Raw genomic sequence first — 43,942 nt, 5'->3', positions numbered from 1 at the left:
GTCCACTTTCCCGCATAACATTTGGCTTATCAGCAAAAGTAACCCGCTTAAATCCATGTTTGCGTGCATAAGAAAAAGCGTATTCAAATAACCGCTCTAAACCAAAGCGTGTTTGCAAACGGACCGTCCACGCAGCCTCCTCAAGACCATATTTTTCTAAATTGGGGTGTTTTAACCAGGCGGCTGTTTCAGGAGTTATACCACGAAAATCTAATCCCGCATAAAGGCCTTCACTATTTTCTCTGATAACACAAAACTGAAAAGGCTTTCTCGGACCGAAAATGTATCTGATAGGGCGTATATTCGCAAACAAACCTAACTTTTGGCGAAGCTGAATGACAGGAGAAACATAGGCAAGTTTTTTCTCTTTTAAATGCGGTGCAAGTTCTTTTAAAGCCGCTTCTTTTCCTTTACTGGTCACAGCTCCAAGTAAAACAGCGTCACTCTCAGTGATTTTTTGCCAAGTAGCTTGAGGAACAGGGTCTCCTTCCTGTTTCCAACATTCCCAACCAATATCGCCATAGGACAATTCGATCGGTAACTGAAACTGCTCTAAGACCATCAGCGCAGCATCACAGACCTCAAGCCCCACCCCATCACCAGGTAATACAAGAACTTTCTTTTTCATAATCTACCAATCCATTCATCAATGATTGCATCCGTCATAGTAGGATTATCCTCCCACAAACGCGTACCAGCACCAGTGATAATCTTATATTCATGATGCATACAATGACTTCTCGTTTGATTATCTACGGTTGCAAGTTGTGAGTTTTCACCTACCAAAGCTAAAAACCTTCCAGTGTATTTAATAATCTCATCCCTAGCATCCATTCCCAACAAGAATTTAAATCCTCTCGTCATACGTTCAATTGCCAAATTCTTTTGCTCATCAGGAATCTCTAATAAGACTCTTTTCTCAATTGTTCCTATTGGTTGCACGAAAGAGTCTAATGTTTCTAGAGCTGCCGACAGATCACCATTTTCCAATAAGGTAAGAACAGACCCAAGTCGTTGTTGCAAAGTCTTATCTGGATAGCCTGGAGCATTCACAGCAAGCACTGCTTGAACATTTGGAAGTTGTGCTGCCAACATTTGTACCAATGTCCCAGCCATAGAAAATCCAACAAGCACAAAAGGCTCTTGAAAGCGCTCTTTGAATTTTGCTATAAGCGAAGAGATAACTTCTATTGTAGAGTTGCTAGAAAAAAGAGATAACGTGTCTAATAGCGTAACCTTAAATCCTCTTTCTAAAAAGAGATTTTTAAGGGGAGAGCAAAAGTTTCCTTTGTCCCAGACTGGCATTACAGGCGCAAGAATAACACTATGTGAGCTCATATTGTTTAAACTCCCTGCGCTTTTTGTTTTAAGTTCTGGATAGTAATGAGTACCTCTTCTATACCTAAAGACATTTTAGTCTCTAGCAAAGCTTGATATTCAACACTCAAATTATTTAAGGCTAAAAGAAAATCGATAGAGTTTCGATGCACAGGTGAAAAAAAAGAATGGCTCTTTAGACTTTCCGTTTGTTGTAAGATTTTACTTACATTGTAATACGCTTCCTTTTTACGCAAATTTAAAAGTGCTAACTATGGCTCTAAAGTGAGATTTCCTGCTCCCTTTCTCATCCCCATTAATGAACTATCAATAAAGCTTGCGCCTGCTTCTACGGCAGTTATGCTATTGGCCATAGCCATATCTAAATTATCGTGTGCATGAAAACCAATCTCTAAAGGTGAAATATCTTTTATTTTTTGCACAAAGTACGTTACATTCTCAGGTAACAGGCTACCATTAGAATCGGCGAGATATAAGATGCTCGCTCCACAATGGCCCGCTTCTATTGCTATGCTCCGTAAATAATTTTCATCTATTTGGCTCACTCTTGTGATATTAATACTGGTCGATAACCCTAAAGAACGAGCATAGCTGCAAAGTGCAAATGTAGACTCGATATCATTTTTATTGAGACATAATCGTAAAAGTGTGACTCCAAAATCTTTTAGTTCCCGAATATCCGACTGGTTAATATTATGCGGATGTGCAATAATAACAAGCTTAGCGTCCGGAATAGCATTGTGTAATCGCTGAATATAATCATTAGAGCACAAAGCCGTTTGACCCACGTTGTTCATCGGCTTAAACGAACCCTTACGATAGCCGATTTCAATATATTCAACTTGAGCTGCTGTTAGATTTTTAATATGCTCAATGATGTAGTCTAGTGAAAAAGAAAATTGATTTCGATATCCTCCATCACGCAAAGTGACATCAAGATTTTTAAGCATATCCCCCCCCCAATCTGGTTATTTGACTTGATTTATTTCAAAGTTTATAAAGTAGTTTGCTTTTCGAATATAAATTATAAAACCCACTGCGCAACATGTAGCCAAAAAAATGGCAACACTCCATGGATTGTGTCCAGACACTTTTCCAATAATTGCTGCGCTTAATGCAGCACTCCCTAATTGCAAGGCTCCCATAACACCAGAAGCTGCTCCGGCAGCTTGTGGATGTGATGAGATAGCCAACGCTGTTCCTAATGGCAACAAAAAACCATTGCCAAAAGTAAGAATAGAAATGGTTATTAAACTTGTTACAAGTGGCCACGGACTCACATACATTTGGAGGCCAAACAATATACCTCCTGTGACAAAAATAATATATCCACGTCGGATAGTATGTTCCATAGATTCTTGCTTAAGAAATCTTCTTGCTACCAAGTTACCTAAGACATAAGTTAAAGAAACACCAATATAACTGTAACCAATATATAAAGTTGATAATCCCAAAGCTGTGAGGAAAAAAGGCGATTCTACAATATAAGCGAAATAGGTTGCATATGCAAAACACGGAATCAATGCGTAAAAAATAAATTGTTTATTTCTAAGGACTCCTAAACTGCCCTTAATAACTCCCACAGGAGTGAAAGATTGACGTTTTATAGGGGGGAGCGTTTCTGTTAGTACAAAATAACAGAGCAAAATGGTCGAAAGTATAAAAAAGCTTAAAAAGATAAAAGTGGCTTGCCAATTAAAGACTTGTAATAAGAGACCCCCAATTAATGGCGCAAGTGCTGGTGATGTTCCGACGAAAGGAAAAATGATTAAATACAGCTTTCCTGCGGCTTTTTTATCCATTAAATCGTTAATAATAGCGCGACTTAAAACGATACCTGAACAGGCTCCAAGACCTTGTAAAAAGCGTAGTGTGAAAAAAGCTTGTATATTCACGGTATAAATTATACTCAATGTGGTAAACAACCACAAAAACAAGCCAAACAGAAGCGTTTTTTTACGCCCAAAATTATCGCTGAGCGGTCCATAAATAAGTTGTCCAAGTGCTAATGCAAGTAAAAAAATGGCCACCGCACTCTGAATCTCAGACTCAGTAACCCGATAATATTGGCGCATATCTCCAAGAGCTGGTAAAAAAATATCCGTAGAAATTAAACCACCTACTGATAAACACACAATAGATATTATGAATAATAATGGAGGCTTATTGTACACAGACAAATACTTCCAACTTAAAAATACTAGGATAAACGTGATTCATACTTATAAGTGCAGTTACATTGTGTAATGCTTTATAGTTATCCACAGGAAAATATGTATGTTTTATAAGTATCTTCCTGTATCATAATTACTTTTTGCTCTATCTTTAAATGGATGTCCGTTCGTGAAAATGATTTGCAGGTCTATATTTATTTGCGGAGAGGCTTGAAGAATCGTATTGCTAAAAGGAGTTCCCAAAAAGGAATATTGGAGAGCGACCTTAAAGGGGTTGCTCGAGAAGAAGGCTACCAAAAATCTGGAATTTCAGGCTTTAAATGGGGTCCAATTCGTACTGCCGAGACCTTTTCTGCTAAACCCGTGCGGTTTGAAAGCTCTACTGCTAAACCACAAAGCGTTGCAGGACCACGCGCTGGTTCATAGCGATCCCGCTTCTTCTTATAAAGAAAACGGTATAAAGGCTCTTCCTTATCCATTCCAAGCGATGAGTTATAATCTCCACACATTCCCGCATCCGACAAATAAGCACTGCCATACTCTAATATTTGTGCGTCAGCTGTGGGAATGTGGGTATGTGTTCCTACAATCACACTCACACGACCATCAAGAAAATGTCCAAGACATTGCTTCTCGCTCGTCGTTTCTGCGTGAAAGTCAAAAATAATCGCATCTGCCTGTTCCATCAAAGAGCAAGCGCACAGAATCTTTTCAGCCGTTTCAAATGGATCATCTACCTTGCACGGCATAAAAGCACTTCCCAAGAGATTTGCAACAAGAACACGTGCTCCATTCTTTGCTGTAAAAATACCGGAGCCCTTGCCGGGAGTGTCTTTAGGAAAATTGGCTGGACGTAAAAAACGGTCGCTTTCATGAGCATAGCGCAATGTGTCTTGGCATGCAAAAGCATGGTTACCCGTTGTTACAACGTCAACACCTACCATGAGAAGATCTTGATAAGTTTCTTGCGTGATGCCAAAACCATTTGACGCATTTTCACCGTTCACCACAACAAAATCAAGCTGCCATTTTTTTATCAGTTGGGGAAGATGTTCAAAAACAGCCTCACAGCCCGCTGTTCCAACGATGTCACCTAAGAATAAAAAACGCATAGGCGTTTTAACCATACTTTAGCGTTTTAAGAAACCCTTTTCTGTAAAAATTCCCTGTACGATCAAATCATGTTCTGCATGGGGAATGAATTCAACTTCCTGACAAGAAAAGCCTAAGCCTAATAAGCTAATCTGGTGCCCTTGTTTTTCAAGAGTTTCAACAGCACGATCGTAATACCCGCCCCCATAACCAAGGCGGTGACAGTGGTTATCAAACGCGGAAAGGGGAACGATGATAAAGTTTGGTACAACAACGGCATTTTCTACACCAGGTCCCAATGTGCCAAAACGCATTGGCTCTAACACCGTGTTTTGTGAAAATGCACGAAAAACCATGGTTGTTGAATCAAGCACTGCTGGTAGTGCTAATCGTCCACCGCGTAACGCTATAGCATCAAATAGAGGACGGGGATCAATTTCCGATTTGATTGGCCAATAGCCCGCTAAAATCATGTGCGAAAAATCTTCTCTCTTTTCTTCAAGGGTTTTTATCAGGTGGGAACAGGCGCGCTGCGAAAAGGTAGCACGCTCTTGTGCTGAAAGGGCATCACGATGAGATAAGCCGATCTTGCGGAGTTGTGCGCGAAGCGATGAAATAGATTGTGGTGTTTTTGTACTTTGTGTCATTATTCTGTAGATTGCTGCCCTTCTACCAATGCTAAAAGTGCAATAAAATAAAGCCCATGATAAACAGGATTTGAAAGAATAGCACCATCAGCAGCTGCGTGTGTTTTGACAAACGCATGTACTTTGGCACAGCGATTGTAATGACTTATAAAAACAATAACTTTTTTAAATCATTTCCCACCGGACTATCAATATAGGCACGCTTTTTCTAGCCATTTTTTACGGTATTAAACTGTTCCAATTTACCGAACTTACTCCTCATTGAAGCCGAATGATTTTAATAAACCTATATTATTTTAAAACTCTATAGATAATATTAAAGTTACAAACAAAGGAACTTCTTTTTCATATTAAGCAAGTTTTATAACCTATATTGTTAATCTACATAGAAGTAAACAGCCTATATCGACATTGAGGAGATATGTCTTTATAGCTCGTGCCTACAGTGTTTTTATAACACTCACCTCGATCCAAACATAGGGTTGCGTTTTATTAAATAACCCTTTCCATATTGAAGGGTGTATTAAGCTCGGATCTTTTAAACAAAACTCATTGATTTTTTCCGTAAAATCTTTTCATCGCAAATCTTATGTAAAGGATGCATAATGAGAACTCATTAAGCTAAGAGGAGATGCCCAATTCTTAAAGAAAAAGCGCAATGCGCCTTTATTCGTTTTTTGGACTTCATGCCATGCATTTTTTGTACAACATTATGCCCAAAAGCAGCTATAGTCGTTGATACAATATCCTTAGCAGGCATTTGTTCGTCTTGCACATCCATTTGCAATATTTTCAATAAAATCTTTTGGAAAATTTCTTGGTACAAGACTTTACATGCTCCCTCTCAACTGTCAAAGGCGTGCACGAATTTCTTTAAAGAGCAGAGCAATTTACTTTAAGCAAAAAAGGACAATAATAATTTGTTTTATTCACGCAAAAAAGGTGATCCGCAACAGCCGATGGAAAAGTTGATCCCAAGAACCTACATAAATAGGTGGGCGCCATGTGAAAAAGCCCACGGGCTTCATCAGGGACAGCTCCCTTGGAGATCACTAAGGTCTCAGGAATGCATTATTTCCTGTCGGGAAGTGCAGAACACCTCTCTTACTATAAAACAGTTTTAGATCTTCTGCTAGATATAAAATGATTCTAGTACAATCTCTTTGGAGAGGTGGTTTTTGCTGCCGCTCTCTGGGTGGTGTCTGGGTAATTTTCTAGATGGTTTTTAGGGGGGATGATGTCTGGTGGCGGCGGCGTGGTCTTTCTCATTCAAATTTAAAGAGTTTGAGGTGTTCGTCTAAAAGCACTTCAATGCGTTTTTGGAGTTTTTGCATTTGGGGATAATATTCAAGTGCTTTCTCATAAGCTTTGAGGGCAAGCTTCGGACGCTCTGTTGCTTCTATGATTACTAGGTTCAAAAAATGCCATATAATTGCGCGGTTCAAGCTCGAGAGTATGGTAGTCGACCATGGTACGTTTAACCGCGAGTGAAATATGAAGGCACGTCCTACTTATGCTTGAGGCATAGGTGGGGTGGAATGTAAGGGTGTTATCAATGTCATTAAAGGTATGTTTAAAGGGGTAGGGGTGTCTGTTCGTCTAAAAGCACTTCAATGCGTTTTTGGAGTCTTTGCATTTGGGGATAATATTCAAGTGCTTTCTCATAGGCTTTGAGGGCAAGCTTCGGACGCTCTGTTTCTTCCATGGTCACTCCAAGTTCAAAAAATGCTATATAATTGCGCGGTTCAAGTTCGAGAGCATGGTTAAGGTCAAGCATGGCAAGTTTAAAATCACTCAGTTGAATATGAACCCAAGCACGTCTTATCCATGCTTCAGCATAAGTAGGGTAAAGAGCAAGGACATTATCAATGTAATCAAGAGCAGTCCCATAATTGTCAGTATTGATAGCATTTTCAGCCCATGACATCAAAAGATCAATCGTCTCACTGCCCGATTGTGACCATAAACGTTGAAGCTGTTGACTTATCTTTTTTGCTTCACCAGCATTCGCACAAAATTTTAATTCTTTGAGTAAACGTAAAACTTCTGCTTCTTTGTGCTGTTTAACTCTATCAGAATGGCTGGAGGCGTTTAATTCAAAATCTTCAAGAATGGTCGCCGACGAATCTGAATCAGATATTGCCGGTTCTGAAAGAGAAGGGCCGGGTAAGAGATCATCCAGCGGCATTAGCAATTGGGGAGAAAAAGTATCTTCAGGGAGCGAAGGGGGATTTTGCCCGTACCCAGCAGAAATTAAACAAAAACACTCCACAACAGCAAGTAAAAAAACTACAAAAGGACACAAAAAACTTTGTTGGAAAATAAGAAATTTCTGTAATCGCAAAGATTTTAGAAAGATAAAAAACCTCATCACAACAAGTCCTTATACCACAAACGATCAAACAATGGCAATCAAACAACAGTGATCAAGCAATGGACTTGGAACCAAAAAAAACTTTCAAGAGATAAAAGTTTTCATGACTACAAAAAGTAGGCATGAAAACCACCAGTCCTCATGCACCATCAACCTTGACGCGCTCTAAAACGTGGGTTCGTTTTATTAAGGATATAAACACGACCTTTACGGCGCACCAAACGATTGTTACGGTGGCGATCCCTTAGTGCTTTAAGCGAATTTTTAATTTTCATCATACTCACCGTTTATACAGACTTTATACAGACTTATTGTAATGCAATGTCACAACTTCAATTTTTTCAACATTATTACACACAACTACACACTATTACACACTATTACACACTGCCATACGCTCTAACACTGATATGACGCACAACATTCGTATGATGACATTGCACGTATTATCATATCGCATTGTGTCATAATCATATCGCATTGTGTCATAATATTGTGTTTGCTTCACGACATCATGCAATACACTTTTCCACTGTGATCACAAAAAGAGAAACGTACTTTTAAAATAGAAATACGCATCAATACATTTCATTAACACAACGAATAAGTAAAAATTGCAAAAAATTTAGAGGATTTTTAACAAGAAGTCTTCTTTTTGTCAAGTGCGTATCTTTTTAACACATTCCCTCTAGTAAACTCCCTTTGGTGCGTTAAATGAAAGGGGAGGAGCAGAGAATATGGGAAAATCTACAAAGTCTCTCATTTGTAAGAAGATGATGAGTGAACAAAATTGTAATCGAACGGTCGGTGGACAAAGTACGCTCTCATTGCTTGAAATGGGTTGAGTTTGTGAGAAGGTGGTATGGGATGCAATAAACATGCATCGTGAAATCGATAGACATAGACTGTTGCTATGAGCTGGGGTCATAATCTTAAGAGATGGGCAATAAGAGGTGACAGCTGCTGGGGGGTGTGCTTAGAGGGGCTTAAGAGAGGAGCCCTTCTTTTTTCGAGAGGGGGAAGGTGCGTGGGGAGAGTTGAAGGTGGTGTTGGATTCTTTTGAGGGAACAAGGGGCGTTGGGAGGAGGTCTCAAGGGAGGGGGAGTTTTGCAACCCCTCTCCCCCCCCTTTGGGGAGGGCATTGAGGATAAGAGGTGACAGCTGCTGGGGGGTGTGCTTAGAGGGGCTTAAGGGAGGAGCCCTTCTTTTATTTATGTGTCTGTGGGAATGAGTGTTTTGTTGAGAGAGGCATTCTTGTCAAAATTTTGTGGCTGGTCCTGTTAATTGGATGATATGCCCCATTTTGCGTAATGGTTGAACGGAGTTTTTGCCATATAAATGCACCGATGTGCGCTCTTGTGTGAGAAAATATTTGAAATCGCTAAGATTATTTCCAAGGAGATTAATCATTTGACAATTGCTATGACGGTATGTGCTGCCTAGGGGAAGTCCGCAAATCGCACGGATATGTTGTTCAAACTGTGAAGTTACGCACGCCTTTTGCGTCCAATGACCAGAGTTATGAACACGAGGCGCCAATTCATTCACTAAAAGATCTCCATCTATCAAGACAAAAAATTCAATGCAAAGAACACCAACATAATTGAGAGCATCCATCACTCTTACGCTTATTTCTTGTGCAAGCTTTTGCACCTTAAACGGAATACGTGATGGAACAAATGATTTGTGAAGAATGCCGTTTTTATGCTGGTTTTCAGGGCAATCATAAAAAATATGTTCTCCTTGCTTCGTGCGTGCCGAAAGAACCGAAATTTCCGATAAAAAAGGAACAATCCCTTCTAAAATCGAGGGCTGTTTCTGAAAATTCTTTAAAGCTTCGTCAAGCGTTTGCTCATCTGGGTGATCCAGCATGATCTGGTTTTTTCCATCATAGCCAAAACGGCGTGTCTTTAAAAGACCACGTTCGCCTAATGCTGAAAGGCCTGAAAGGAGAGAGGAAATATTGTCAACAGCATGCCATGATGCCGTGCGGATGCCTTGAGCCTGCAAAAATTGCTTCTCAAAAAGCCGATCTTGGGTAATTTCTAACGCTTTAGAAGAGGGATAAATATTTTTAGCTTTTTCTATATATTGAACCGTTTCAAGCGAAAGATTTTCAAATTCATAGGTTACAACATCACATAGAGAAATAAAATGATCTAATGCTGAAGTATCATCATAGGGTGAAACAATATGATCGTTTGCTGTTTGTGCCGCTGGGCAATCCGTTTCGGGGCAAAAAACAACAGTGCGAAACCCTAGTTCCGCTGCCGCTATGGCTAACATGCGTGCCAATTGTCCTCCGCCTATTAAACCAATTGTGCTGCCTGGAGGTAACATTGTGGATGTGGGAGAAATGCGGGACATGGTAGAAATGTTGGGAGTAGGGAAGTTGGATGTGTGGGAGGATTGTATCATTTTAAATCTCTGTTATAGGAGTTTGCGCGACACTGGCTGTTTGTTGCTGACGCCAATCTTGTAACCGCTGTGCTAGACTATCATCGTAAACCGCCATAACTGCTGCCGCTAAAAGTGCGGCATTAATAGCACCCGCCTTGCCAATTGCTAGGGTACCAACGGGTACTCCTGCTGGCATTTGCACAATTGAAAGCAAAGAATCTTGACCAGATAAAGATTGGGTATGCACTGGAACGCCAAAAACAGGAAGAGGAGTAAGTGCTGCTAACATCCCAGGAAGATGCGCTGCACCTCCCGCACCGGCAATTAAAATTTTAAAACCTGCCGCTTTTGCTCCTTTCGCAAATTGGTAAAGACGTTCAGGGGTTCTGTGTGCCGAGACAATATGTGAAATGTGAGAAATACCAAGACATTCCAAAGTATCTGCGCTATGGCGCATTGTTTGCCAATCTGATTGGCTGCCCATTAAAATCGCTACATCACATGAGTTTTTAGTCATTCCATATCCTTTTCAAGTGTTTAATGCGATTCTTTTGCCTTCTTTTTCTAAGAGTTTTGCATTTTTTTTGCAAAGCCAATGTTTGGGAAAGGGATGACAGGTAACAGTTTTTTTTAGGGCGCTTTATAGGAGGGAATATAGTTTTCACAAACAGAGTTTTTACAGATGCGTGAGGGAATGATGATGGTTTTTTCTTTTTAAGCGGGTTGCTTCTTGATTCATGATTGAAGCGTTTGAAAAAAATTGCACAATCTACACATTGAACAATCTACACATGGCAAAAAATAACCAATAAGAATCAGATGATGAAAAAAAGCTCTTATTTAAATCGGAATTAAATGAGATTTTTTAAGATTTTAAGATGTCAAAAATTTTCCCTAAATGTGCTTAGCACAAACAGATTATTCTTTGGCAAACAAAGGAAAGGGACGAAATTTTCTATGATTTTTAAAATAGGGAGAAGGAGGCTACATTGGGATATTTCTGCGGGGAAATCACCCCCTTCCCTAAAATGGAACCTATATAATATTTTATTATTTAGCAAGAGAATATTTAAAAAATTTTATGCTCATGAGAAATTAAGCACAAAATTGCCTTTTATTTTCTAGGTTTTAGTTCTCTAAAATTTTTCAAAAGCAAGTATTCCTCTTTGCTTGATACTCCCTCATCACAGTGATACGAGATATTTTCTTTTGTTGAAAGATCAGAGTAAAAAAAGTAAGTGGGACATCCAGTATATAGAGGCAATTTCTTCTAAGCGCCCTGCGTTTACACGATTTGTTCCTTTTTTATACTTTTGGATTTGTTGCAAGGTTACGCTTAAATGGTGACCTAATTGTTTTTGAGACATTTTCAACTCTTGCCTAAAATGAATTTTATCTCACAGAAATGTCATTAAAATGTGGATTTTTAGCTGGCACCTCACCCCCCGTGGGGTGCGAGCACCCGCGCATCAGTATTCCGAGAGTCTGAAAGTACTGAACTCAAATCAGCTTTTTGCTTTTAGTGCTTATCACGCCTGAATATAGCAAAGACTCTCGGAATTCGGAGATGCCTACAGAGTGGGCTCATTTTATGTTTAGGTTTCAGGCTTTCAGCCTTCTGTTAATCGTTGCGTATACGACTAGAACCACTTGCTTGCGAATAAGATAATTTCAGAAGGTTGGTAATAAGGATTCAAATAGCCTTTGTTTGTTTTTTTATGAGAGGCGGGATGTCTGTCAAATTTTTAATAATCGCTCTCCCAAATTATGACATCAGTCCCCGCGTTTATTGAGAGGACTAACAAGTCTTGGTTCTCAGAGTCAAAAAATCCTCTTGTGAGAAGTACAAAACAAGCCGTGATTGGTTAAGGGAGCCTATATGCAAGGGTTTCGCGTAAAACAATTTTAATGCTTTCAATTTGATGTTTGCGGGCTTTGGATATCATGGACGCTTTTCCTAGCCCAATCTGTCGGTAATTAGAATCAATTATTATATAGCAAGAGATCAAAGAAATGCTCTTCTTCAAATGCTATGACATAGATAATATGCTTCCTGTTGAGGGTTTTCATTCGCCAAGTAGACAGTGAAGATCAAATGCAACGAGGTGTTCGTTTGAGACTGGGAGAGAAAAGCTGTTTAAATGTTTTTCAAGTTCGCGTTTTGATAGCTTAATAATAGCGTGAATTTTCTGCACATCGCTTGTTTTTGTGCGCCGAAAGGTAGCAAAGGAAACCATATATGCAAGATTATTTTGTATATATGTAGAGTTCACTTCGATACAAAAGTTCTAAATTTCCTTGCACTTCGTATTGTTTTATCAATGTACTCAATTGTCGCAAATATTCCTCCCTGTGGCTCGCAATGGCGCGTTGCGCTTGGGTTGAGGAGCGACTCATCCCAATAAAGGCTTCGGAAGGGATTGTCATTGTCCAATTGTGCGTATGTAAAGCAATCTTTTCTGGTTTCACTCCAAAGCCATCGCTCATTTCCTGCACAAAATCAAAATTACGATAATAACGGGAATAGTGAGGAGACATCTCCTCTAGCAATGTTTCATAAGCGGCAAGAAATTTGCTATGCTTAAAATCGCGATTGTTTTGAATGACCGCCATTACACCGCAGGCTCGGAGTCGGTTTAAGACAGCGCAAAGCAATTTGGGACGGTCCATCCACTGAAATGCTTGCGCTGCAACGACAAGATCGACCTTATCGATTTGGTATAAGAGGCTTTCTGCTCGGCCTTGATGCCACTGTATAGTAGGAAACTTTCTTCGCCCCTGCTTTATCATGTCTGTCGATATATCGATAGCATGATATTGGTGTTCGTTGCCTAGAAGTTTGATAATCCCTTCTAATGCGATACCTGTCCCAGCCCCCACATCTACGATAGATAAATGCTTTTTGTCCTTAAAAGGAAGGAGCATGGTTTTAAATAAGGTCAGGGGATAGCGCGGACGATAGCGATCATAATCATCAGCCAAACCGTCAAATTTTTCACTTTGCGATTGAACGCTTTTTATCATAGGGTATGATTCTCTTTACAACAGCTGACATACATGATTAAGGAGCTCTTGGCTAGATTAAGGAGCTCTTGGCTAGTACGTTAAGCATAAATTCTGGAGGAGGGATGAATGAAACTGCCCTTTGATGCCTTCACTCTTTTCTTCTATAAAATGGATGCTTAGATGGTGAGCCGGCATCTCCCCCTTCTTCAAATGGTGCGTTTTACAGCGCAATCGCAGTTAAGCTAAGATTCCATGTTGCATGATTTTTGCTGAGAAGGTCTCTGGAGGTGAATTTTCTTGCGATGTCAAAAGGGGCTCTAGGGGCTCTATATGACGTAAAGCCGAAGTCAAAGAGTGATGGCAAAGATGGGCATTGGCTTTTGCCCATCAAACTTCATATTCTCCACAAATGAGGTTTTTTCCGTTTCAGAGAAGTCGCACAGATCGAAAGTCTATGGCAAAAGCCTTTAAAACGAAAAAGAAACCCTATTGGAGAACATCCCATATTTTATGGGATTGCCGGTGCACTGACTAGTTCCACATTCAAGTAGAGCAGTAAGCAAGTTTGCCGCAATTAAAAACACAAAGAGGAAACTTGTTATTTTGCTAAACAGCGGAAAAAGAGCAAACATTTTAAATTTTTGCGCCAATTCAGTTAAAATAATGATGAAGGAAACCATAACAATATAAAGAATTGCAATCATAAATGCCCAGATATAAAGACGCATTCCAAAGAGCGTTGGACCATCTCCAAGGTTACCGAGCGTGATCTGTAAAATGATCTGCTTGGCGGCAGAAAAACAAGTTACCGTGCAACCAAGAACAACCATGCCATAATGGATGTTTTTCACTTTATGGAAAATATTAAATAAAAAACCACAACCAGCAATTATAAAACCAAGGCGTTGAAGAAGGCAAAGAGGGCATGGTACCCCAGATGATACAGGTTTTGTCAGCTGATAATAGAAAGCCGACAACAAGACAACGCATAACCCAATAAGCCCTAATATATTCATAAATATGGCAAAACGATGCTTATTTTGTTCGACAAGATCCATGATTATTCCCTTTAAAAAGACATGTTTAAAGTAAAATTACATGATGATAAGAAATCAAAAGGGTGATAATGAACAGAATTGTCCAGCATAAATAACTTATGTTTTTTTTGCTGTACATAGTCATTATCGCTGTACCTAGAGCAGTTAAAAACGGAACAAACATTGCTAAAATCTCCTTTCTTACTGATACTCAAGGTATTTTGAAATATGTTTAAAAAAAAGCTATAGCTTAATTTATACACAATCATTATTTTTATGACTATAGAAAAACTGTGAAGTATAAAGCTCCCGAAAAGAGGATTTTAATAAAGGTATTTGACTGTTGTGTTTAGCTGTATGCTAGCTTTTTCATCAAGCAAAAGAGTGTATTTCTTTTGCTTATCATGAAAGAATGGCTTGAACGGTAAAGCAAGTATTATTGGTTTAATACTGAGATTTTATTTCTCTTATTCAGAATAAGGCGTTCTTATTTTTATCACTAAAATAACCTTTTTTTGCAAAAAGTTTGTTCAAATTGCAGCAATCGTGCAATATTATGGCTGTTCCCCTGCCTTTTTAGCCAAGCAAATTGTGCTCATTTTTTTCGAAATTATCTTTAAAGGAAATATTCAAGCCGTATTTAGCTGCAAAAGTTGTTGCTTTTTCCAATAACCCTTCTGAATGAATATTTGCTAACAATTCATTATAATTTGACTCTTCTAAATGTAAATAAAAAGCTATACGATAAGCTGATTCTGGCAAAAAATTAGCTTTAATTAAATCTTCTGGAGAAGATATCGCTGTGCCATTAAAACTTCCAGTAAAAATGAATATTAGATTATCTGTTTTCAAATTGACTGAAGTAACAGGACGTAATCTTGATATGTCTTGAACTGTAAAATTTAAAGTAAAACTATCTAAAGGCTTCAACAGCGATTGCTGTATTCCAATGCCATTAATGTTTTTTTCTCGATCTGTATGAGTAGCTAATTTATCGAATTCATCTAAATGGATAATACCCCCTTTCGGCCCCACTCAGATTACCTGATGTAGCGCGCAATATCCCTTCAAACATCGTTGAAGGATCTTTACCACTATAACCAACTTTTGATAGAGTTTTGGAATCAATGGTTACCATAGTTCTATTTGTGATTTCGTTGATTAAATGGGCTAAATGCGTTTTACCTATACCAGAGATACCTGATATTAACAGTCACCTCGGCTTTTCCCACGCAATGTGCTCATTCAAAATTAATGTTATTAGTATTTGTACAAACTTTTTATCTATACCATGATTAGAGAAAAACTGACGTAGTAATTTAATATCGTTTATGCAACGCTCTTTTTGGTTACTAAGCCTTTTAAGTAAATGGATAGCCCCTGTAAAATAAATAAAGGCGCGCAAAAACCTATGGATATACACAGGCCGTATAATACAGAAAATGAAAAAAAGTTTGCTGCATATAAAAGCACAATAGAAAATAAAGCTGTTATAATGCGCACGCTGGCATCGCCTACCAAAATTACCTCAGCCAAATTGTCACTAGGTGTGACAGCTTGACCAATTGTTATTCCCGACACCCTAAAATAAAATTGCCCAATTCCTAATAAAAAACCCATAATATAGAGAGAATATTGGGTAAAATCTAAATATAAAACAGCAAAGATTGCGCTTATTGCAAAAGCTGTTGCACCCCATACGAAAAAACGAATCAAAGACGGAAATTTCCGTAAATAATAGGATGAAACGAAGCCATTGATTACAAAACCCAGTGCTGACAAAGCAAAAACAGAATTTTGAATGGCTGTAAATTTTATATTATCTGATGTTATCGATGCAAGAACAAGTGGCAATAAAACGATAGCGCCTGTATAGAGAAAATTATTCAAGATACGATTAATCGTCAAAAACCGCAAAGCAGAAATTTGCCAAAGACATTTAAAACCAACACCATAAGATCTTTGAATTGGCTTTTTTGATGGTTCTTTTATCCTATTTATTTTTTGTATAGAATTTATATGAAACCATAAACCGGCGTTTAAAAGATAAATAAACACAATAAAGGCTATAGCTATTTTGTGCCCCAAATGCGCAATTATAAAATATATAAGCAATGGAGACACAATAATAAAAAACTGACAGCAACTCGTATAAAATGCAAAAATACTAGCTTTTTGCTTTTGGTCTGAAATTAATTGATTTAAAGCAGTGTTATTATTTGGGTTATCAGCTCCCATCAATAAAGCAAGTAAAAAAAACACAAATAAAATAAGTACTGAGTTGTTTATAAATAATAAGGAAGATAGCAAGGCAGCACAAATAATTTGACTATAAAATCCAATTATAAAGCCTTGGTAGCGCGACAACACGTTTCCCAAACATAAGCCTGCAATTCCAATTGCAATTAAATTAACAACATTTAGAGTAGCAGATGCTTCTCCTGTTGTATCTTGCAATTGTAATAAAGAAAGGCCAATAGATAATATACTACCAGCACAAAAACTTGTTAAACATCCAATCAAAATCATAAGAAAAACAGAATTACGCAACACTTTTCTTATTTCCAGATAAAGCGTTAAGCCATTTTGTAATTTCTTCTGTTGTTAAATGTGGTTCGGCACTAAATCCTAGTTTTTCATAAAATTTGCATTCAAATGCATTACGGGTACTCATTTTTTGCAAGCCATCTATTAGCATGAATTCTATACTAGGCAATATTGTGCTCATAGATTGAGACAAATAATAAGAAACTGCTCTCCAATACATATGGCTACGATCTCTTGCTAAATAATTTTCTAAAGCATATTTCGGGTAACAACCATCTAAAATACGTTTTGGACAACGATATAATGGATAACAAATACGAATAGCATCTACTTCACGCACAGGAAAGGGTAAAATATTTTTACCTCTCATGATATTATAAAAACTTTCGACAAGCAGATCTTCTAAATTAAGTCCAGTCACAACAAGATTGGTTTTAAATTTTCGAGCAACATGAGATAAAGCTAGCCGAACTGCTAAAGTTCCAATGACCTTTAAGTCAGATTCTGGATAAGCTTTTCTGAAATTTTCCACCCAATCTGTCTCTGCGGTACCTAATAATTGGCCAACTTCATTTGAATGAACAAGGTGCAATTCTAAACCAATATCAGTACAAAGTTTTTGAGCTCTTGAAACTCCTGTATCCCAATCTGGTATTCCTAACATCATTACAGGAACTAAAGAATCTTTAGGTATTCCAACTTCTATTAAACTTTGTAATAATGTATTAGAGTCTCCGCCCCCGCTGACTCCGACAATTACTTTCTCACCACTATAAAAACTAAAAAAGTTATCTCTGAATTTGCGAACTTCTAATGAGACAAAGGAACGACATTCTTCTTTACTAAAAAACATGTTCTTTGTTTTTTCCTTTATGATTATCAAAAATGTATTCTGCCACAATTTTATCATTGACTTTAGAATAAATATTCCTCTTTCTGTCTAATAAACTGTTATAATCAATATTTCTATCTGTTCTAAAAATAAGCTCTTCTTCTCCTAGATTTTCTAGTAACTGCTGTACAGTTTTTCCAAGAAAAGACACTACCTCAACACTGCTATCCTGAAAAATTTTATATACACACACTGCATTATACGGAATGTCATGTATTTTTAAAACTTATTCAACTAATAACTCTTCTGATGGGCAAAATAAATTACGAACCCCATGTGCTGTTACAACCCGAAAAACAATCATCTTTCTCCCCCAATGATATACGACCTCATTAGAGGCAACCCTAATGATGTCGGTAGAATAAATCAATTAACCAGAAAAAACTGAAGAGCTTATGACACAAATTTTATCTTCGCTTTCTAACCTCATCTGAGCTTCAGCCATTTTTATTAAAAATTCTAGTGCTACTTTTTCTACATTTAGTACACTTTCTTCATTTGCTTGTAATAATGGATTAATAGCTAAATTTGCCTGTGTTATAATAGTCCTCCTTTTGTAAAACAGAGCTTCAATCTCAACGTATAAACATTTTAATTCATCAATATGTCGATCTCGTATCTTTTGGAGAAGCCAAGAATAAGAGCTCTTATATATTTATTTTATGTATTGATAGACAGAAAATACTGGAATTACATGGGGAAAAATTGGGCAATTATTCTACACATACACCCAAAAGAAAATCTCGATTAATATTTGTCGATTTGTTGGTTTTTATCATGATTTGCTGTAAAACACTGTTGTTTAGGGCGGTGATATAAGGCATGTAAAACTTCACATACGCGTTTTAGAGTGTGTGGTAAGTATTTAGGGTAGGGTTTGCCTATAGAGCCTATGAAGTGAACCACATGCGTGGGTAGCAAGTGGAACTCGCCGAGAGAAGCTGGACTTTTTACAGACCCGCGTGCGTGGGAAGCTTCGTTCTTTAGGGTGGGGGAGGAAGTCAAAGAGGTTTGTCTTTCAGATGTGTCTATCGTTAAGGTGTTTGTTGAAAAAGGCTCTTCAATATAGAGCTTATTCTAGCGATTCTGTTCCTTTTTTGAAACCATGCATAGCTGTTGCTGAGATGTGGTTCACGTAACGCAAGAAGGTACCAGTGTTAATGGCCATTTGTTAAAAAATCGTCGTAGAAGAGGGGGAAGGTGGAGTTTTGGAGAGGATGGCTTGTTGTAAGATTTTTAGAAGTGCTTTTCATTTTTGTTGGCTAAAAGAGGAAATCCTCGTGACATACAAGGAATGTCGTCATTTGAAGCATTGTTGGTAATAAATAAGATATTTGGGCAGCAGAACTGAGATGAAAAATACAAAGTATTTTTTCGTAAAAAGAGAGAGGTAAAATCTCAATATTGAGCAAGTGATGCTTGCTTTTCCATCATGAGAGGACATTGGTAAGGGGAATATGCTTTCTTGTAGGGATAAGGGAAGTGCGCAGGTAAGTGCTTTATATTTATTTTTAGTGCTCTATGTTTCTTATTGTTTTCTCTATCGTTGTTTAAAGACAATAAATTTAAAGACAATAAAAGTGAAGGGGCAATTGTGAATAGGAAATCTATAGTCTCTTTTTTGCCCAATTTTGTAATATGTTACACATCATAATAAGAAAGGAGATTTTCAAGCTATGTTTTTTCCATTTTTAATCGCTTTAGGTACAGCAATAACAATTATGTATGGCAAAAAAAACGTAAGTTATATTCTATGGGCTGTTTTATTCGTTGTTATTCTACTTACTTTTAATCACCACGCAACTTCTACTTTAAACTTATCTTTTTGAGAGAATAGCCATGGAAAACGTTGAACAAAAAAACCTTCATTTTGTCATTTTTATGAATACGCTAGGACTTGTTGGATTATCCATTGTCTTGGTGGTGGCATTTTATTATCAATTGGTAAGGTTTGAGTTGCCTTGTCCCCTCTGTCTTCTGCAACGTGTTGGTTTGATACTTGCTGGTTGTGGATTTTTACTCAATATTCACCATAAGGTGAAATATACCCATTATGGTATGGTTATTCTTGGTTGCATGGTGACCAGTATCGTTGCTGCTCGGCAAGTGTTTTTGCATATCACACCAGATGATCTTGGATATGGCTCAACGTTCTTTGGATTGCATTTTTATACTTGGGCTTTCATTATTTCAGTTCTTTGTATTTTTGCTGTTTCTTTATTCATGATTTTAGGCGAATTGGCGCACAAATTTAAAACATTTTCTCCTTTTCCTATGTTAGGTAAAATGGCGAGTTTCTTATTCGTATTTTTGATTGCAGCAAACTTAATTTCTACTATCCTTGAATGTGGCGGTGGGCAGTGTGCTGATGATCCCGTGAGATATGAGTTGTTGGCAAATTGGTTTCCTTCCTTATCTTAAAGTTTTTTCATAAATTTCCACGTATGAAAATCTTAACGGTGAAAAAAAGAGAGGCAGCAATGTTATGAATGCTGCTTCTTTTTTGCAAAAGCTTTTGGAAATAATTTAAATGAGATTTTTGCCTTTTGTGTATGAGTGCGCTTTTAGCGGCAGGCTCGATTGATTCCTCCATATATTTTGCGAAGAGTATTCGCAGAGAGCTGAGAGCTTTTATATGCTAAAAATTAAATGACAATCTTATATGGAAAATTCTTTGATTTTAACGATTAAAATTTCTGATTTTGAGAGGAAAATTTTTTTGAGTTGTATATTTTTCTCTTGTTGCTTTTTTATTTTATGTTAGTCGAAGCTCTCGTTAATATTCATTTGGATACTTCTGAGGTTTATAATACTTCTGGAGTGGTGGGTTTTGAATTTAGAAAATTGTTATTGAGTAATTTTCGCAGAGGTTCATTTGTAATGAGTGGACCTCTTTTTTTGTTGTGTGTTGTTCTTTGTTTCTTTTATGTTTCATTTGCATAGGCTGGGCAAAATAGTTTTTAAAATTGGTAAGATTATGCGCTAACGTGTTCTTTCCCATTTTTGTATTTAATTTTTTTAGCCTTTGTTTTGTGAGAGTAACAAACATTTTTGCGGTGGTTCGTATCGCAGAAACGCGGTAGGTAAATGAGTAATCCCCATTGACTTGTGCGTTTTCCATATTGTCAAAAAACACCATATATGAGTCATTTTACCAAATACAGGTACCTTTTAAATATATAAAATACGGTGGCAATGATTATGTGGTAGTGGTGTATTTCATATTCTTGTATGACTGCTTTCTGCTTGCTCACAATGCCGTTTCGCTATGCTGGTGGAGGATGGTATGACGCAAAGTCGTGCAATACATTTTCATAGATTTACTATTTTCTTTAAATGCTTAAATCTGTAAAAGTATAAAAGCGTAAAAACTTAAATCTGTAAAATTAAAAAGCAAAGGGGAAGACATGATTTTGTAAATGCTAACACTCAAAGAGAAGGGGTTTTCAGGGGAGGTCGTGAAAGAAGTAATAATGATAGCAAAGAATGGGGTGAGGGAACGAAGAGCCAGATAATAAGTCGCTTGGGAGGGAGTTGAACGCATGGTTAAAAGATGAGCCGAGAAAGGGTGTCGAAAAATGGACAAGTAATCTCTTAATAAACCTGTTTAAAAGGCTATGTTAACAAATTGGCTAAAATTTCTGGAGATAAAACCTCTAAGGCTATAGCTTTTTGAGGGTGTCAGGAAACAGACGCAAGAAGAAAAACCTCCCCTTTTGTTGAATTTTGTTCACAAAACCAACAAAATGGGCTATGAACGCTGAAAATAACCCACAATTTACAAAAATTATGTGCACTGTAAAGGAAATTATTGTTTATGTCAAAAGAAGAAGTCTTGGAATTTTCTGGTATCGTAACTGAACTTCTCCCTAATGCGATGTTTCGCGTAAAATTAGAAAATGATCATGAGATTATTGCTCATACCGCTGGAAGAATGCGCAAAAACCGTATTCGTGTGTTAGCGGGTGATAAAATTATGGTTGAGATGACCCCTTATGATTTGACAAAAGGACGCATTACATACCGCTATAAATAGCTTATGGGTGATTTTTGTTTTCTGTGAAAATTCTTAGCGTTTTCTAAAATGTTTTTATGGCTTCCCAAGGAGTAAAACGATTTAATGAATTTGTGTGATCAGTGTATAAAAATTTTTGCAGCTTATGAAACAAAATTAATGATTCCAAAACCAAGTAGATGAGAGCCTACAATTACTCTGAGGGGAGAATAATGAAAGATATAGACAGGACCTACTTAAGGAAACCTCTTTCTGGAGAAATCCAATTGGTGCTTGCTTCTTCTTCACCACGTCGTTTGATGCTGTTGGGGCAAATGGGTGTTGTTCCACATAATCTTTGTGTAACCAATATTGATGAAACACCAAAATTAAGGGAACATCCTGCTTTTCTTGTAAAACGGTTGGCAAAAGAAAAAGCCCTTAAAGCACAAGAAACTCTCTTGGGGTATAACAAAAAGAGTGAAAAGGTGTCATTGGCTCAGAAAAATAAAAAGCATTCTTTAGAAAAGAGAAGCCAACAAGAAGCTTTGTTGACGCAAAAAATGATCATTTTAGCTGCTGATACTGTAGTTGGTGTTGGGCAGACTATTTTGCCTAAACCAGAGAGTGAAGACGAGGCATATGAATGTTTACGCTTTCTTTCTGGACGCTCTCACAACGTCTATGGTGCTGTTTGTGCGCTGAATGAACGTGGGAAAATAACCGTAAAATTGGTTGAAAGTCGCGTCCGGTTTAAACGGTTGGCTGCTCCTGTGATGAGGGCTTATCTTGCTTCTGGTGAATGGGAAGGAAAAGCCGGTGGCTATGCTATTCAAGGGAAAGCGGGTGCTTTTGTGGTTCATATCGCTGGCTCTTATTCCAATGTGGTTGGCTTGCCGTTGGCTGAAACAATGGATCTTCTGATAGCTTATCGCTATCCACTTCTTTCTACTTGGAATGGAAAAATGGACTAGAGAAACTTAAATTTAGGTACAACCAATGGAAAAGTATAAAAAGCCATAAAAAGCAGAAAGGTTAAATGAAAAAAGAAACAGCAAAGAAATTAAACAAGGTGCACAAATAAATAACAAAGGTGCAGCAAATGCCAAAAAAGCCTGATTTAACGCAAACGGAGACGTCCTCAAACCGTCCTCCATATCCTTGTCCAATTTGTGGTCAGATGGCACAACAAAATTCCTATCCTTTTTGTTCAACACGATGCCGAGCACTTGATCTGAATCGGTGGCTTTCGGGGGCTTATATCTTGCCGTCATCAATGCACAAAACAGATGAAGAAGAGTAAAATAAAACGCTAAAGCGTTTTAAAATGTTGAGAACCGAGTGTTTGAGATTAATAGGTAGAGTGGGGCGTTTGAGGTTGAGGGAAAATTGAGCACTGAAGTGGTCGGGAATGAGGCATTTGAGGTTTGCTTGGGGAATATTTGAGCATTGGGAGCGGTGATGAATGAGGCGTTTGGAGCCCAAGAAAAGGCTGATATTTGGTATTATAGAATTCAGCATTAAGAAGTAGAGAGTTTGAGCATTGAAAGACTCTGTGGTTTAGGAATGAAGGAAGAGTCTGAGTTATTGATGTTGAGGGATGGTGAGACAGTATGGGGCACTTGATTTAAATTGGGTGCTTATATCTTGCTATTGTCTATCTTGCTATTGTCGCCAAAAAACGGATGAAGAAGAATAGAAGATAGTAAGGCGCTTATAAGAACGTTGAGAATCAAACATTTTCCATGAGCAGACTCAAAGCGAATATTTGAAAGCGGAGACAAATTGTGTATGCGGTGCTGGGGGGAATTTAGAGTTTGAGACTAGAAGAAACCTCAATGTTTAGGTTTCAGAAGGACGGGGGATTGAGAAGCTAAGGGGAAAACCTGATGGTGAGGTTTGCGGGAAACAAAAGATGGGGGGATAGAAAGTCTAAGCTGTAAATTTAAGTGATGAAGAAGGGAAGATGGTGCTGTGTTTGAAACTTTAAAAATAGAGCTTTTGATGTGAAAGAGGGGGATGTTTGAAGCTGACGGGGAGCTCTAGGGTGGGCATTGCCAAAGAATTGTACGTTAGAGCTGAGAGTGAGATGGGTAAATGGACATGCGAAGATTTTTGGCTGAGACTTTTGGAGTTTAGGAGGATTAGCGTTTGAGACAAGGCGAAAAGTTGAGCATTTGAAGCCTAAGAAAATGAGGTGTTGGGGTTGAGGAGTGCCTAGATCTTTTAAGATAAGAAAGCATTGGCTGTTGGGGTTGTGGAGAAAAGCTAGAAGTTTTAAAAACAGAGGCTTTTTCAAAGTGAAAGCATCCTTTTATCCATAAAATAATCGAGGTGAAAAAAGCTATTAGGAAAGTGAGAAAACAATGGTTGGGAAACAAAATCCATCTCCCACTCCTGTTTGCTTGCAAAATCGGGGCGAGGGGTTTTGTATCCGTAAAGAAGAAGGTTAGTTTGTTTGCATTATTTTCTAGATTTTTCTATCAGACATATACATAATCTGCTGTCCTGTGGTTATTTTTCTTGTGCCGTGATTGTTGTGAAGTGCGGAATTCAAGGTTGCTTGATTGTCCACTAAGATGGAAAAAATATTGGGTGTTCAAGAACCATCTTGTAAATGGGTGTTGATAAGTTCCTCTTTTTTTCATTGTGAAATTGTTTTCTCCTGAAATAGATGGTGTGAGGTTCGCCATCATAAGTTATTTTTTGTCATTCAAATTCAGTTTATTAATTATGAGGCGTTGATGGTGTGGGATACTTGTGGGGCTCTTATAGTGAGGATTTGCTGGAGGGGTGGTGATGGTGGAGCTTGAGGGAATGGCTCTGCTGTTGGGGGGATGGGGGCGTTTATAACAAAGCTGTGGTTTTGTTGAAAAATGGCATTGTGTCTTTTTTTCTCTTGTTATGGGGCTTGTGAGGACCCATATTCATTTTAGCACTACGGTTACTCTTTATGCTACGTTGCTCGCGGTGTTTTGTGAGGAGCGGTTCCTTTTGGGTGTCTTGGAGAGTGAAAGTGCGGTGGCTGGTACAAGAAAGGGAAAAAAATGAACTTGGAAAAATATAGCGAACGGTTGCAAGGTTTTTTACAAACAGCACAAAATAATGCCCTTTCTTCTGATCATCAGCAGTTTATGCCGGAGCATTTTCTCAAAGTGTTGTTAGAGGATTCCCAAGGGTTAGCAGCGTCACTGATCCAAAAAGCTGGCGGTGATCTCTCTCTTATTCAAGAGACGCTCAAGCAAGCGCTCGATGCTTTGCCAAAAGTGCAAGGGGGAAATGGACAACTTTATTTGTCACAGCCGTTGGCTAAAGTCTTCGCATTGGCTGAAGATCTTGCAAAAAAAGCAGGTGATCAGTTTGTTACAGTGGAGCGTGTATTACAAGCGCTTATCATGGAAAAGTCCGCAAAAACAGCCGATATTTTAACAAAGGGAGGATTAACTCCACAAGCACTTAATCAAGCTATTGATGCTCTGCGTAAAGGAAAAACGGCGACAAGTCCCCATGCCGAGAGCCAATATGATGCCTTGCAAAAATATGCCCGTGATTTGACAAAAGATGCACGAGAAGGAAAACTTGATCCGGTTATTGGGCGTGAAGAGGAAATTCGCCGGACTATTCAGGTTCTTTCACGGCGCACCAAAAATAATCCTGTTCTGATCGGTGAACCTGGTGTGGGAAAAACTGCAATTGTTGAAGGATTGGCGCTGCGCATTGTTAATGGTGATGTACCCGAAACTTTACGTGATAAACAGCTCTATGCACTGGATATGGGAGCACTTATCGCTGGCGCAAAATATCGCGGGGAATTTGAAGAGCGTCTCAAAGCTGTACTGGCTGAGGTGCAAGCAGAAACCGGTCAGATCATTCTGTTTATTGATGAATTGCATAATCTCGTCGGGGCTGGAAAATCCGATGGTCCTATGGATGCTTCTAACCTCCTAAAACCTGCTCTTGCGCGCGGAGAGCTTCATTGTGTTGGGGCTACCACGCTTGATGAATATCGCAAATATGTCGAAAAAGATGCCGCTCTTGCGCGCCGCTTTCAACCCGTCTTTGTGCCTGAACCAACGCTCGATGATACAATCTCTATCTTGCGCGGCATTAAAGAAAAATACGAACAACATCACAAAGTACGTCTTGCTGATGGTGCTTTGATTGCGGCTGCGCGTTTATCTAACCGTTATATTACTGATCGTTTCTTGCCCGATAAAGCCATTGATCTTATCGATGAAGCTGCGGCGCGGTTGCGTATGCAAGTCGATTCAAAACCTGAAGAACTTGATGCACTTGATCGGCGAATCCTCCAGTTGAAAATCGAACGAGAAGCTTTGAAAACAGAAGTAGATCCAACAGCAAAAGAACGTTTACAAACCGTGCAGGATGAACTCAATACATTGGAACAACAGTCTGCTGAGATGACAACTGCTTGGCAGGCCGAAAAACAAAAGTTGGGGTATGCTGCCGATTTGAAAAAACAACTTGAAGAAGCACGCAATGCTTTGGCTATTGCACAACGTGATGGACAGTTTCAACGGGCTGGAGAATTGGCTTATAGTGTCATTCCTGATCTCGAAAAACAATTGAGCATGGCTGAAAATGATGACCAACAAAATCATCTCGTCGAAGAAATTGTCACTGCTGAACATGTCGCGCGCATCGTTTCACGCTGGACTGGTATTCCGGTTGATCGTATGCTCGAGGCAGAACGAGAATCACTGTTGCGTATGGAAGACGAAATTAGCACACGTGTGGTAGGACAAGGTGAAGCCGTTCAAGCTGTGGCACGTGCCGTGCGGCGTGCGCGTGCAGGGCTGCAAGATCCTAATCGCCCACTCGGCTCCTTCATGTTTCTCGGTCCTACTGGTGTGGGAAAAACCGAATTAACCAAAGCGCTTGCTGCTTTTCTTTTCCAAGATTCCAACGCAATGTTGCGCATTGATATGTCTGAATATATGGAAAAACATGCCGGTGCGCGCTTGATTGGAGCTCCGCCTGGATATGTCGGATATGAAGAAGGGGGCGTGCTTACCGAAGCCGTGCGTAGAAGACCTTATCAGGTCATTTTGTTTGACGAAATTGAAAAAGCCCATCCCGATATTTTTAATCTCTTGCTACAAGTGCTGGATGAGGGGCGCTTAACCGATAGTCAAGGACGAACCGTCGATTTTCGCAACACTTTGTTGATTATGACTTCAAATCTTGGCGCTGATTTTTTAACTGCGTTGCCTGAAGGGCAAACAACTGATCAAGCAAAAAATGATGTCATGAATGTCGTAAAAGCGGCTTTCCGTCCTGAATTTCTTAATCGTATTGATGAGATTATCCTCTTTCAAAGATTGCAACGCAAAGATATGGAAGCTATCGTTGATATTCAGATTCAACATTTGCAGAATTTACTCAATGAACGCAAAATAACCTTGCATATCAAACCAGAAGTTCGGCAATTTCTTGCCCATAAAGGCTATGATCCCCTCTATGGAGCGCGCCCTCTCAAACGCATTATCCAAAAGGAAATTCAAGACCCAATGGCAGAAAACATCTTGTTTGGAAAAATTCACGATGAATCAACCGTGACAATTGCAAAAGAAGGTGAGCATTTGACTTTTTTGTCTGATAATGAAGAGCATGCCCATGATGTTGATAAAAAGTAATAATGAGAACATAAAAAACTTGACAAGGTAAATCTGAATGGGTATCATTATGAAACAATCGGAATTGTGCGTTTTTGCCAAGTATGGCAAATCGTGGGGGTGTGGTATCCTTACTTAATGAGTTCTTTGTAGGCGCGGCTCTGTCTTTTGGTAAGTTTTTTAGAGTCTGCAATTCTTCGGATCGTAGTGGTTTTCAAAATGAGAGGCTTTGTGATTTCTTGTGAAAAGCTTGCGGTTATAAGCGGTTATTGATTTATGAGCCCTTGAATGTGATGGGGGCAGATTTTATAGAGTCAGTGCTGGGATTGTGTTATAATGTTTTCGTGTAGTCGATATGAGAGATTCTAGAGGGAATTTTCTTGTATAGATGGCCGAAATATCCAATGGGATGGTCTAAGTAATCTTTGTGTTGCGATGCATTGTAGAAAACTCTTTGCTGGGGGATTAAGCAGGGGGGCATGAGTGTAGGCTTTTTCTCGTTTTTTTATCAAAGGATGATACTGCTGTTTTGTATCAGATAGTTCATCCTAGAGTACTGTAATCCTTTTTATTTTTTATTGCTCTTTTATTTTATGCCTCCTTTATTGGAAGGCGTAAGGGAAGATTTGCATGTTTCTTTTTTCTTTAGAGGATAAAGAGAGTAATGGTTATGAGAGGGAGGAGCTTGTGATAAAAAGGCAAAAAGGCTTTTACTCAATTGTCTGGCAAAGGTTTATGCAAAATGTGTTGTTACGCAAAGATTACCTAAGTCATCCTATGAAACATTTTGGATTTTTTGTCAAAAAGTTGTTGGTTGTTCTTGAAATTTTGTTGCTGGTTGTCATGCTATTTTTATGGCGTGCTCTCAGCTCTTTTTTATTTGAAGGAACAGGATGATGGCAGGTGAAAGTTGCCTTCCTTTACGTCGAAGAGGGCGGACTAAGGGTGCGTTGAATAAAACAACAAGGCGGTTCAATGAGGCTCTTCTTACAGCTGCTGAACAAGCTGGGTATCATTATGGTGAGGATGGGCTGGTATCTTATCTTCAGTATCATGCACTCAATAATCCTGTACCTTTTTTTTCACTTCTTGCAAAAGTTTTACCTCTGCAGGTTACGGGAGAAGATGGGGGGAAGGTGAAAACAATCTCGCGTATTGAGATTGTGCCAGTGGATGCAAAGGGTGCGGAACCTGAGAAGCGTGACGCCTGAAGTGTATGATATAGAGGGGGTATGGTTTGTTGTGTAATGCTTGGGGGCATGGTGTTTGAGGAGCATATGCGTGATGAACCTTTGTAAGTGGGAATGGGGGGTGGTCATGCACAAAAAAACAAATTCAGGTCGAAGAGAGAACAAAGGTGTACTCTTGCGCAATTATCGAGGACGTTTTTTTATCTTTGAATGGAAACCAAAACTATGAGGTGAGAGGGAATTTTATTTCTCAATTACACAATTACAAAATCTTACAATGACAACTGTTCAGAAAACAGCGCAAATTGCTCTCATTCCGAAGCTTATTTCTGTTTTTACTGGAAAAGCTGATGTGCGTGCCGCTTGGGGAGGACGGGGTTCTGGAAAAACGCGTTCCTTTGCTTTGATGTCTGCTGTTATGGGATATCGGCATGGAAAGGCTGGGGAAAGGGGTATTATTCTCTGTGCACGACAATTTCAAAATTCACTCAATGAAAGTTCGTTGGAGGAAATTAAACGGGCGATTGAAACCTATCCTTTTCTCCAAGACTATTATGAAATTGGTGATAAATATATTAGGTCAAAAGATGGACGTATCATCTATGTCTTTGCGGGGCTTGATCGTAATATTGCAAGTATTAAGTCAATGGGTCGCGTTTTCCTCTGTTGGGTAGATGAGGCAGAGCCCGTGACGGAGACTGCTTGGCAAACGCTTATTCCAACTTTGCGCGAAGAAGGAAAAGATTGGAATGCCGAATTGTGGGTGACATGGAACCCTTGCCATGAAAATGCTCCCGTGGAAAAGCGTTTCCGCAATGTGAATAATCAAAATATTAAAGGTGTGGAAATTAATTGGCGTGATAACCCTCTCTTTCCAGAAAAACTGAACCGTGATCGGAAAGCGGATTTAGAACAAAGACCTGAGCAGTATAATCATATTTGGGAAGGGGAATATCTCCAATCTGTTCAAGGCGCTTATTACCAAAAGGCATTGCTTGAAGCTTCGCGGGAAGGGCGTATTACCACTGTTCCGCGTGACCCACTGATGCAGATCAAGATCTTTTGGGATATTGGAGGAACAGGGGCAAAGGCTGATGCCACCGCTTTGTGGGTGGCACAATTTGTTGGACGGGAAATACGTGTTCTTGATTACTATGAGGCGCAAGGGCAGCCTCTCTCAGAGCATGTTGGTTGGGTGTTCCAGAGGGGATATGATAAAGCATTGATGGTCTTGCCCCATGATGGCGCAACTAAAGATCGTGTCTATAATGTCAGTTTTGAAAGTGCTCTTCAACAAGCTGGTTTTCAGACTAAGGTGATTCCTAATCAAGGAGTGGGGGCTGTTAAAATGCGCATCGAAGCTGTTAGGCGATTGTTTCCTGCCATATGGTTTAATCGAGATACTACACATGCTGGTCGAAAAGCGCTCGCTTGGTATCACGAAAGGCGTGACGAACAGCGTAATATCGGATTAGGGGCTGAACACGATTGGGCAAGCCATGGCGCCGATAGTTTCGGGTTGATGTGTGTGGCTTATGAACAGCCTAATGTTCGTCCCCGTAAAGACGTTTATCGCTCGTTTCACCATTCTCAAACTTCATGGATGGCTTTTTAATGAATATTTCTACAAATTCTTTTGATCCTTTAGAGACGCTTGAACATCAGGCGCTCTTTAAAAAACTCGTTGATTGGTATCACGATGATATTGCTCATGTTGAACAGTGGCGAAAAAATGCTCAAGAAGACTACGATTTTTATAATGGTCGGCAATGGAATGCACAAGATCTTGCTGTGTTGCAAGAACAAAATAGGCCGGTTATGACCTTTAACCGCATTGCTCCTTTGATTAATGCGGTGATCGGTACAGAGCGCAATAATAAACGACAAGTGCAATTTATTCCACGCCAAGAAGGGGCAGCTTTTGCTAACCAAATCCTCACTGGAGCGGCCGAGTGGTTTCGTGACGAAGCCGATGGAGAGTATGAAGATTCTGATGCATTTCAAGATGCGATTATTTGCGGAATGGGCTGGACAGATACTCGCCTTGACTATGAAGAAGACCCGCAAGGAAAACCAGTGATTGCACGATTGGACCCGATGAAAATGGTCTGGGACGCAAGTGCTGTAAAACCAAATCTCATTGATGCACAGCGCGTATGGTATATTGATGAAAAACCGCTGGCAGTTGCTAGAGAAATGTTTCCTCATGTCCATTGGAGCGATCTTGATGCCGATTGGGTTAAGCAGCATATGTTTTTGCCTCAAATGGGCAGTGGTGATAGGCAAAGCTATTATGGTGAGGGAGATGATGCGAGCAGCTTACAACCTCCTAAAATGGTTACTTTGGCTGAATGTCGTTGGTTCGAACGCGAAGTTGTTTATAGAGTTCTTGATCCTTTAAGCGGGAAGTTTATCGATTATTCGGAACGGGATTTCCAAAATTTTTGTAAAGACTTTCCGCATCTTCAAGCAACGAGGTTGACCAGAAAAATTGTCAAACGGGCCTTTTTGGGAAAAAAATTGCTCGACGCACCTGATAAGCCTTTGGTACCGCCTAATCAATTGGGCTGGGAATGTATTACTGGTACCTTTGATAAGTTGAGCCGGCAATTTTACGGTATTGTGAAACCAACAAAAGATCCGCAACGTTGGGCAAATAAATATTTTAGTCAGGTGATGCATTTGCTTAATAGTCAGTCTAAAGGCGGAATTATGGCTGAACGGGATGCTTTCGATGATGATCGACAAGCTATGGAAAGTTGGGCGAGAGCCGATAGTATTACTTGGCTTAAAAGTGGAGCTGTTTCTGGTGGAAGAATCCAGCCTAAACCCGTTGCACAATTCCCTCAGGGCTTCTTTCAACTGTTTAATGAAGCAAAAAGTGCAATTGAACAAGTAACCGGTTTGTCTTCTGAATTCATTGGGACAAGGGCGGTCAACCAACCAGGAATTCTTGAAGAACAACGCCGCCAATCGTCACTCAATTTGTTGGCTTCTTTCTTTGATGGTTTGCGTCGATATCGGCAACGACAGGGAAAAATTATTCTCTATCTCATTCAGAATTATCTCTCAGATGGGCGATTGGTGCGTATTGCTGGGGACGAAAATGCGCAATATGTTCCACTTACACGCGAAATGATCACCAGTTTGGAATATGATATCGTTGTTGATGATGCTCCAACAAGTCTTAATGAAAAAGAGCGGACTTTCGCCATTATTATGCAATTGCTGCCTTTGATGCAAAATTTTGCAACTCCAGAGATTATGCTTGATCTTTTACACTATTCTCCTTTGCCAGCTTCGCTTATCCACAAAATTGCCATCAAAACGCAAAAGCAGAGCGCTGAGAGCGAAAGTGCTCCATTGTACGATAGTGATGAAACTGTAGGAGAGTTTAGCGGTAATGCTGGAGTGGAGCAGCTGTTGCAGACTATTTTACACAGGGAAAATGCGTAAAGATAAACTGTTTCATTTGAAAAAATATCATCTTATTGTTTGAAAAGAGAAGGTCATTAGTATGGATCGAGAATATTTAACACTAACAGAACAAAATCAATTAAAACAGGATTTTTTTCCTACTGTTGATCAGGGAGAAGATCCCGAAGTGGGTGGGGGAGAAAAAGCAAACACCCTTGAAGAAAATTTTCAAGAGCGTCAAAATGGACAGCAACAACAGCAATCATTGCAAGAAAGCGCACGAGCACAAGAGGTTCAAAAGGTACTGGGGGTTGATGCACCTCCAGATCCGAAAAAGGATTTTATGGGTTATATACAATGGTTGGGAAAAGCACTCTACAAACAAGGGGCATTGCTCTCTGAACAACCACCTGCTATGGGCTCTGAACCAGAACAGTTGCATAGTTTCTACCAGCAGTCCGTTGCTACTGTTAAACAAAAGCATCATGATTTTGATCAAGCTGCCGATTTTATTTATGATACACGGGCGAAGCAGTTGGCTGCTTATGCTCCGCTCTATCCCGAAATGGCAGATCAACAAGTTGTGGACGTGGTGATTGGCAATGAATTGAAGCAAATCTTGCGCGATTGTGCGAAAAAAAATCAAAATCCTGCCGAAGTGATCTATACCATTGCGCAAAAAATTGGCTATACAAGTGCTCCAAATAACGCAAGCGTTTCAAGTAACATTGGTGAAAATTTGCAGGAAAGACAAAATTCTTCTCGCACACTTGCGGCCTATAATGGTTTGGCTGCGAATGGACCCATTTCTTTGGATATTCTCGACAAAATGACAGAAACAGAATTTGGTAGTTGGGTCTCTGAGCCCAAAAACAAAGCTGTTTTTAATCGCTTAATGGGTGGTAGAGAAGCTTAAAAACCAGAATGCGTGGTGGCGTAGCTCTCCAGATAGCATTGGGGGGAGTGAAGAAGCTCGTGTGGAGCTTGAGGTGTATGCATGGCGAGAGCGCTTGAAGGGTGAATCTGGTGAGGGAGTTTTTGAAGCGAGAATGGAAAAAAACTCTCAGAGCAAGAGCGCGATGAGGAGATTTTCTCAAAGGGGGAAGACAAAAATTATCAATAAAAATTATCCAAAACACATAACAATTGATCCACCATTTGAAAACCAGAAATGTGGAATCTCAATAGCCGGCGCTTTGCCGGTTTTTTTATATCAATAATTTTAAGAGGATAAAATGACCGTAACTTATATCGGAATCAACGACCCAATGGCTGTACGCACATGGTCTAAACTTTTGAACCAAGAAGTTTCAAAAGCAATCCCTATTGCGCCATTGATTGGGAACGATTCTAACAGTATCATACAGTTAAAAGATGAAACCAATAAGGCAAGTGGTGATGCGATTAGCTTTGGCTTGCGTGTTCAGTTGCTCGGTGATGGGGTGAGTGAAGGGCAGGCGTTGGAAGGCAATGAAGAAGCTCTCCAATTTCTCAATGACCGCTTGGCAATTAATGAACTTGTCCATGCTGTGCGTGTCAAAAATGAAGGCACTATTGATCAGCAGCGTATCTTACACGATTTGCGTACTGAAGCTAAAAATGGCTTGGTTGATTGGTATGCGGATCGTCTTAGCATGATGTTCTTTATTCAAGTTTGCGGCTATACCGCAAAAGCACTTAACTTTGAAGGACGCACTATTGCACTTAAACCTGTCCATTACGGGTTTAATGCACCAACTGCACCAACCGATAAACGCATTGTGCGTCCCAATGGAAAAACAAAAGATGAAGACTTAAAAGAAAATGATGTTTTTGATCTCAAGTTGATCGATAAAGCGGTTGAACGCGCTAAGCTTGCAAATCCAAAAATTCGACCAGTGCGGGTCGAGGGGGAAAATGTTTATGTCCTTTATCTGCACCCAACGCAAGTGACGCAGTTGCGAACCAATACAGATGCGGGGCAGTGGCTCGACATTACTAAGGCGATTTATAGTGGAAGCCGTCTCAAAAATCCGCTCTATGATGGGTCTTTGGGCATGTATAATGGAGTCGTTTTGCGTGAAGCTGAACACGTTACTGAAGGCGTTGAGTCAGGCACAACAAACAAGGCTGTAGCTAATGTTCGTCGAGCTGTTTTGCTTGGAGCACAAAGTGCTGTTATTGCTTTTGGAAAAGACCGTGGTGCTACACGCTATAAATTAGTGGAAGAGCTGTTCGACTATGAGCGTGAGTTCGGTGTTGCGGCGAAAACCATTATTGGTATGAAAAAAACTTGCTATAATTTGCCAGGAAGCACACAGGGCGTGCAGGATTTTGGAACCATCGTTATTCCAACTTATGGAGCACCAGCTTAACGGCGCTTGTTCAAAAATTTTTCCCCCAATGGAATATTCTGTTGGGATGGGGGAGACTCTGTTGGGGTGGCAGAATATTCTGTTGGGGGAAGAATACGTAAAAAACACAACGCCTATCATGTCGCATACGCAAAAGGATTATGATTGCTCATGACTGTTTCTTCTTCTGATCACAATGATCTTGATTTCACACATTTGGACCATTCTAAAACTTTTTCTCATATGGTAGTGCTTATTCAAGATGAAATTGATGATACAACAGCGGAATATTCCGTTCAAATTCAAGATTCCATTTTGACTGCCTTGCGTTTGTGTGAACGGGAGCCCTTCTTCTTTAACGAAAAAAGAGAGGTGATGTTTAAAACGCAGAGTGGAAAAACATGGTATGGGCAAGAAGAGGGAATTTTTTTTGAATCAGAAAAGGCGTTGGCATTGGTCCTTTTAGGAACACATACACCAACACAAAGACAATTGTCTTTTAAATCTTTTGAGGTATTGCAACAACAATATGGATTGCCATCCTCACAAGGGATACCTCTTTTTTATACTTATCATGATCAAAAAATAGGACTCTTTCCAACACCTCAACAGGTTGAAACAGTACGCCTTTTTTATGCTCCTGTCCGTTTGGGGGATAAACAGATGAGAGAGGAAGATAATCCTTGGTTGATCCATGCATTTGATCTTATTAAAGCACGTGCAAAATATGAGCTCTACAAAAATATCCTTAAAGATCCTGAATATGCTGCTGTTTCTTTTCGAGACTTTCAAGAACAGCTCCAAGCTTTGCGATTTGAAACATCGCGCCGAAAAGCTTCTTCAACTATTCTTCCAATGAGATTTTAAAGGGCTTTTTCTCAGTTGTTAGTGGTTGGTGTTAGTCGTTAAATGCTGGTGGTGAGCGCTAACGGCTAGTGGTTGATGCGTGGCACTTGTGGCATCTTAGGCAATGTATACATTAATGTGCTTTCATTTGCTCCCTATAACCTGAACTTTACGTCTTTGTTAGAGCCTTGTCCATTTTGAAGGGCTTTGGTGGATAAAATAAAACAAGTCTTTGCGGTTTGAAACATCTTGAAATATCGCATGGATAAGGCTCTGCAAATATTTTTTCAATGGGGTTCTCAATGGCTTTTTTCCCAATTGCTGATTATCGTCCCGATGTTGCTGATATCAATGGCATTTTTACCGATGAACTTATCAATGTGTTGCCGGCTGATGGGTCTTATATCCCTATGCCTAGCTTTAAACCTTTATCAGAGCCTTGTCCTGATCGCATTTTAGGGGCTCTTGCTGTTAAAACAAAAAATGGTGTGTCTATTATTGTTGGTACAGAAGAAAAAATTTACCTTCTCGATAATACAACAATGTGCTGGAAAAATATCAGCAAAACAGGAAAACCTTATCTCGCTAATGTTGATGCCCCATGGTCTTTTGCTTTGTTTGGTGACTATGTCATTGCTGTTAATGCCAATGATAAGCCACAAGTGATCGATATTAATCATGACAAAAGATTTAGAAATTTAGGGGGAAATCCACCGCAAGCAGGTATCGTTCGTGTGTGGGGCGATTTCGTCTGTTTGATGAAGTTGACAGAGCATCCAAGGCGTGTTCATTGGTCGGGCTTGAACGATGCCGAATGTTGGACTGTTGGTAAAAAAAGTTGCGATTATCAGGATTTTCCTGATGGTGGTTTTGTGCAAGGCGCAACGGAAACGACAAACCCAATCATCTTTATGCGTTCTGCAATCTATGCCGGATCTTTTATCCCTGGTTCTAAAATTATTTTCAGTTTCCAAAAAATCCATGATAAACGCGGTGCAAAAAATGCCGAATCTATCGTTTGTCGCGGTGATCTCGCCTTCTTTGCTGATGAAGGTGGATTTTATCAGATGACCAATGAGGGACAGATTATACCAATTGGTTTCGAAAAAGTAGATCGAACCATGACGGCAAAATCCCATAAGAATAATTTGTACACTTTGTCTGCTGCCATTGATGGGGTGTATAATCGCGTTTATTGGATGGTCGATACCGATGAGAGTTCTCAAAAACGCATCTTGCTCATTTATGATTGGGGATTACAAAAATGGACAAAAGCGGTTGTGGGTATCAATATGATTTTGCCTATTTTCTTAGCCGGAATCACTTTAGAAGCTCTTGATCGAATTACTCAGAACATTGATGATTTACCCTTTTCTCTCGATAGTAAAGCTTGGAGAAATGAATCTCCTATTCTCGGTGCATTTGATCATCAGGGGAGACTTGGCTCATTTTCAGGTCCTCCTATGGATTGTGTGGTGACTTCACAAGAAATGGGACAGACAAATGGCGTCATAACTCGCGTGAAAAGTATTATGCCTCAAGTGAATAGTGGAGAGTTTTATTTATCTGTGGGAATGCGTTTTCGTCAATCTCTCGAAGAGAAAACTGTTTGGTTGCCGGAAAAACAACCTTCCCACAATACTGGGCAAATTCATTGTCGCGCAAGAGCACGGTTTTATCGTTTGAAATTGCGTATTCCTGAGGGGATGAATTGGTCTCATGTGACGGGATTCGATGTGGAATTGAGGTCGGCCGGCATGCGATGAGCATGCCTATTTTGATAAAAGAAGTGTGCGATGAGCATGCCTATTTTGATAAAAGAAGTGTGCGATGAGCATGCCTATTTTGATAAAAGAAGTGTGCGATGAGCATGCCTATTTTGATAAAAGAAGTGTGCGGTAAATTTCTATTCTTACGAAAGAATATATGGTGGCATAAATGATAAGAGGGAAATGTAGATGTATGCCTCTTATACTAGGTGCAATGTGGTGGGCTGCTTCTTCTTAAAAGCAATGTGTTCTCGTTGTATAAAAGAGCAAGAGATTTGCATGCTTCATCATTGGTCATAAAGTTCTCTTCGTAAGAGAAAGCAGAAAGAGCTAAAATTATGACACGACAACATGACAGCCAAAATCTTTATTCTGCCCATCTTACAGATCAGTGGACATGGGAAAAAATAGAGCCCTATCAAGATGCTCTCAATGCTGCACTAAAAAAATATGCTAAGCGCTTTCCTGATGATGTTTGTCTAGCTACAATTGCTGAAGAATTCGCTACCGGAAAAGCACAATTATGGTTGGTCTTAAAAAACAAAACCCAATTTAGTGCTTTTGCGATTACCAAAGTTGAAATAACCCATACGGGGAAAAAATGCGTCGTCCTCTCAGATCTTGCTGGAGAGGGAGGGCTGAAATTGGTCAAATTGATCGATAAGGTTGAACAATGGGCGCGGACAATCAATGCTGAGGAAATGCATATGTTTGGAAGATCTGGATGGGCTAAAATGCTAGCGCATCACGGATATTCTCGTAATCTTGTTTATTATAGAAAGGTTTTGTCCCATGAGTAGAAAAAAAACACCTCAAGTGCAAACAACAACACAAACAAATGCACCACCAGCGTGGGCGGCCGATATCTTTAAACAAGCGAGTTCTCAAGCGCTTGACCTTTATAATAAAGGCATTGGCGGAAATGTTTATCAAGGTGAACGTGTTGCTGGCTTGAGCGATATGACAAAAAATGCTCTCACCGGTTTAGAACAGGCTGCTGGTCAGTATAATAATCCAGCATTAACTCAGTGGCTTAATGCACCAACCCAAAGTGCTTCCAACCTCCTCAATATGGCTAAGGGAGACTGGATTGGAGGTAATAGTAAATTTAATGCTGCATTGCAAAATGCTCTGAGTAAAACTTCTGATGCTATTAATCAATCTATGTCTGGAGCTGGGCGCTATGGATCTGGCGCCCATACTGGGGTGCTTGCCGATGAACTTGGTGCATTGGCAACAAATGCAGCTGCGCAGCAGTATAATCAAGATGTTCATAATATGATGAATGCCAATCAGATGATTGATCGTTCCCTGTATGATCAGACTAATGCAGCGAACACCTACTATCAAGGGCAAAGTAACGCGCAAAGCAATGCTTTAAAGGGTGGAATAATCCAAGATTCTAACCGTCAGAATGCTTTGAATGCGCAGCGTCAAAAATGGTCAGAACAAGATAATCAAGGGTGGAACCGGTTAGAACAGTTGCTTCGCGTGGGAACCCAATCTGCTGGAAATTACGGGACACAATCAGGAAAGTCCACAACAATACCTTCCATTACAAAAGATCCATTGCGCGATGCACAGCAAGTGCTCGGGTTGGTGGGAGGAATTTTAGGGCTTTGTGATGTGAGAGCCAAAGAAAATATTGTTCCTGTCGGCGAAAAAAATGGCTATCCGCTTTATACCTTTAATTATAAAGGAGATCCACAACGTTATCGCGGCGTCCTTGCTCAAGAGGTGCTGCGTTTGAATCCTGATGCTGTCTATGTGCATGCTAAAACAAAACTCTTGCATGTCAATTATGATAAAATCGGCTTGAAAATGGAAAAAATATCACCGCCTAAAAATAAGGTTGCTGCTTTCTTTTCTTCTCTCTTTGCCCGTCTTCGTTTTTTACAAAAAGGATATATTCTATGAGTTCAATTTATGATTGGTCGCTCATTGCATCGGAAAACGCCTATGCCGATGAGAGCATAAACTGGGCTGAAGGACAACCTCCAAGTTCAGTGAATGATAGTTCTCGCGTGATGATGCAACGTATCAAAGAGTATCTCTTAGATAATGGGGGGGTGATTGATGCACAATTTACGGTGGATGAGGAGAGAAACAGAACATCCATTCATTTAACAACAAAATCGCCTCTTGAATCTTATAAGGAGGGTATTGTTGTGCGCTTTAAAGCACAAGGGGTAAATAAAGGGATAACAAATGTCGCTTTAAACCAATTGCTTGTGCGACCCGTTTATACGGTAACAGCGGGTGGTATAGCGCCTTTAAAGGGGGGAGAAATTCAAAGAGGCGGTCTTTATGAAATCGTCTATACTCATGACATTGCCGGAAAGAACGCGGATGGTTGGTTTTTAACAAATCCTACAATCAGCCTTTCTCAAAATTTACCAGCAGGTTTCATTGCACCTTTTGCGATGAAAAAAATACCTGAAGGTTGGCTATTGTGTGATGGTAAAGCATATTCACGGAAAGAGTATGCAAACCTCTTTGAGGCAATCGGTATAACATGGGGACTTGGGAATGGGTATTCAACATTCAATGTACCTAATTTGCATGATTCAAGTTCTTCTAAAAATATTTTTATGGGTATAGGCAGACCTCATTATTCCAATGAGGCAGTCGTTTATGCCATTAAAGTGTGAGAGCTGAATCTTTTTGCATAGCTGAAAGAATGCGCAAACTATTCGTTGAATCAAATGCTTGCAAATATTGAGTGCTTCAGTTGGATGGAATCTCTCAGTCAATTTTCAACAGTCTGTTGATTACTTTGTTGATTGTGTGTGTCACAACAAGCTGGTGGTGCTCATTAAAATTAATCCGCTTGCCTTTATTCTATAACATATATGAGGTCATACAATGGCACTTTTTCCCTTTTCTATCGCTGATATTGATGATCCTGAACATATTCGCGTGGTTCTTTATGCTAGCGGAAGAATGGGACATGCTCCTTTGAATGCTCTGTTGAAGCAAACGCGTCAAGATCTGCAATGTTTTGATAAAATACAGACTCAAAATACTCTCCAATTTAAACAGCGTGTGGATATTTTAGAACAACAATTGAAAACAATTATCAAAGATCTTGAAAATGTTAAACAAAATGCTAATCAAAGCAGTAAAGAGAGTGAAACAGGCAATGAAAACGCCAAAGTAAGTAGTGAAGGTAGTAAAATAATAAGTGCTGGTAGTGATATAAAAATAAGTAGTAGTGATCTCAAATAACCAGTTATTCCAATTTATTCCCTTCTATTAACATTATACCGCTTGGGAAAATTATAAAGTTCTGAGAAAATACAAAAAAATTCTAAGGAGAGGCTTGTGCTCTTTAAATAACAGCAAGTTCTTAGTTTGCAAGCTTATTAAGGTGTCATTGGTGTGTAGGTAATCGGTTGTAATCATAGTGTACAAGGTAAAAGAGTGTTACCTCTTTGATATGGATCTTTATCAAAGGCAGGAAAGCAAGAATGTGCTTCGTTTCTAGCTTATGTGCTGCTTGTGGTGCGGATAATTGGAGGTAGAGTGGAATCTTTTCGGTATCATGAAGCGTGGTAGGGGGCTATAAAGTTCGGGGGTGGTATCATCAAAAATGAGAGCGTTTATTTAACAGTATTTATTTATACCGATTAAAAGAGAATTCATCACAGTTCTTGTTCTAGGATTTTATATCAATAAACCTTAAGTGGATGCAAAAACTTATCTCACAAGAATTACGCAAATAAAGAGGATAAAATATTCATTATACAAAAAAATGAGTGTTTTCACATAAAAAGCTTGATAAGTTGCAGACTGCAACATGTATTTTGTATATAGATGCTTCTCTCATTTTTTGCTGTGAAAAAGCTTATCTTTCGATATTAAAGGATGCTGTCTTTATGGAAAAAAGAATCCGCGCGAGGCAAAACGCTTATTTTAAAAGATTATATCGCAAGATCGCTTTTATTTGTATGTTGCTCTTTTGTGGGGTGTTTTTTTGTTTTGGAGTTGTCAAAATTTTCAATTCTTTTTTTTCTCACAAACAAATAATACAACAAGCTCCTGTTGAATTGACTATTCCAGTCTTTGATATGCGCATCTATTGTAAGGAAATTGCTGCTTCAGTTATGCCTGATATGAAAAAGGAAGTTTATCAGCGCTGTATTAGTATGGAAAGTGAAGCTTATTTTGCTATTCGTGAAATATGGGATACGATTTCTGAGAGTACAAAGAAAAAATGTGTGAAAGTCGTACGGCCGGGAGATGGGAACTATTTTCTCTTACAGGATTGTTTTATGAATGAAAAAGAGAGGGAAAAAGAGGGAGAAAAAGGTAATATGCGCAATCATTTTTAAATTTTGACACAGAAATTCAAGCGTATGCAAAATTTTATTAAAAAGATATGAAGATTTTCAAAAAATATCCCATTTTATGAAGGGGGTGCTTTTAAAAATGACAAGTTTGAAATTATAGTGGGAGATTTGTGTAAAGCTTTTTCTTAATCTACCAGTTTAAAAGGTATTGCAAAGCACCGTAAAAATGAGAAAGCAATACAGAATCTTGTTTGCGTATAGTGCTTTTCAAGAGGTGAAAAGAGGGAGGCAGAACATATCTTGACTTTGCTTCAGTAAGTATGAAGATCGTTCATTTTCTTATAATACAACGTGTGTATTCTTAATCTGAAAATTGTTTCAACATAAATCATAAAAATGCCACATTATTTTTCATAAATAAGGCTGTTCTAGAACTTATTGTGGTGTATATGAGGTGGCAAGGGGTTTTTTGTATTTGCTATATTTCTTTGTAGTAAAACCGCGGCTTTAAGCCTTTTGTCACCGTTTTGGGGCTTTTTTCTTTTAGGCTGTTAATGGAGTTCCTAGAGGCTTTTCGGGTGTTCTTGTCTTGGTTTGAAACTCTGGTTATTTTCTGTGTTTTGCTAAAAAGGGATTGAAACTCTTATTCTTAAAATGAAAAGAGGCTTTATGCAAAAAATCAGGTGTGGAGGTAGAGATGTCATCGGCAAAAACATCTAGTGTAGGATTTTTGTAGTGATTGAGTTGTTTGCAATAAAACCCACATGTTTCACAAGTTTCAAAAACTATGCCATCACGAATGTTTTCGGTTGTGTGAGTGGAAATATTCTGCGTTGCTTTACAAAAGGTGCATTGGGTATGCGGGGTATGCCATAGCGTACCGCAATAGAGGCAAGAACAAACCTTTACGGTTTCGTGTCGTTTCCGTTCGATAATGAGGCTGGCGGTGTGTGTCCCGCTACAGGCGGGACAGAGGTTGGTTTGTTGTGAGTTTAAGCTTTGCGCATCAAATTGTGAAGCAGCAAGAGAATACAGGATTTGTAATGCGCCAATGATGAAAAGATGTTCTGCTAATTGTTGTTGAGGAAGTCTGTGGTTTAACAGATTGTCTCCCCATAGGCGCCATTGGTCTTTTTGCTGTTGTGTACGTTTTAACGCTTCCTGCCTTGTTGTCGAGAGCCCTTGACCAAAGACTGTTGGAGTTGACAGATGTTTCAAAAAATCTTCAACAATGCTTTCATAAAAGCCCAAAGTGAGAAGTTTTGAGCGATCAAGAGGAGGTCCTGAAGGGGCACCAAAACGTCTAAGAGGAGCGGCAAAATCTTTAAATTTTTCAGTCAATTTTTGTTGGGTATCACAAAAACAAGCATAAAAAAGGAGAGTTTCTTTATCGGGGTGAAGTGTGGCTAAATGCGCGAAACGTTGTGCTCGCTTTACAAAGAAAGTGTTTTTATGAGGAAGTATGGTAAAAATTGGAGAGTCTATTATGCCATTATTGTTCATGGGCTTTGGCTTTTTTTGAAATGACCCTGAATTTTCTGGAAAACGTGGCATGTTGATTGTTTTTTCTCTTAAGCCTATGTTTTTTTGTGCTTTTATATTTAATTTTTTGCTGAGTTTTTCATGAAAGTGATCCGATTTACTTATAAATTTCATAGAATTAAATCGGAAGTTTATAGTGCAATTGTCCTTCTTTGGCAAGAAGATTGATTTGTTGGTGATTATAGGACTTGAATAATGCTTCATATTAATCTATTTACATAGGCTAAGAGGTTTTGTGAAGCGGGGATGGGTTGTTATTCACAAAAGGGGGTTGCTTTAGCGCAGAAGAAGCACTATGTTCACGTGGTAAGTATTTCAGTGATTTGGGATGGTGTAGGTGCTTAGGCATTAAATGCGTGGGGGCAGAGAGTATAGGCATTTTTAGAATCGGTGGTTTTAGAGCAAAAAAGAGAGCTTCTATTGTTTTCTGGCAGTGGTTATTTGTTTGCTGGAGGCGGTTTTTTTATGTTTTCGTTTTTTGTTTTTCCACAAGATGATTATTTTTTTAACAAAATATGGTCTATTTGAAAAAAAACACTTGGCATTTTAGATGAACATCACTAGGTTTCTGCTTGTTAACAGAGAAATAGGGAATTTTTGCTTACGGTTTCCCTGCTGTTTTGTGATTTTCAAAAAAATATACTTTTATCAAATGTCAGTAGCTATCAAAATATCAGTAGGGATCATTTGAGTGAAATAAAACGCCAATAGCCTGATATCGTATTTTACACATGATCAACATTATCGAAAAATAACGCAATGAAGAAGAGTCAATTAAGACACATATACTCCAAAAAGGGATAAAAATGAGGCCACAACAAAATAGACGGGTACGCGGTCGCAATAATAACAATGGTAATAACAATAATAATAATCGTCGCGGTCTTAATCCATTGTCTCGGAATTATGAAAGCAGCGGTCCAGATGTTAAGATTCGCGGAAATGCTCAGCAAATTGCCGACAAATACATAAGTCTGGCACGTGATGCACAGGGGGCTGGTGATCGTGTTATGTCAGAGAATTATCTCCAGCATGCTGAGCACTACTTGCGTATTATTTTGGCAGCCTCTGGACAAACGCCCCAATATCCTCGACGCGATGAGAGCCGTGATGAAAACAGTGAGCAAGAATACGGTGAAATAAACGCTGAAGGTGAGGAAAAAGACATTGTCGCTGATGATGCAAATGTACTCCAAACCCAGTCGCAAAAAAGTGGTCATAGTCAACATGCAAAAGCACAAAATGGACATGCGCGTGAAGATGTAGCAGAAGCTGATGCTCTGTCGTATGAGAAAAATGACCAAGAGAAATGTAGAGAAGAAGAAAGTGTTGAACCTATTAAAAAAACACGTCGACCTTCACGGCGCCGTACTGTGCGTGCCCAAAAAGAAGTATCCCTTGAATTTTCAAGAACCT

The 43,942-nt window shown here is 39.3% G+C and carries 42 protein-coding genes, 1 other RNA gene and 1 pseudogene; 21 read left to right on the top strand and 23 right to left on the bottom strand.

Annotated features, from left to right (window positions below):
• The 21 genes and pseudogenes from GQO39_RS04215 to GQO39_RS04120 form a co-directional block, all read right to left on the bottom strand.
• Positions 1 to 628, bottom strand: a 628-nt coding sequence (locus tag GQO39_RS04215; protein WP_246668517.1) for an isocitrate/isopropylmalate family dehydrogenase, incomplete at its 3' end; no start/stop codon positions are given.
• Positions 625 to 1,338: an alpha/beta hydrolase family protein gene (locus GQO39_RS04210; protein WP_156851075.1), complete on the bottom strand. Its 714-nt coding sequence runs from the start codon at positions 1,336 to 1,338 to the stop codon at positions 625 to 627. The genes GQO39_RS04215 and GQO39_RS04210, both read right to left, overlap by 4 nt.
• Positions 1,339 to 1,589: 251 nt before the next feature.
• Complete coding sequence (locus GQO39_RS04205) at positions 1,590 to 2,288, bottom strand: hydroxymethylglutaryl-CoA lyase-like TIM-barrel protein (protein ID WP_156851074.1); 699 nt, start codon at positions 2,286 to 2,288, stop codon at positions 1,590 to 1,592.
• Between the two features lie 18 nt (positions 2,289 to 2,306).
• A complete protein-coding gene (locus GQO39_RS04200) occupies positions 2,307 to 3,512 on the bottom strand; it encodes a multidrug effflux MFS transporter (RefSeq protein WP_156851073.1) in 1,206 nt (401 codons plus the stop codon).
• Between the two features lie 290 nt (positions 3,513 to 3,802).
• Entirely contained in the window at positions 3,803 to 4,639 is an 837-nt protein-coding gene (locus GQO39_RS04195; RefSeq protein ID WP_156851072.1) for a TIGR00282 family metallophosphoesterase, read from the bottom strand.
• A 3-nt stretch (positions 4,640 to 4,642) separates the two neighbouring features.
• Positions 4,643 to 5,251 (bottom strand): 5-formyltetrahydrofolate cyclo-ligase, encoded by a 609-nt coding sequence (locus GQO39_RS04190; RefSeq protein WP_156851071.1) that lies wholly within the window; start codon positions 5,249 to 5,251, stop codon positions 4,643 to 4,645.
• Between the two features lie 616 nt (positions 5,252 to 5,867).
• Complete coding sequence (locus tag GQO39_RS04185; RefSeq protein ID WP_156851070.1) at positions 5,868 to 6,077, bottom strand: hypothetical protein; 210 nt, start codon at positions 6,075 to 6,077, stop codon at positions 5,868 to 5,870.
• A 114-nt stretch (positions 6,078 to 6,191) separates the two neighbouring features.
• A non-coding RNA gene (ssrS, locus tag GQO39_RS04180) (6S RNA) lies at positions 6,192 to 6,351 on the bottom strand.
• A 165-nt stretch (positions 6,352 to 6,516) separates the two neighbouring features.
• Positions 6,517 to 6,808: pseudogene (locus GQO39_RS09145) on the bottom strand (hypothetical protein); the annotation flags it as partial.
• Positions 6,809 to 6,824: 16 nt separating this feature from the next.
• Positions 6,825 to 7,622 carry a tetratricopeptide repeat protein gene (locus GQO39_RS04170; RefSeq protein WP_156851077.1) on the bottom strand — a complete coding sequence of 266 codons (798 nt, stop codon included), beginning with the start codon at positions 7,620 to 7,622 and terminating at the stop codon, positions 6,825 to 6,827.
• Between the two features lie 152 nt (positions 7,623 to 7,774).
• Positions 7,775 to 7,900 (bottom strand): type B 50S ribosomal protein L36, encoded by a 126-nt coding sequence (ykgO, locus tag GQO39_RS04165; protein WP_040296424.1) that lies wholly within the window; start codon positions 7,898 to 7,900, stop codon positions 7,775 to 7,777.
• Between the two features lie 982 nt (positions 7,901 to 8,882).
• Entirely contained in the window at positions 8,883 to 9,992 is a 1,110-nt protein-coding gene (locus GQO39_RS04160; protein WP_439647147.1) for a 5-(carboxyamino)imidazole ribonucleotide synthase, read from the bottom strand.
• 52 nt (positions 9,993 to 10,044) lie between these two features.
• Entirely contained in the window at positions 10,045 to 10,542 is a 498-nt protein-coding gene (gene purE / locus GQO39_RS04155; protein WP_156851068.1) for a 5-(carboxyamino)imidazole ribonucleotide mutase, read from the bottom strand.
• A 703-nt stretch (positions 10,543 to 11,245) separates the two neighbouring features.
• The gene (locus tag GQO39_RS09490) at positions 11,246 to 11,392 is read right to left on the bottom strand and encodes a helix-turn-helix domain-containing protein (RefSeq protein ID WP_439647146.1); all 147 of its coding nucleotides are present in this window, start codon (positions 11,390 to 11,392) and stop codon (positions 11,246 to 11,248) included.
• An 880-nt stretch (positions 11,393 to 12,272) separates the two neighbouring features.
• On the bottom strand, positions 12,273 to 13,049 hold the full coding sequence (locus GQO39_RS04145) for a class I SAM-dependent methyltransferase (RefSeq protein WP_156851067.1): 777 nt from the start codon (positions 13,047 to 13,049) through the stop codon (positions 12,273 to 12,275).
• A gap of 449 nt (positions 13,050 to 13,498) precedes the next feature.
• Positions 13,499 to 14,089, bottom strand: coding sequence for a disulfide bond formation protein B (locus tag GQO39_RS04140; RefSeq protein ID WP_156851066.1), 591 nt, complete (start codon positions 14,087 to 14,089; stop codon positions 13,499 to 13,501).
• 25 nt (positions 14,090 to 14,114) lie between these two features.
• On the bottom strand, positions 14,115 to 14,207 hold the full coding sequence (locus tag GQO39_RS09140; protein ID WP_246668518.1) for a hypothetical protein: 93 nt from the start codon (positions 14,205 to 14,207) through the stop codon (positions 14,115 to 14,117).
• A 437-nt stretch (positions 14,208 to 14,644) separates the two neighbouring features.
• Complete coding sequence (locus tag GQO39_RS04135; RefSeq protein WP_156851065.1) at positions 14,645 to 15,103, bottom strand: AAA family ATPase; 459 nt, start codon at positions 15,101 to 15,103, stop codon at positions 14,645 to 14,647.
• A gap of 294 nt (positions 15,104 to 15,397) precedes the next feature.
• Positions 15,398 to 16,621 carry an MFS transporter gene (locus GQO39_RS04130; protein ID WP_156851064.1) on the bottom strand — a complete coding sequence of 408 codons (1,224 nt, stop codon included), beginning with the start codon at positions 16,619 to 16,621 and terminating at the stop codon, positions 15,398 to 15,400.
• Entirely contained in the window at positions 16,611 to 17,468 is an 858-nt protein-coding gene (locus GQO39_RS08805) for a tRNA lysidine(34) synthetase (RefSeq protein ID WP_198039409.1), read from the bottom strand. Before GQO39_RS08805 ends, GQO39_RS04130 begins: the two co-directional genes overlap by 11 nt.
• A complete protein-coding gene (locus GQO39_RS04120) occupies positions 17,458 to 17,658 on the bottom strand; it encodes a hypothetical protein (RefSeq protein WP_156851063.1) in 201 nt (66 codons plus the stop codon). The genes GQO39_RS08805 and GQO39_RS04120 overlap by 11 nt, the downstream gene beginning before the upstream one ends.
• Positions 17,659 to 19,183: 1,525 nt before the next feature.
• Between GQO39_RS04120 and GQO39_RS09135 the strand changes: the two genes are divergently transcribed.
• Together GQO39_RS09135 and GQO39_RS04115 are read left to right on the top strand one after the other, a co-directional pair.
• A complete protein-coding gene (locus tag GQO39_RS09135; RefSeq protein ID WP_246668516.1) occupies positions 19,184 to 19,336 on the top strand; it encodes a DUF5993 family protein in 153 nt (50 codons plus the stop codon).
• 10 nt (positions 19,337 to 19,346) lie between these two features.
• The gene (locus GQO39_RS04115) at positions 19,347 to 19,928 is read left to right on the top strand and encodes a disulfide bond formation protein B (protein ID WP_156851062.1); all 582 of its coding nucleotides are present in this window, start codon (positions 19,347 to 19,349) and stop codon (positions 19,926 to 19,928) included.
• Positions 19,929 to 20,343: 415 nt separating this feature from the next.
• Here GQO39_RS04115 and GQO39_RS04110 read toward each other — a convergent pair whose 3' ends face one another.
• Positions 20,344 to 20,628 (bottom strand): hypothetical protein, encoded by a 285-nt coding sequence (locus tag GQO39_RS04110; RefSeq protein ID WP_156851061.1) that lies wholly within the window; start codon positions 20,626 to 20,628, stop codon positions 20,344 to 20,346.
• Positions 20,629 to 21,324: 696 nt separating this feature from the next.
• Between GQO39_RS04110 and infA the strand changes: the two genes are divergently transcribed.
• The 18 genes from infA (at position 21,325) to GQO39_RS04020 (ending at position 41,026) form a co-directional block, all read left to right on the top strand.
• A complete protein-coding gene (infA, locus tag GQO39_RS04105) occupies positions 21,325 to 21,543 on the top strand; it encodes a translation initiation factor IF-1 (RefSeq protein WP_004857577.1) in 219 nt (72 codons plus the stop codon).
• 191 nt (positions 21,544 to 21,734) lie between these two features.
• Positions 21,735 to 22,475, top strand: coding sequence for a Maf family nucleotide pyrophosphatase (locus GQO39_RS04100; protein WP_156851060.1), 741 nt, complete (start codon positions 21,735 to 21,737; stop codon positions 22,473 to 22,475).
• A gap of 128 nt (positions 22,476 to 22,603) precedes the next feature.
• A complete protein-coding gene (yacG, locus tag GQO39_RS04095; protein WP_156851059.1) occupies positions 22,604 to 22,804 on the top strand; it encodes a DNA gyrase inhibitor YacG in 201 nt (66 codons plus the stop codon).
• A gap of 1,744 nt (positions 22,805 to 24,548) precedes the next feature.
• A complete protein-coding gene (gene clpB / locus GQO39_RS04090; protein WP_156851058.1) occupies positions 24,549 to 27,158 on the top strand; it encodes an ATP-dependent chaperone ClpB in 2,610 nt (869 codons plus the stop codon).
• A 609-nt stretch (positions 27,159 to 27,767) separates the two neighbouring features.
• Entirely contained in the window at positions 27,768 to 28,034 is a 267-nt protein-coding gene (locus GQO39_RS04085; RefSeq protein ID WP_156851057.1) for a hypothetical protein, read from the top strand.
• The gene (locus tag GQO39_RS04080; RefSeq protein WP_198039408.1) at positions 28,031 to 28,348 is read left to right on the top strand and encodes a hypothetical protein; all 318 of its coding nucleotides are present in this window, start codon (positions 28,031 to 28,033) and stop codon (positions 28,346 to 28,348) included. The genes GQO39_RS04085 and GQO39_RS04080 overlap by 4 nt, the downstream gene beginning before the upstream one ends.
• Positions 28,349 to 28,604: 256 nt before the next feature.
• Positions 28,605 to 29,942 carry a PBSX family phage terminase large subunit gene (locus tag GQO39_RS04075; protein WP_156851055.1) on the top strand — a complete coding sequence of 446 codons (1,338 nt, stop codon included), beginning with the start codon at positions 28,605 to 28,607 and terminating at the stop codon, positions 29,940 to 29,942.
• Entirely contained in the window at positions 29,942 to 31,783 is a 1,842-nt protein-coding gene (gene bgtI, locus GQO39_RS04070; RefSeq protein ID WP_156851054.1) for a BaGTA-type gene transfer agent portal protein BgtI, read from the top strand. The genes GQO39_RS04075 and bgtI overlap by 1 nt, the downstream gene beginning before the upstream one ends.
• 61 nt (positions 31,784 to 31,844) lie before the next feature.
• Positions 31,845 to 32,660, top strand: coding sequence for a hypothetical protein (locus GQO39_RS04065; RefSeq protein ID WP_156851053.1), 816 nt, complete (start codon positions 31,845 to 31,847; stop codon positions 32,658 to 32,660).
• Positions 32,644 to 32,964, top strand: a complete 321-nt coding sequence (locus GQO39_RS04060; RefSeq protein ID WP_156851052.1) for a hypothetical protein — start codon at positions 32,644 to 32,646, stop codon at positions 32,962 to 32,964. The genes GQO39_RS04065 and GQO39_RS04060 overlap by 17 nt, the downstream gene beginning before the upstream one ends.
• 15 nt (positions 32,965 to 32,979) lie before the next feature.
• Positions 32,980 to 34,098, top strand: a complete 1,119-nt coding sequence (gene bgtG, locus GQO39_RS04055; protein ID WP_156851051.1) for a BaGTA-type gene transfer agent major capsid protein — start codon at positions 32,980 to 32,982, stop codon at positions 34,096 to 34,098.
• A gap of 150 nt (positions 34,099 to 34,248) precedes the next feature.
• Positions 34,249 to 34,944: a phage adaptor protein gene (locus GQO39_RS04050; RefSeq protein WP_007552739.1), complete on the top strand. Its 696-nt coding sequence runs from the start codon at positions 34,249 to 34,251 to the stop codon at positions 34,942 to 34,944.
• A 281-nt stretch (positions 34,945 to 35,225) separates the two neighbouring features.
• The gene (gene bgtE / locus GQO39_RS04045; protein ID WP_156851050.1) at positions 35,226 to 36,689 is read left to right on the top strand and encodes a gene transfer agent protein BgtE; all 1,464 of its coding nucleotides are present in this window, start codon (positions 35,226 to 35,228) and stop codon (positions 36,687 to 36,689) included.
• A 341-nt stretch (positions 36,690 to 37,030) separates the two neighbouring features.
• The gene (locus GQO39_RS04040) at positions 37,031 to 37,492 is read left to right on the top strand and encodes a hypothetical protein (RefSeq protein WP_007552737.1); all 462 of its coding nucleotides are present in this window, start codon (positions 37,031 to 37,033) and stop codon (positions 37,490 to 37,492) included.
• Positions 37,485 to 38,609, top strand: a complete 1,125-nt coding sequence (bgtD, locus tag GQO39_RS04035) for a BaGTA-type gene transfer agent maturation protease BgtD (RefSeq protein ID WP_156851049.1) — start codon at positions 37,485 to 37,487, stop codon at positions 38,607 to 38,609. The genes GQO39_RS04040 and bgtD overlap by 8 nt, the downstream gene beginning before the upstream one ends.
• Positions 38,606 to 39,343 carry a gene transfer agent tail collar protein BgtC gene (bgtC, locus tag GQO39_RS04030; RefSeq protein WP_156851048.1) on the top strand — a complete coding sequence of 246 codons (738 nt, stop codon included), beginning with the start codon at positions 38,606 to 38,608 and terminating at the stop codon, positions 39,341 to 39,343. Before bgtD ends, bgtC begins: the two co-directional genes overlap by 4 nt.
• A 214-nt stretch (positions 39,344 to 39,557) precedes the next feature.
• On the top strand, positions 39,558 to 39,920 hold the full coding sequence (locus GQO39_RS04025; protein WP_156851047.1) for a hypothetical protein: 363 nt from the start codon (positions 39,558 to 39,560) through the stop codon (positions 39,918 to 39,920).
• Between the two features lie 650 nt (positions 39,921 to 40,570).
• Positions 40,571 to 41,026, top strand: coding sequence for a hypothetical protein (locus GQO39_RS04020; RefSeq protein ID WP_156851046.1), 456 nt, complete (start codon positions 40,571 to 40,573; stop codon positions 41,024 to 41,026).
• A gap of 564 nt (positions 41,027 to 41,590) precedes the next feature.
• On the opposite strand, the gene GQO39_RS04015 is transcribed toward GQO39_RS04020, so the two are convergent.
• Positions 41,591 to 42,487: a formate dehydrogenase accessory protein FdhE gene (locus tag GQO39_RS04015; RefSeq protein ID WP_246668515.1), complete on the bottom strand. Its 897-nt coding sequence runs from the start codon at positions 42,485 to 42,487 to the stop codon at positions 41,591 to 41,593.
• An 845-nt stretch (positions 42,488 to 43,332) separates the two neighbouring features.
• Here GQO39_RS04015 and GQO39_RS04010 point away from each other — a divergent pair.
• Positions 43,333 to 43,942, top strand: a 610-nt coding sequence (locus tag GQO39_RS04010; RefSeq protein ID WP_156851076.1) for a DUF4167 domain-containing protein, incomplete at its 3' end; no start/stop codon positions are given.

Origin of the sequence: Bartonella refiksaydamii (genome assembly GCF_902652675.1) — a bacterium.
GTDB classification, from domain to species: domain Bacteria; phylum Pseudomonadota; class Alphaproteobacteria; order Rhizobiales; family Rhizobiaceae; genus Bartonella; species Bartonella refiksaydamii.
The sequence above is the reverse complement of the archived record's forward strand: the minus strand, read 5'-3'. Positions and strand labels throughout refer to the sequence as shown.

Coding starts and splice junctions, on each gene's coding strand:
- GQO39_RS04015 (WP_246668515.1), bottom strand. CDS start 42,487: ATGAACAATAATGGCATAATAGACTCTCCAATTTTTACCATACTTCCT.
- GQO39_RS04020 (WP_156851046.1), top strand. CDS start 40,571: ATGGAAAAAAGAATCCGCGCGAGGCAAAACGCTTATTTTAAAAGATTA.
- GQO39_RS09140 (WP_246668518.1), bottom strand. CDS start 14,207: ATGTACAGCAAAAAAAACATAAGTTATTTATGCTGGACAATTCTGTTC.
- bgtI (WP_156851054.1), top strand. CDS start 29,942: ATGAATATTTCTACAAATTCTTTTGATCCTTTAGAGACGCTTGAACAT.
- GQO39_RS04115 (WP_156851062.1), top strand. CDS start 19,347: ATGGAAAACGTTGAACAAAAAAACCTTCATTTTGTCATTTTTATGAAT.
- purE (WP_156851068.1), bottom strand. CDS start 10,542: ATGACTAAAAACTCATGTGATGTAGCGATTTTAATGGGCAGCCAATCA.
- bgtE (WP_156851050.1), top strand. CDS start 35,226: ATGGCTTTTTTCCCAATTGCTGATTATCGTCCCGATGTTGCTGATATC.
- GQO39_RS09135 (WP_246668516.1), top strand. CDS start 19,184: ATGTTTTTTCCATTTTTAATCGCTTTAGGTACAGCAATAACAATTATG.
- GQO39_RS04190 (WP_156851071.1), bottom strand. CDS start 5,251: ATGACACAAAGTACAAAAACACCACAATCTATTTCATCGCTTCGCGCA.
- ykgO (WP_040296424.1), bottom strand. CDS start 7,900: ATGAAAATTAAAAATTCGCTTAAAGCACTAAGGGATCGCCACCGTAAC.
- GQO39_RS04065 (WP_156851053.1), top strand. CDS start 31,845: ATGGATCGAGAATATTTAACACTAACAGAACAAAATCAATTAAAACAG.
- GQO39_RS04145 (WP_156851067.1), bottom strand. CDS start 13,049: ATGATAAAAAGCGTTCAATCGCAAAGTGAAAAATTTGACGGTTTGGCT.
- infA (WP_004857577.1), top strand. CDS start 21,325: ATGTCAAAAGAAGAAGTCTTGGAATTTTCTGGTATCGTAACTGAACTT.
- GQO39_RS04050 (WP_007552739.1), top strand. CDS start 34,249: ATGACTGTTTCTTCTTCTGATCACAATGATCTTGATTTCACACATTTG.
- bgtD (WP_156851049.1), top strand. CDS start 37,485: ATGAGTAGAAAAAAAACACCTCAAGTGCAAACAACAACACAAACAAAT.
- GQO39_RS04205 (WP_156851074.1), bottom strand. CDS start 2,288: ATGCTTAAAAATCTTGATGTCACTTTGCGTGATGGAGGATATCGAAAT.
- GQO39_RS04075 (WP_156851055.1), top strand. CDS start 28,605: ATGACAACTGTTCAGAAAACAGCGCAAATTGCTCTCATTCCGAAGCTT.
- GQO39_RS04110 (WP_156851061.1), bottom strand. CDS start 20,628: ATGGAAAACGCACAAGTCAATGGGGATTACTCATTTACCTACCGCGTT.
- GQO39_RS04040 (WP_007552737.1), top strand. CDS start 37,031: ATGACACGACAACATGACAGCCAAAATCTTTATTCTGCCCATCTTACA.
- GQO39_RS04140 (WP_156851066.1), bottom strand. CDS start 14,089: ATGGATCTTGTCGAACAAAATAAGCATCGTTTTGCCATATTTATGAAT.
- bgtG (WP_156851051.1), top strand. CDS start 32,980: ATGACCGTAACTTATATCGGAATCAACGACCCAATGGCTGTACGCACA.
- GQO39_RS09490 (WP_439647146.1), bottom strand. CDS start 11,392: ATGTCTCAAAAACAATTAGGTCACCATTTAAGCGTAACCTTGCAACAA.
- GQO39_RS04100 (WP_156851060.1), top strand. CDS start 21,735: ATGAAAGATATAGACAGGACCTACTTAAGGAAACCTCTTTCTGGAGAA.
- GQO39_RS04210 (WP_156851075.1), bottom strand. CDS start 1,338: ATGAGCTCACATAGTGTTATTCTTGCGCCTGTAATGCCAGTCTGGGAC.
- GQO39_RS04025 (WP_156851047.1), top strand. CDS start 39,558: ATGGCACTTTTTCCCTTTTCTATCGCTGATATTGATGATCCTGAACAT.
- clpB (WP_156851058.1), top strand. CDS start 24,549: ATGAACTTGGAAAAATATAGCGAACGGTTGCAAGGTTTTTTACAAACA.
- GQO39_RS04085 (WP_156851057.1), top strand. CDS start 27,768: ATGTTTCTTTTTTCTTTAGAGGATAAAGAGAGTAATGGTTATGAGAGG.
- GQO39_RS04160 (WP_439647147.1), bottom strand. CDS start 9,992: ATGTCCCGCATTTCTCCCACATCCACAATGTTACCTCCAGGCAGCACA.
- GQO39_RS04195 (WP_156851072.1), bottom strand. CDS start 4,639: ATGGTTAAAACGCCTATGCGTTTTTTATTCTTAGGTGACATCGTTGGA.
- GQO39_RS04080 (WP_198039408.1), top strand. CDS start 28,031: ATGATGGCAGGTGAAAGTTGCCTTCCTTTACGTCGAAGAGGGCGGACT.
- GQO39_RS04170 (WP_156851077.1), bottom strand. CDS start 7,622: ATGAGGTTTTTTATCTTTCTAAAATCTTTGCGATTACAGAAATTTCTT.
- GQO39_RS08805 (WP_198039409.1), bottom strand. CDS start 17,468: ATGTTTTTTAGTAAAGAAGAATGTCGTTCCTTTGTCTCATTAGAAGTT.
- yacG (WP_156851059.1), top strand. CDS start 22,604: ATGCCAAAAAAGCCTGATTTAACGCAAACGGAGACGTCCTCAAACCGT.
- bgtC (WP_156851048.1), top strand. CDS start 38,606: ATGAGTTCAATTTATGATTGGTCGCTCATTGCATCGGAAAACGCCTAT.